48 protein-coding genes, 1 pseudogene and 1 riboswitch are annotated in these 57,671 nt (G+C 70.2%); of the genes and pseudogenes, 37 read left to right on the top strand and 12 right to left on the bottom strand.

What is annotated here, in order from left to right:
• Positions 1–192 precede the first annotated feature (192 nt).
• Together ACFWP7_RS24000 and ACFWP7_RS23995 are read left to right on the top strand one after the other, a co-directional pair.
• Positions 193–870: a response regulator transcription factor gene (locus ACFWP7_RS24000; protein ID WP_384384484.1), complete on the top strand. Its 678-nt coding sequence runs from the start codon at positions 193–195 to the stop codon at positions 868–870.
• Positions 867–2,336, top strand: coding sequence for a sensor histidine kinase (locus ACFWP7_RS23995; RefSeq protein WP_384384357.1), 1,470 nt, complete (start codon positions 867–869; stop codon positions 2,334–2,336). The genes ACFWP7_RS24000 and ACFWP7_RS23995 overlap by 4 nt, the downstream gene beginning before the upstream one ends.
• A gap of 103 nt (positions 2,337–2,439) precedes the next feature.
• Here ACFWP7_RS23995 and ACFWP7_RS23990 read toward each other — a convergent pair whose 3' ends face one another.
• The 5 genes from ACFWP7_RS23990 to gcvT form a co-directional block, all read right to left on the bottom strand.
• The gene (locus ACFWP7_RS23990) at positions 2,440–2,625 is read right to left on the bottom strand and encodes a hypothetical protein (protein WP_384384354.1); all 186 of its coding nucleotides are present in this window, start codon (positions 2,623–2,625) and stop codon (positions 2,440–2,442) included.
• A 79-nt stretch (positions 2,626–2,704) separates the two neighbouring features.
• Positions 2,705–4,072 carry an L-serine ammonia-lyase gene (locus ACFWP7_RS23985; protein ID WP_384384350.1) on the bottom strand — a complete coding sequence of 456 codons (1,368 nt, stop codon included), beginning with the start codon at positions 4,070–4,072 and terminating at the stop codon, positions 2,705–2,707.
• Between the two features lie 151 nt (positions 4,073–4,223).
• Entirely contained in the window at positions 4,224–5,510 is a 1,287-nt protein-coding gene (gene glyA, locus ACFWP7_RS23980) for a serine hydroxymethyltransferase (protein ID WP_384384348.1), read from the bottom strand.
• A 14-nt stretch (positions 5,511–5,524) separates the two neighbouring features.
• Positions 5,525–5,902, bottom strand: coding sequence for a glycine cleavage system protein GcvH (gene gcvH / locus ACFWP7_RS23975; protein WP_384384346.1), 378 nt, complete (start codon positions 5,900–5,902; stop codon positions 5,525–5,527).
• A 175-nt stretch (positions 5,903–6,077) separates the two neighbouring features.
• On the bottom strand, positions 6,078–7,196 hold the full coding sequence (gcvT, locus tag ACFWP7_RS23970) for a glycine cleavage system aminomethyltransferase GcvT (RefSeq protein ID WP_384384343.1): 1,119 nt from the start codon (positions 7,194–7,196) through the stop codon (positions 6,078–6,080).
• Positions 7,197–7,343: 147 nt separating this feature from the next.
• A riboswitch (glycine riboswitch) is annotated at positions 7,344–7,441 on the bottom strand.
• 240 nt (positions 7,442–7,681) lie between these two features.
• Between gcvT and ACFWP7_RS23965 the strand changes: the two genes are divergently transcribed.
• The 10 genes from ACFWP7_RS23965 to ACFWP7_RS23920 all read left to right on the top strand — a co-directional run bounded on the left by ACFWP7_RS23965 (position 7,682) and on the right by ACFWP7_RS23920 (position 18,661).
• Positions 7,682–8,350, top strand: a complete 669-nt coding sequence (locus ACFWP7_RS23965; RefSeq protein WP_384384340.1) for an AAA family ATPase — start codon at positions 7,682–7,684, stop codon at positions 8,348–8,350.
• A gap of 120 nt (positions 8,351–8,470) precedes the next feature.
• Complete coding sequence (locus ACFWP7_RS23960; protein ID WP_384384338.1) at positions 8,471–9,274, top strand: enhanced serine sensitivity protein SseB; 804 nt, start codon at positions 8,471–8,473, stop codon at positions 9,272–9,274.
• A 160-nt stretch (positions 9,275–9,434) separates the two neighbouring features.
• Complete coding sequence (locus ACFWP7_RS23955) at positions 9,435–10,229, top strand: enhanced serine sensitivity protein SseB C-terminal domain-containing protein (RefSeq protein ID WP_384384335.1); 795 nt, start codon at positions 9,435–9,437, stop codon at positions 10,227–10,229.
• A gap of 448 nt (positions 10,230–10,677) precedes the next feature.
• Positions 10,678–11,676, top strand: coding sequence for an ABC transporter permease (locus tag ACFWP7_RS23950; protein ID WP_384384332.1), 999 nt, complete (start codon positions 10,678–10,680; stop codon positions 11,674–11,676).
• A gap of 57 nt (positions 11,677–11,733) precedes the next feature.
• Entirely contained in the window at positions 11,734–13,482 is a 1,749-nt protein-coding gene (locus tag ACFWP7_RS23945) for an ABC transporter substrate-binding protein (protein ID WP_384384329.1), read from the top strand.
• Positions 13,483–13,550: 68 nt separating this feature from the next.
• Positions 13,551–14,558 carry an ABC transporter permease gene (locus tag ACFWP7_RS23940; RefSeq protein ID WP_384384326.1) on the top strand — a complete coding sequence of 336 codons (1,008 nt, stop codon included), beginning with the start codon at positions 13,551–13,553 and terminating at the stop codon, positions 14,556–14,558.
• Complete coding sequence (locus ACFWP7_RS23935; RefSeq protein WP_384384323.1) at positions 14,555–15,652, top strand: ABC transporter ATP-binding protein; 1,098 nt, start codon at positions 14,555–14,557, stop codon at positions 15,650–15,652. The genes ACFWP7_RS23940 and ACFWP7_RS23935 overlap by 4 nt, the downstream gene beginning before the upstream one ends.
• Positions 15,649–16,959: an ABC transporter ATP-binding protein gene (locus tag ACFWP7_RS23930; protein WP_384384320.1), complete on the top strand. Its 1,311-nt coding sequence runs from the start codon at positions 15,649–15,651 to the stop codon at positions 16,957–16,959. The genes ACFWP7_RS23935 and ACFWP7_RS23930 overlap by 4 nt, the downstream gene beginning before the upstream one ends.
• 88 nt (positions 16,960–17,047) lie before the next feature.
• The gene (locus tag ACFWP7_RS23925) at positions 17,048–17,713 is read left to right on the top strand and encodes a trimeric intracellular cation channel family protein (RefSeq protein WP_384384317.1); all 666 of its coding nucleotides are present in this window, start codon (positions 17,048–17,050) and stop codon (positions 17,711–17,713) included.
• A gap of 87 nt (positions 17,714–17,800) precedes the next feature.
• The gene (locus ACFWP7_RS23920) at positions 17,801–18,661 is read left to right on the top strand and encodes a thioesterase family protein (protein WP_384384313.1); all 861 of its coding nucleotides are present in this window, start codon (positions 17,801–17,803) and stop codon (positions 18,659–18,661) included.
• A gap of 782 nt (positions 18,662–19,443) precedes the next feature.
• Here the strand turns inward: ACFWP7_RS23920 and ACFWP7_RS23915 are convergent.
• Positions 19,444–20,070 (bottom strand): TetR family transcriptional regulator, encoded by a 627-nt coding sequence (locus ACFWP7_RS23915; protein WP_384384310.1) that lies wholly within the window; start codon positions 20,068–20,070, stop codon positions 19,444–19,446.
• Between the two features lie 73 nt (positions 20,071–20,143).
• Between ACFWP7_RS23915 and ACFWP7_RS23910 the strand changes: the two genes are divergently transcribed.
• The 3 genes from ACFWP7_RS23910 (at position 20,144) to ACFWP7_RS23900 (ending at position 21,971) form a co-directional block, all read left to right on the top strand.
• Positions 20,144–20,362 carry a hypothetical protein gene (locus ACFWP7_RS23910; protein WP_384384492.1) on the top strand — a complete coding sequence of 73 codons (219 nt, stop codon included), beginning with the start codon at positions 20,144–20,146 and terminating at the stop codon, positions 20,360–20,362.
• 145 nt (positions 20,363–20,507) lie between these two features.
• Complete coding sequence (locus tag ACFWP7_RS23905; protein ID WP_384384480.1) at positions 20,508–20,720, top strand: DUF4190 domain-containing protein; 213 nt, start codon at positions 20,508–20,510, stop codon at positions 20,718–20,720.
• 81 nt (positions 20,721–20,801) lie between these two features.
• Positions 20,802–21,971, top strand: a complete 1,170-nt coding sequence (locus ACFWP7_RS23900; RefSeq protein ID WP_384384308.1) for a cysteine desulfurase family protein — start codon at positions 20,802–20,804, stop codon at positions 21,969–21,971.
• Here ACFWP7_RS23900 and ACFWP7_RS23895 read toward each other — a convergent pair.
• Positions 21,964–22,698, bottom strand: a complete 735-nt coding sequence (locus ACFWP7_RS23895) for an N-acetylmuramoyl-L-alanine amidase (protein WP_384384305.1) — start codon at positions 22,696–22,698, stop codon at positions 21,964–21,966. The two genes, ACFWP7_RS23900 and ACFWP7_RS23895, sit on opposite strands and share 8 nt — an antisense overlap.
• A 60-nt stretch (positions 22,699–22,758) precedes the next feature.
• On the opposite strand from ACFWP7_RS23895, the gene mnmA reads away from it, so the two are divergent.
• Positions 22,759–23,886 carry a tRNA 2-thiouridine(34) synthase MnmA gene (gene mnmA, locus ACFWP7_RS23890; protein WP_384384302.1) on the top strand — a complete coding sequence of 376 codons (1,128 nt, stop codon included), beginning with the start codon at positions 22,759–22,761 and terminating at the stop codon, positions 23,884–23,886.
• A gap of 15 nt (positions 23,887–23,901) precedes the next feature.
• Here mnmA and ACFWP7_RS23885 read toward each other — a convergent pair whose 3' ends face one another.
• Positions 23,902–24,693 (bottom strand): alpha/beta fold hydrolase, encoded by a 792-nt coding sequence (locus ACFWP7_RS23885; protein WP_384384298.1) that lies wholly within the window; start codon positions 24,691–24,693, stop codon positions 23,902–23,904.
• Positions 24,694–24,730: 37 nt separating this feature from the next.
• Positions 24,731–25,054 (bottom strand): DUF427 domain-containing protein, encoded by a 324-nt coding sequence (locus tag ACFWP7_RS23880; RefSeq protein WP_384384296.1) that lies wholly within the window; start codon positions 25,052–25,054, stop codon positions 24,731–24,733.
• 50 nt (positions 25,055–25,104) lie between these two features.
• Here ACFWP7_RS23880 and ACFWP7_RS23875 point away from each other — a divergent pair, with 50 nt between their 5' ends.
• From ACFWP7_RS23875 to ACFWP7_RS23805, 15 genes and pseudogenes are all read left to right on the top strand, one after another.
• On the top strand, positions 25,105–25,644 hold the full coding sequence (locus tag ACFWP7_RS23875) for a TIGR00730 family Rossman fold protein (RefSeq protein ID WP_384384293.1): 540 nt from the start codon (positions 25,105–25,107) through the stop codon (positions 25,642–25,644).
• Between the two features lie 16 nt (positions 25,645–25,660).
• Positions 25,661–26,350, top strand: coding sequence for an SDR family oxidoreductase (locus tag ACFWP7_RS23870; RefSeq protein WP_384384290.1), 690 nt, complete (start codon positions 25,661–25,663; stop codon positions 26,348–26,350).
• Between the two features lie 31 nt (positions 26,351–26,381).
• On the top strand, positions 26,382–27,389 hold the full coding sequence (locus tag ACFWP7_RS23865; RefSeq protein ID WP_384384287.1) for a methionine synthase: 1,008 nt from the start codon (positions 26,382–26,384) through the stop codon (positions 27,387–27,389).
• Between the two features lie 15 nt (positions 27,390–27,404).
• Positions 27,405–29,597, top strand: a complete 2,193-nt coding sequence (gene ligA, locus ACFWP7_RS23860; RefSeq protein ID WP_384384284.1) for an NAD-dependent DNA ligase LigA — start codon at positions 27,405–27,407, stop codon at positions 29,595–29,597.
• A 261-nt stretch (positions 29,598–29,858) separates the two neighbouring features.
• Positions 29,859–32,075, top strand: coding sequence for a putative bifunctional diguanylate cyclase/phosphodiesterase (locus ACFWP7_RS23855; protein ID WP_384384281.1), 2,217 nt, complete (start codon positions 29,859–29,861; stop codon positions 32,073–32,075).
• 361 nt (positions 32,076–32,436) lie between these two features.
• Positions 32,437–32,733, top strand: coding sequence for an Asp-tRNA(Asn)/Glu-tRNA(Gln) amidotransferase subunit GatC (gene gatC / locus ACFWP7_RS23850; RefSeq protein ID WP_015036350.1), 297 nt, complete (start codon positions 32,437–32,439; stop codon positions 32,731–32,733).
• A gap of 5 nt (positions 32,734–32,738) precedes the next feature.
• Entirely contained in the window at positions 32,739–34,244 is a 1,506-nt protein-coding gene (gene gatA / locus ACFWP7_RS23845) for an Asp-tRNA(Asn)/Glu-tRNA(Gln) amidotransferase subunit GatA (RefSeq protein ID WP_384384278.1), read from the top strand.
• Between the two features lie 5 nt (positions 34,245–34,249).
• Positions 34,250–34,483, top strand: coding sequence for a hypothetical protein (locus tag ACFWP7_RS23840; RefSeq protein WP_384384477.1), 234 nt, complete (start codon positions 34,250–34,252; stop codon positions 34,481–34,483).
• 16 nt (positions 34,484–34,499) lie between these two features.
• Positions 34,500–36,017 (top strand): Asp-tRNA(Asn)/Glu-tRNA(Gln) amidotransferase subunit GatB, encoded by a 1,518-nt coding sequence (gene gatB / locus ACFWP7_RS23835; protein WP_384384276.1) that lies wholly within the window; start codon positions 34,500–34,502, stop codon positions 36,015–36,017.
• 168 nt (positions 36,018–36,185) lie between these two features.
• Positions 36,186–36,429 (top strand): annotated as a pseudogene (locus tag ACFWP7_RS23830) (MMPL family transporter); the annotation flags it as partial.
• Positions 36,407–36,973, top strand: a complete 567-nt coding sequence (locus ACFWP7_RS23825; protein ID WP_384384273.1) for a GNAT family N-acetyltransferase — start codon at positions 36,407–36,409, stop codon at positions 36,971–36,973. The pseudogene ACFWP7_RS23830 and the gene ACFWP7_RS23825, both read left to right, overlap by 23 nt.
• 64 nt (positions 36,974–37,037) lie before the next feature.
• A complete protein-coding gene (locus tag ACFWP7_RS23820) occupies positions 37,038–37,646 on the top strand; it encodes a hypothetical protein (RefSeq protein ID WP_384384270.1) in 609 nt (202 codons plus the stop codon).
• A gap of 190 nt (positions 37,647–37,836) precedes the next feature.
• Entirely contained in the window at positions 37,837–38,031 is a 195-nt protein-coding gene (locus ACFWP7_RS23815) for a hypothetical protein (RefSeq protein ID WP_384384267.1), read from the top strand.
• A 350-nt stretch (positions 38,032–38,381) separates the two neighbouring features.
• Positions 38,382–41,435 (top strand): AAA family ATPase, encoded by a 3,054-nt coding sequence (locus tag ACFWP7_RS23810; protein WP_384384264.1) that lies wholly within the window; start codon positions 38,382–38,384, stop codon positions 41,433–41,435.
• Between the two features lie 47 nt (positions 41,436–41,482).
• Complete coding sequence (locus ACFWP7_RS23805; protein WP_384384474.1) at positions 41,483–41,701, top strand: DUF6191 domain-containing protein; 219 nt, start codon at positions 41,483–41,485, stop codon at positions 41,699–41,701.
• Between the two features lie 128 nt (positions 41,702–41,829).
• Here ACFWP7_RS23805 and ACFWP7_RS23800 read toward each other — a convergent pair whose 3' ends face one another.
• Positions 41,830–43,014: a PQQ-dependent sugar dehydrogenase gene (locus tag ACFWP7_RS23800; RefSeq protein ID WP_384384261.1), complete on the bottom strand. Its 1,185-nt coding sequence runs from the start codon at positions 43,012–43,014 to the stop codon at positions 41,830–41,832.
• Positions 43,015–43,167: 153 nt separating this feature from the next.
• Positions 43,168–44,175 carry an aldo/keto reductase gene (locus ACFWP7_RS23795; RefSeq protein WP_384384259.1) on the bottom strand — a complete coding sequence of 336 codons (1,008 nt, stop codon included), beginning with the start codon at positions 44,173–44,175 and terminating at the stop codon, positions 43,168–43,170.
• 76 nt (positions 44,176–44,251) lie between these two features.
• Here ACFWP7_RS23795 and ACFWP7_RS23790 point away from each other — a divergent pair, with 76 nt between their 5' ends.
• From ACFWP7_RS23790 to serA, 6 genes are all read left to right on the top strand, one after another.
• Positions 44,252–45,202 (top strand): 2-hydroxyacid dehydrogenase, encoded by a 951-nt coding sequence (locus ACFWP7_RS23790; RefSeq protein WP_384384256.1) that lies wholly within the window; start codon positions 44,252–44,254, stop codon positions 45,200–45,202.
• Positions 45,203–45,638: 436 nt separating this feature from the next.
• The gene (locus tag ACFWP7_RS23785; protein ID WP_384384254.1) at positions 45,639–48,617 is read left to right on the top strand and encodes a putative bifunctional diguanylate cyclase/phosphodiesterase; all 2,979 of its coding nucleotides are present in this window, start codon (positions 45,639–45,641) and stop codon (positions 48,615–48,617) included.
• A 234-nt stretch (positions 48,618–48,851) separates the two neighbouring features.
• Complete coding sequence (locus ACFWP7_RS23780) at positions 48,852–50,705, top strand: acetolactate synthase large subunit (protein ID WP_384384251.1); 1,854 nt, start codon at positions 48,852–48,854, stop codon at positions 50,703–50,705.
• 20 nt (positions 50,706–50,725) lie between these two features.
• Positions 50,726–51,253 carry an acetolactate synthase small subunit gene (gene ilvN, locus ACFWP7_RS23775; protein WP_384384248.1) on the top strand — a complete coding sequence of 176 codons (528 nt, stop codon included), beginning with the start codon at positions 50,726–50,728 and terminating at the stop codon, positions 51,251–51,253.
• Between the two features lie 115 nt (positions 51,254–51,368).
• A complete protein-coding gene (ilvC, locus tag ACFWP7_RS23770) occupies positions 51,369–52,370 on the top strand; it encodes a ketol-acid reductoisomerase (RefSeq protein WP_384384245.1) in 1,002 nt (333 codons plus the stop codon).
• Between the two features lie 304 nt (positions 52,371–52,674).
• Positions 52,675–54,273, top strand: coding sequence for a phosphoglycerate dehydrogenase (gene serA, locus ACFWP7_RS23765; RefSeq protein ID WP_384384242.1), 1,599 nt, complete (start codon positions 52,675–52,677; stop codon positions 54,271–54,273).
• 233 nt (positions 54,274–54,506) lie between these two features.
• On the opposite strand, the gene ACFWP7_RS23760 is transcribed toward serA, so the two are convergent.
• Positions 54,507–57,524, bottom strand: a complete 3,018-nt coding sequence (locus ACFWP7_RS23760) for an ATP-binding protein (protein ID WP_384384239.1) — start codon at positions 57,522–57,524, stop codon at positions 54,507–54,509.
• Between the last annotated feature and the right edge of the window lie 147 nt (positions 57,525–57,671).

The raw sequence follows: 57,671 nt of genomic DNA, 5'->3' as shown, positions 1-57,671 counted from the left end.
GTGGGGGGAAAGGACGCTGTCCGCAGGTTCGACCGCTGTACGGACGCGCTGTCGGTAACTGTGCCCGGGGGCGCCTGTGCTGCTCCTGAGAGCACCTGAGAGCCAGCTGAGAGCCCTCCGGCCCGCCGTCTAGACTCAGGACCGGTGCATCGGGTGACCGCGTGGAGCCCGGCCGAGCAGGAGGAGTCGCCGGTGCGCGTGCTGGTGGTCGAGGACGAACCGCACATCGCCGGCGCCGTCGAACGGGTGCTGCGCGCCGAGGGATTCGGTGTCGACGTCGCCGAGGACGGCAAGAAGGGCTTGCTGCTCGCCCGGCGCAACGAATACGCCGTCATCGTCCTGGACCTCATGCTTCCGCTGCGGAACGGCTATGACGTGTGCCGCGCGCTGCGCGCGGCCGAGATCACCACACCGGTGCTGGTCCTCACGGCCAAGGACGGCGAGTACGACGAGGCGGACGCACTGGACCTGGGCGCCGACGACTACCTCACCAAACCGTTCTCGTTCGTCGTGCTGCTCGCCCGGATCCGCGCGCTGTTGCGCCGCACCGCTCCGCAGCGGCTGCCCGTCCTGACCGCGGGCGACCTGTGGCTGGACCCCGGCGCACACCGGTGCGGTCGGGGTGAGAAGGAACTGCCGCTGACGCCGCGGGAGTTCGGCCTGTTGGAGTACCTCCTGCGGCACGCCGACACCGTGGCGAGCAAGAGCGAGCTGCTCGCCGAGGTGTGGGACGCCTGGTTCGAGGGGGACCCGAACATCGTCGAGGTCTACATCGGTTACCTGCGCAGAAAGGTCGACGTCCCCTTCGGCCGCTCCGCCATCGAGACGGTGCGCGGGGTCGGCTACCGACTGGACGGGAGGGGCGGATGACTGCCCTTCAGGCACGGTACCGGCCGGCTCTCGGCCGGATCCGTGCGCGGCTTCCGCGAGGATCGGCGGCATTCGGGAAACTGACCCTGCGGCTCCGCGTGACTCTCGTCGCCACCGCGATCGTCGCCGCCTCCCTGGGACTGGCGGGCGTGGGGCTGCTCCTCTGGCTCGAGCACTCCATGGTGAGCGGGCTCGACACGACGGCACGGCAGCACGTCGACGACGTTGTCTCGCTCGTCGAGCGGGACCGGCTCCACACCATCATTCCGTCGAACGGCGCGGACGTGGACGTGACGGAGGTCCTCGACTCCTCGGGCCGCATGCTGGCCAGTTCGTACGTCGGCAGCGACCCTTCGGTGGCCGGGCACTTCCCGTACCCGCTGCCCGCCCCCCTGCGCGCGGGACACGCGATGACGCTGGAGGACCTGAGCATCGGGGACGGCGGCGACTTCCGGGTCGCCGTCCGGACGGCGAGCCTGCGAGGCGAGGACGTCACCGTCATCGCCGCCGTGTCACTCGGTCAGGCGGAGCGCACCGAACACACACTGACGATCGGTCTGGTGATCGGCTGCCCGGCGTTCATCGTGCTGGTGGCCTGGACGGTGTGGCACACGGCGGGACGTACGCTGCGGCCGGTGGAGACGCTGCGACGCCACGCCATGGACATCAGCGACACGGATCTGCACCGCCGCCTGGGTCTGCCGGCGTCCCGCGACGAGATCCACGCCCTCGCGGTCACCCTCAACGAAATGCTGGCACGCCTGGAGGCGGCGTCCGTGACGCAGCGTCGGTTCGTCGCCGATGCCGCCCATGAACTGCGCAGTCCGCTGACCGCGATCCGGGCCCAGTTGGAGGTTCTGGTCCACTATCCGGATCCGGAACGGGACCGCCCGGTCGCCGCCGCGTTGCTGGACGACGTCGAGCGACTGCACGATCTTGTGGAAGGGCTGCTCGCCCTGGCCCGCAGCGAGAATCCCGCACCGCGCTGGTCCCACGACGTCGTGGACCTGGACGAGGTGGTGCTGGGAGAGGTCAGACGCCGGCACGCGCTGACCGGCGCCGGTATCGACGCGAGTTCGGTGTCCGCCGGGCGGGTCCGCGGTGATGCCGACGCCCTGCGCCGCGTGGTGGTCAACCTGCTCGACAACGCCCGCCGGCACGCCGCCGGCCGGATCCGGATCGAGCTGGGCCGCCGGGAGGGGGAGATCGAGCTGACGGTCAGTGACGACGGGGCGGGTATCCCGGCCGCCGATCGGGAGCGGGTGTTCGAACGCTTCACGCGGCTGGACGAGGCCCGTTCCCGCGACACCGGTGGTTCCGGGCTCGGGCTGGCCATCGTCAGCCACGTAGTGGCCCACCACGGCGGATCCGTCACCGCGCACGCGGACCAGCCCCCGGGCGAGGGTGGCCTCGGAGGCGCGAGGATCCGCGTCCTCCTGCCCTCCGCGGAGGGCAACATCGACTGACCGCGGCACCCGGGCCGCGGCTGTCCGCTGCCGGGTCGCGTCATCGGCGCACCGCTGGGCATTTCGTCGGCGGCCCTCGGGCCGAGCAGCTGCGGGCCGGTCATCACACAAGCACCGCCCCGACGGCGGGACGGATGGCGGCAAGAGTGTCCAACTCGCGTGCGATGCCCTGGAGTTCGCCGACCCTGCAACGGCCGCTTCGGCGCAGGTGGCGGCCGGGTGCGGATGGCGCGAAGGTCTCATCGATGCGGCCACGGCCGCGGCCGCGGTGGCGCATCGTGTCGACCACGCTGCGGGCCGTCGCTGCGGGCTGCTCAGGGGATCGATGCCATACGTTCTCGCGAACGCGCTGATCAGGGCTCGTCCCCTCAGCACTCGATGATGTTCACCGCGAGGCCGCCCCGCGCCGTCTCCTTGTACTTGACGCTCATGTCCGCGCCTGTCTCCTTCATGGTCTTGATGACCTTGTCGAGGGAGACCTTGTGGGAGCCGTCGCCGCGCATGGCCATTTTCGCCGCTGTTACGGCCTTGACCGCGGCCATGCCGTTGCGCTCGATGCAGGGGATCTGGACGAGGCCGCCGACCGGGTCGCAGGTGAGGCCGAGGTTGTGCTCCATGCCGATCTCGGCGGCGTTCTCGACCTGTTCGGGGCTGCCGCCGAGGACCTCGGCGAAGGCGCCGGCGGCCATCGAGCAGGCCGAGCCGACCTCGCCCTGGCAGCCGACCTCGGCGCCGGAGATGGACGCGTTCTCCTTGAAGAGCATGCCGATGGCTCCGGCCGCGAGCAGGAAACGTACGACTCCCTCCTCGTCGGCGCCGGGCACGAAGTTGATGTAGTAGTGCAGGACCGCCGGGATGATGCCGGCCGCGCCGTTCGTCGGGGCCGTGACGACCCGGCCGCCCGCCGCGTTCTCCTCGTTCACCGCCATCGCGTAGAGGGTGATCCACTCCATGGCGTGGGCCAACGGGTCGCCCTCGGCGCGGAGTTGGCGCGCGGACATGGCCGCGCGGCGGCGGACCTTGAGACCGCCCGGCAGGATGCCCTCGCGGGACATGCCGCGCGAGGTGCATGCCTGCATGACGCGCCAGATCGCGAGGAGGCCCTCGCGGATCTCCTCCTCCGTCCGCCAGGCCCGCTCGTTCTCCAGCATCAGCGCGGAGATCGACAGACCGGTCTCGCGGGTCAGCCGCAGCAGCTCGTCGCCCGTACGGAAGGGGTACTTGAGGACCGTGTCGTCCAGCTTGATGCGGTCCTCGCCCACCGCGTCGTCGTCGACCACGAAGCCGCCGCCGACCGAGTAGTACGTCTTTTCCAGCACGGGTTCGCCCGAGGCGCCGTACGCGAAGACCGTCATGCCGTTCGCGTGGTACGGCAGCGTCTTGCGGCGGTGCAGGATCAGGTCGTCGGAGAAGGAGAAGTCGATCTCGTGCTCGCCCAGCAGCTTCAGGCGGCCCGCCGACCTGATCTCCTCGACCCGGCCGTCGGCTCCCTCCACGTCCACCGTCCGCGGTGAGGCGCCCTCCAGACCGAGCAGCACCGCCTTGGGGGTGCCGTGCCCGTGGCCGGTCGCGCCCAGGGAGCCGTACAGCTCGGCACGTATCGACACCACCGAGTCCAGCACGGCCTCGTTGCGCAGGCGCCGGGCGAACATGCGTGCCGCGCGCATCGGGCCCACCGTGTGGGAGCTGGACGGGCCGATGCCGATCGAGAACAGGTCGAAGACCGAGATGGCCACGGGAGCTCCTCAAAGCAGGCAAAACAGGGGTGGTGCAAGGGGCGGGCGCCGCCCACAGCTGTCATCCAGTGTGCGCGGCGCCCCGAAGAAACGTACGTTCCAGGCGAATCCGATGACGAAACGCAGGAAACGCGTGAAGCCGTACGAACTTCTACAGGCCGGGATACAGCGGGTGCTTGTCCGCCAGCGCGGACACCCGGGTCCTCAGTGAGTCCGCGTCGGCCGCCCCGAAGGGAGACGGCGCCTTGAGGGCTTCCGCGATGATGTCCGCGACCTCGGCGAAGTCCTCGGTCGTGAAGCCGCGGGTCGCCAGAGCCGGCGTACCGATACGGAGACCCGAGGTCACCATCGGCGGACGCGGGTCGTTCGGGACGGCGTTGCGGTTGACCGTGATGCCGACCTCGTGGAGACGGTCCTCGGCCTGCTGTCCGTCGAGCTCGGCGTTGCGCAGGTCGACCAGGACGAGGTGCACGTCCGTGCCGCCGGAGAGCACCGAGACACCGGCCGACGTCACGTCGTCCTGGACCAGCCGCTCCGCCAGGATCCGCGCACCGTCAAGGGTCCGCTGCTGGCGCTCCTTGAACTCGTCCGTCGCGGCGACCTTGAAGGAGACGGCCTTGGCGGCGATCACATGCTCCAGCGGACCGCCCTGCTGGCCCGGGAAGACCGCCGAGTTGATCTTCTTGGCGAGCTCGGCCGTGGACAGGATCACGCCACCGCGCGGGCCGCCCAGCGTCTTGTGGGTGGTGGTCGTGACGACATGGGCGTGCGGTACGGGGTTGGGGTGCAGGCCCGCCGCCACCAGACCGGCGAAGTGCGCCATGTCGACCATCAGGTACGCGCCGACCTCGTCCGCGATCCGGCGGAACTCGGCGAAGTCGAGCTGACGCGGGTACGCCGACCAGCCGGCCACGATCAGCTTCGGCTGGGACTCCTTGGCGAGCTTCTCGACCTCGGCCATGTCGACCTGGCCGGTGGCGTCGTCCACGTGGTAGGCGACCACGTTGTAGAGCTTGCCGGAGAAGTTGATCTTCATGCCGTGGGTCAGGTGCCCGCCGTGCGCGAGGTTCAGACCCATGATCGTGTCGCCCGGCTTGATCAGCGCGAACATCGCGGCCGCGTTGGCCTGGGCGCCCGAGTGGGGCTGCACGTTGGCGTGCTCGGCACCGAAGAGCGCCTTGACGCGGTCGATGGCGATCTGCTCGATGACATCGACGTGCTCACAGCCGCCGTAGTAGCGGCGGCCGGGGTAGCCCTCGGCGTACTTGTTGGTCAGGACCGAGCCCTGGGCCTCCATGACCGCGACCGGAGCGAAGTTCTCCGAGGCGATCATCTCGAGGGTGGACTGCTGGCGGAGCAGCTCGGCGTCGACGGCGGCGGCGACGTCCGGGTCGAGTTCGTGGAGAGAGGTGTTCAGAAGCGACTTGGGTTCAGACATGGGGCTACGACTCCTCAGCCGGCGGTGAAAGCGGTGTACTCGTCGGCGGAGAGCAGGTCGTCCGGCTCGTCCGCGATGCGCACCTTGAACAGCCAGCCGCCGTCGAAGGGGGCCGAGTTGACCAGGGCGGGGTCGTCCACCACGTCCTGGTTGAACTCCACGATCTCGCCGGTGACCGGCGCGTACAGGTCACTCACCGACTTGGTCGACTCCAGCTCACCGCAGGACTCGCCCGCGGTCACCGTGTCACCGACCTCCGGAAGCTGGGCGTAGACGACATCGCCGAGCGCGTTGGCCGCGAACTCGGTGATGCCGACCGTCGAGACGCCGTCCTCGGCGACCGACAGCCACTCGTGCTCCTTGCTGTAGCGCAGCTGCTGGGGGTTGCTCATGTCCTGAATTCTCCTGTACGCGGGGGAGTGCTGATGACGGGGGGAGGGGTGATGAGCTGGGCGGATGTGTGCCCGGTGGCACGTCCGGCAGGTACGGCCGGGCTGGTTGTCCGATGTGTGCCCCGGTGTCGCTTCTGTCGACCGTGGAGCCCGAAGCCCGGCCTGTGGGCCAGTCTCACTTCTGGCGCTTGTAGAACGGCAGCGCCACGACCTCGTACGGCTCGTGGCTGCCCCGGATGTCCACACCGACTCCGGCGGTACCCGGAGCGGAGTGCGCGGCGTCGACGTAGGCCATCGCGATCGGCTTGCCCAGCGTCGGGGACGGGGCGCCCGAGGTGACCTCGCCGACGACCTTGCCGTCGGCGACGACGGCGTACCCCGCGCGAGGGACGCGACGGCCCTCGGCGATCAGACCGACGAGCACCCGCGGCGGGTTCTCGACAGCCGCCGCGGCGGCTTCGGAGAGCGCCTCGCGCCCCACGAAGTCACCCTCCTTCTCGAACTTCACGACCCGGCCGAGGCCGGCGTCGAAGGGGGTGAGCGAGGTGCTCAGCTCATGCCCGTACAGCGGCATGCCCGCCTCCAGGCGCAGGGTGTCCCGGCAGGACAGACCGCACGGGATGAGCCCGTACGGGGCGCCCGCCTCGGTCAGCGCCTGCCACACCTTCTCGGCGTCGCCGGGGGAGACGAACAGCTCGAAGCCGTCCTCGCCGGTGTAGCCGGTGCGGGCGATGAGGGCGGGGACGCCCGCGACCGTGCCGGGCAGACCCGCGTAGTACTTCAGGCCGTCGAGGTCGGCGTCGGTGAGGGACCTGAGGATGCCGGGGGACTCCGGGCCCTGAACGGCGATCAGCGCGTACGCGTCACGGTCGTCCCGCACGACGGCGTCGAAGCCCGCCGAACGCTCCACGAGGGCGTCCAGCACGACCTGGGCGTTGGAGGCGTTGGCGACAACCATGTACTCGTGTTCCTGAAGGCGGTACACGATCAGGTCGTCGAGGATGCCGCCGTCCGCCCGGCAGATCATCGTGTAGCGGGCGCGGCCGACACCGACCGAGGCGATGTTGCCGACCAGTGCGTGGTTGAGGAGCGCGGCGGCCTGGGGCCCGCCGACCGTGATCTCTCCCATGTGCGAGAGGTCGAAGAGGCCGGCCTTCGTACGGACGGCGAGGTGCTCGTCGCGTTCGGAGCCGTAGCGCAGGGGCATGTCCCAGCCCGCGAAGTCGGTCATCGTCGCGCCGAGCGAGCGATGCAGGGCATCGAGCGCGGTGTGACGGGGTGCGTTGCTGCTCATCGGTGGGGCTCCCAAGGCATGACGGCGAGGTCGTTCCTCCCCATCTGTCATCGGAACCTGAGAGGTTCATCACGACCCCGCGAAACGGTGGTCATGACTTGCACCTTGGGTGGGGCCACTGGTCGGCGGCCCGCTTTTCAGATGTGCCTCGCCCGCGCGGTACGGGGCCTGAGAGATTCAAGGGAGGGACTTGCTCCTTCGGCGCCCGGGGCGACATGCCCCCGGGACTCTCCCGCGCGGATTCAAGCGGCCGGTATGCAGTTGGCGCGCACATCATTGCACGCATCCCGGGGACACGGGAGGGGCACCTTCGAACGCACCCTCACAGCGACCCGCAGTGACTCACGGCGCCTTACAGTGACGTCCTGCAGCGACCTGTAACCAGCCTGTGGCAGTCCGATTACGGAAACAGGAAGCACCGCGCATTACCTTCTCTTTACACTCGGCGGGGATGGGTCTCCAGACCCATGGGGAGGACGGTCACGGTGAACAGGACCACGGCGTACGCGACGACGGCGGGCCTCGCGCTGCCCAAGCAGCCCGGTGCCCCGGCCCGGGAGGTGTGCCACCCGCTCCCGACGGCTGTCGTCCGCGACCTCAGGGACCGCGCGGGACACAGCCCGCACGGCCTGCACTTCGGCAGTTCCGACGTCGTGGTGGTCACCGGACTCCCCGGCAGCGGCAAGTCGACCCTGATGCGCCGCGCCGTCTCGGGCCCGCGCGTCGACTCGCAGGACACCCGCGACCGCTGGGACGGATGGATGTCCCGCTGGCTCCCGTACGCGGTCTACCGCCCCCTCGTCCGCCTCGCCCACTACACGGGCCTGCACCGCGCGTTGCGCTCCGGCGCCGGAGTCGTCGTACACGACTGCGGTACGCAGGCCTGGGTCCGCCGCTGGCTCGCGCGCGAGGCCCGCCGCCGCGGCGGCGCGCTGCACCTGCTGCTGCTCGACGTCACACCGGGCACGGCGCTCGACGGTCAGCGCGAGCGCGGCCGCGGCGTCTCGCGGTACGCGTTCACCCGCCACCGCGGCGCGGTCGCCCGGCTGCTGCGCTCCGTCGAGAAGGGCGACCTGCCGGAGGGCTGCGGTTCCGCGGTGCTCGTCGACCGCGACGCGGCGGACGTGCTGCGCCGGATCGACTTCGGTGGCTGAGAGGGGCGGGGGGAGTGGCTGGGAACCGCCGAAGCGGCCGAGACTGCGTACAAGCCCACTAACCTAGCCAGCCGGAACACCCGAACACCGGAACAGTGGTTCACAGCAGGCGGTAGACAGATGGACTTCCCGCAATTCCCCGACTTCCCCGGCCTCCCGGCGCAGGCCCACCCCCATCCGCACGGCGGATGGCCGGGCAACGAGCTGGAGGAGGTGCTCGCGGCGTCCCTCGGCGTGCCCGCGGGGCCCTCGTCGGGTGCCCGCATCGTCGAGGTCCTCGGCCGCAGCTTCGTCTGGGTCCCGCTGCCGAACGGCGGCGGCCCGCACAGCGGCCCGCTCGACCTTCCCACGCTGGAGATCGCGGGCCAGGCGTACGTCCCCGTCTTCAGCTCCGAGGAGCAGTTCCGCCAGGTCACCGGCGGGCACATGTCGTTCACGATCGCGCCCGCCGTCGAGTTCGCCCGCGGGCTGCCCCCGCAGGCCGGCATCGTGGTCAACCCGGACGGTGTGGTCGGCGTACCGCTGCCGCCCCTCGCGGTCGCCGAGCTGTGCCGCGCCGGGCATACGCCGCTGGACGGATCCGCGAGCGGCGGCCGGGTGCGGCTCTTCGAGCCCGACTGGCAGGACGACCCGGTGGACTTCCTGTCCGCCGCCTCCGCCGAGTTCGCCGGGACCGGCGTCGTGCTGACCGCCCGCCGCTGCCTGGCCGGCATCGAGGGCGGCTCGCCCGTGATGTTCATCGGCGTCGAACTCTCCCTGTGGGAGGGCGAGGCCCGCACGCTCCCCCTGGACGCGCTGGGCCGTGCGCTGGGCCGGGTCCCGGTCGACCGCCCCGTGAACCTCGTCCTCCTGGACATCACCCAGGACCCGGTGGGCGACTGGATGCGCGAGCGGGTGCGGCCCTTCTACCAGCACGGCCACTGAGGGCGCCCAAAAGAGGCGCGAGCGACCGCCCCGCGGTCGCGGTACGGCAGCAAGTCCCCAGCTCTCATGCGGCTTTCCAGCGGAGCGTCCCGCGCCGGTGTCAGGGTCGCCGCTTAAGCTGGTTTCATATCCGGGGCAACTTCGCGAAGGGGCGGTACAGGTGAGCGCCAGCGGCACCGCGGCCGGGCAGGTCGAGCACATGCTGCGCCAGGTGACGCCCGGGCGTTACGACGCCTACGAGGCGCTCCTTCGCGCGCTCGCGGCCCCGTCGGCAGGCCAGGTCTGGATGCTGCTCTGGCACGGCCAGTCCGGCTCCCCGGACGCACAGTACGGAAACATGCAGGTGGACGGCTTCGGGTACGCACCCTGTGTGACCTCCGCCCAGGAGCTCTCGGCCAGCGGCTGGAACCGTTCGTACGAGGTGGTGGACGGCCTCGACGTCGCCCGCACCCTGTACCCCGACCAGTTCGGTCTCTGGCTGAACCCGCACGCCCCCGGCGGCGGCGTCGGCATCCCCTGGCTCGATCTGCGCCGTATCGCCACGGGCCTGGAGCGCCAGCCCGCGGGCCCGCTCAGGCTCTCCGAGCCGGGCATCGAGATCCCGCAGTTCTACGCCCTGCTCACACAGAACGCGCACCGCACGTCCGCCGTGCGCTCGCTGCGCCGGGCCTGGGTACAGCCCGCGCTCGGGGCGCCCTACCTGGCCATCGGCCTCGATGTGTACGACACCTCGCCGCCGGCCGTCGACTCGGTGCGGGCGATGATGCAGCAGTCGATCGGCGCTGTGCCGGACGGGCTGCCCGTCTCGACCGTCGCGATGTCCGACGAATACGACCCGGTGGCGATGTGGCTGCGGTCCCACGCGCGGCCCTTCTACGACCGCGAGGCGCACGCGGCTCCGGCGCAGGCACCGGTGGCCGGTGGCTACGGCTATCCGCAGTCCCGGTCATACTGATCCCTGTTCCACAGCGAAACCCGTCCTCGCCCCGCCATGTCCTGATCTCCGCATGTCGTGATCTTGCGTCTGACCTGCGGGTCGGCAGGCGTAAGGGTTGGATGTCCCCTTTGAGGCTGACACCAGCCGAAAGAGCGTCCCATGGCCCTTTCCGCCCCAACTGCCCCCTGTCCGCCCCGCGTTACCCACTGTTCGGATAACGGAATCCACTTAACCGCATCACGGTTGCGCATACTTTCGCCGTCAGACCTGGCACGTGATCGTGGCGGCCATGAAGACTCCCGTGTCAGACATGGGGTCCTCGATCCTGTGAGTGAGTGCAAGTCGTCGTAACAGCCCGGGTTTCCAGGCCGCACCATCTGCGGCCGTTCCCGGCATGCAAGTGAACCAAGCCGCAGACAGCGGCAGGCGTAGGCCGGTTACCACCGGTCAGAGGGGTCGGGTCATTGTGACCGCACCGATCGAGACCACCGGGTCGGAAACGGGAGTACAGCCGGAGGCTGTGCTGGCCGGTGTCGACAAGGGGCAGATCGAGGGCCGTTCCCTGGGGCAGATCGCCTGGACGCGCTTCAAGCGCGACAAGGTGGCGGTCGTCGGCGGTGTCATCGTCGTGCTGCTCATCCTGGTGGCGGCGCTCTCGCGCCCCATCCAGGCGGTGTTCGGACTCGACCCGAACGCCTTCAACCAGGACCTGATCGACCCCAACACCTCGCTGCCCCTGGGTGATTTCGGCGGGATGAGCTGGGCGCACCCGCTCGGAGTGGAGCCGAAGTTCGGGCGCGACATCGCCACCCGCATCCTGGAAGGCTCCTGGGTCTCGCTGGTCGTCGCCTTCGGAGCCACGATCCTCTCGAACGTGATCGGCACGATCCTCGGAGTGGTCGCCGGTTACTACGGCGGACGGGTCGACTCGATCATCAGCCGGCTGATGGACACCTTCCTGGCCTTCCCGCTGTTGCTCTTCGCCATCGCGATCTCCGCGACGCTGCAGGGCGGCGCGTTCGGCCTGGAAGGGCTACCGCTGCACATCAGCGTGCTGATCTTCATCATCGGCTTCTTCAATTGGCCCTACCTGGGACGCATCGTCCGCGGCCAGACCCTGGCCCTGCGGGAGCGCGAGTTCGTCGACGCCTCCCGAGGGATGGGCGCGAGGGGGCCGTACATCCTCTTCCGAGAGCTGCTCCCGAACCTGGTCGGCCCGATCATCGTCTACTCGACGCTGCTCATCCCGACCAACATCCTCTTCGAGGCCAGCCTGAGCTTCCTGGGCGTCGGCATCCAGCCCCCGCAGGCGTCATGGGGAGGCATGCTCAGCGAGGCCGTCACCTATTACGAGGTCGATCCGCAGTTCATGATCGTGCCCGGCCTCGCGATCTTCGTCACCGTGCTGGCGTTCAACCTGCTCGGCGACGGTCTCCGCGACGCTCTCGACCCGCGCAGCCGCTGACTTGCGGTAGCGGCGAGTGCCCAACAAGTTTCCGACAATGGAGGGGACCCGAACATCATGCGAAGGTCAGCGCTGGCCGCAGTTGCGGCCATCGGCAGTGTGAGTCTGCTACTCGCAGGCTGCAGCAAGGCCGATGACAACACGAACGACGACACGAACTCAGCTGGGGCCAACGCAGCGACCAAGGACGTCGTCAACGCCTCCACCCAGAAGGGTGGGACGGTCACGTACGAGTACTCCGATGTCCCGGACTCGTTCGACCCGGGCAACACGTACTACGCGTACATGTACAACCTCAGCCGTCTGTACGCCCGCCCGCTGATGACCTTCAACCCCGCTCCGGGCGAAAAGGGCAACGAGCTGGTCCCGGACCTCGCCGCGAGCGCGGGCGTGCCGAGCGACGGCGGCAAGACCTGGACGTACAAGCTGCGCTCGGGCCTGAAGTACCAGGACGGCACGGCGATCACGTCGAAGGACGTGAAGTACGCCGTGGAGCGCTCCAACTTCGCGCGTGACGTGCTCTCCCTCGGCCCGAACTACTTCCAGCAGTTCCTCGAGGGCGGCGACGCCTACAAGGGTCCCTACAAGGACAAGAGCGCCGAGGGTCTGTCGTCGATCGAGACGCCGGACGACACCACGGTCGTCTTCCACCTGAACACCGCCTTCCAGGAGTTCGACTACCTGGTCGCCACGCCGCAGACGGCTCCGGTGCCGCAGGCCAAGGACACCGGCGTCGACTACGTCAAGAACATCGTGTCCTCGGGCTCGTACAAGTTCGAGAGCTACGAGGAGGGCAAGCAGGTCACCCTCGTCCGCAACGAGAACTGGGACGCGAAGACCGACCCGCTGCGCAAGCAGTACCCGGACAAGATCGTCGTCAAGCTGAAGGTCAACGCCGAGACGATCGACCAGGACGTCATGGCCGGTGACGCCATCGACCTGGGCGGTACGGGTGTCCAGGCCGCGACGCAGGCGAAGGTGGTCAACTCCGCCGACCTGAAGGCCAACACCGACAACACCTACGGTGGCCGTCTCGTCTACATGGCGATCAACACCAAGCTCGCGCCGTTCGACAACGTCGCCTGCCGCAAGGCCGTCGAGTACGCGATCGACAAGGTCTCGGTGCAGACCGCCGAGGGCGGCCCGATCCGCGGTGACATCGCCACCACCGTCCTCCCGCCGGACATCCCGGGCTACGAGAAGTCGGACATCTACGCCTCCGCCGGCAACAAGGGCGACGTGACCAAGGCCAAGGAGCAGCTGACGGCCTGCGGTAAGACGACGATCAACACGAACATCTCCGCGCGCAGCGACCGTCCGCAGGAGATCGACGCGGCCACCGCGATCATCAACTCGCTCAAGGCCGTCGGGATCAACGCCAGCCTGAAGCAGTACCCGTCGGGCAAGTACTTCACCGACAACGCGGGTGTCCCCGAGTTCGACAAGAAGAACAACATCGGTCTGATGATGATGCAGTGGGGTTCCGACTGGCCGTCCGGCTACGGCTTCCTGCAGCAGATCCTGAACGGTGACGCGATCGGCGAGTCCGGCAACACCAACCTCTCGCAGCTCGACAACGCGGACGTCGACGCGCTGCTGGTGAAGGCGATCGGCACGGAGGACAAGGCCGCACGTGACGCCTTGTACACCGAGGTCGACAAGAAGGCCATGGAGGAGGCGGCTCTCGTTCCGCTGACCTACTTCAAGGTCCTGCTGTACCGCCCGGCCAACTTCACCAACCTGGTCTCCACGGCGGCCTTCAGCGGTCAGTACGACTACCTCAACATCGGCACGACCAAGAAGTAGCCCCGGAAGGCAGGTGAAGGCATTGGTGCCCGCGGGCTTCGCAGCCCGTGGGCACCAGGCCGGTCCCCGTGATCTCGTACATCCTCCGTCGGACGGTCGCAGCGGTGATCCTGCTGCTGATCGTCACCGCGGTCACCTTCGGCATCTTCTTCGTGCTGCCGCGGTTCGCCGGTCAGACCGTCGACTCGTTGGCCCAGCAGTACATCGGGAAGAACCCGTCGGCGGCCGACATCGCCGCGGTCAAGCACAACCTCGGACTGGACCAGCCCCTCTACGTCCAGTTCTGGCACTTCATCAAGGGGATCGTGGTCGGAGCCACCTATGACCTCGGCCCCACCACGGCGCACTGCGACGCGCCCTGCTTCGGCTACTCCTTCAAGACCCACGTCGCGGTCTGGCCACAGCTCACCTCCCGCCTTCCAGTGACGATCTCGCTGGCCGTCGGAGCCGCCGTGCTCTGGCTGGTGTCCGGTGTCACGGCCGGTGTGGTCTCCGCACTCAAGCCGCGCTCGCTCCTCGACCGCACCTTCATGGGCATCGCCCTCGCCGGCGTCTCGCTGCCCATGTTCTTCACCGGCAACCTCGCGCTGCTGCTCTTCACCTTCCAGTGGCCGATCTTCGGCCGCACCTACGTCCCGTTCACCGAGAACCCCGCGCAGTGGGCCAACACCCTCTTCCCGGCGTGGTGCTCGCTCGCTCTCCTCTACTCCGCCATCTACGCGCGGCTCACGCGGTCCGGCATGCTGGAGACGATGAACGAGGACTACATCCGCACGGCACGCGCCAAGGGCCTGCGCGAGCGCAAGGTCGTGGTCCGGCACGGGCTGCGGGCCGCGCTGACACCGATCATCACCATCTTCGGCATGGACCTCGGTCTGCTGCTCGGCGGTGCGCTGATCACCGAGTACGTGTTCTCCCTGCACGGCATCGGTGAGTACGCGGTGAAGTCCATCCAGGACAACGACCTGCCCCCGATCCTCGGCGTGACCCTGCTCGCCGCCTTCTTCGTCGTGATCGCAAATCTTCTGGTGGACCTGCTCTACGCAGCCGCCGACCCGCGGGTGAGGCTCTCGTGACCGAACTGTCCAAGACCGGCGCCGCGGTAGGCGAACCCGTCACCGCGCGCTCCGACGCGCCGAGCGCCTTCCTCGAAGTACGCGACCTCAAGGTGCACTTCCCGACCGACGACGGCCTGGTCAAGTCCGTCGACGGGCTCAGCTTCTCGCTGGAGAAGGGCAAGACCCTTTCCATCGTGGGCGAGTCGGGCTCCGGGAAGTCCGTCACCTCGCTGGCGATCATGGGTCTGCACCGGTTGGGCGCGGGCGGCAAGAACGTCCGGATGTCCGGCGAGATCTGGCTTGACGGCAAGGAACTGGTCGGCGCCGACCCGGACGAGGTGCGCAAGCTCCGCGGCCGCGAGATGTCGATGATCTTCCAGGACCCGCTCTCCGCGATGCACCCGTACTACACGATCGGCAACCAGATCGTGGAGGCGTACCGCGTCCACCACAAGGTCAACAAGAAGACCGCGCGCAGGCGGGCCATCGAGATGCTCGACCGGGTCGGCATCCCCGAGCCCGGCAAGCGCGTCGACAGCTACCCGCACGAGTTCTCCGGCGGTATGCGCCAGCGCGCGATGATCGCCATGGCGCTCGTCAACAACCCCGAGCTGCTCATCGCGGACGAGCCGACGACCGCCCTGGACGTGACCGTCCAGGCGCAGATCCTCGACCTCATCCGCGATCTGCAGAAGGAGTTCGGCTCCGCCGTCGTCCTCATCACCCACGACCTGGGCGTGGTCGCCGAGATCGCCGACGACGTCCTGGTGATGTACGGCGGCCGGTGCGCGGAGCGCGGTCCGGTCGACACGATCTTCGAGCGGCCGCAGCACCCCTACACCTGGGGTCTGCTCGGCTCGATGCCGCGTATCGACCGGGAGACGTCCGAGCGGCTCATCCCCGTCAAGGGCCAGCCACCGAGCCTCATCAACATCCCCTCGGGCTGCGCCTTCCACCCGCGCTGCCCGTACGCCGACCTCCCCAAGGGCGATGTCACCCGTACCGTGCGCCCCGAACTGCAACTGGTCGGCAGCGGGCACTACTCCGCCTGTCACCTCTCGCCGGAGGACCGCACGCGGATCTGGACCGAAGAGATTGCGCCGAAGCTGTGAGTGAGACGAAGAAGACGGACGCCGTCGACGCGCCGGTGACCCCGCCGCAGGCCGCGGGTTCCGAGGACCGCGAGGTGCTGCTCAGGGTCCAGGGGCTGAAGAAGCACTTCCCCATCCGGAAGGGCTTCCTCCAGCGCCAGGTCGCGGCCGTCAAGGCGGTCGACGGCATCGACTTCGAGGTGCGCAAGGGCGAGACGCTGGGCGTGGTCGGCGAGTCCGGCTGCGGCAAGTCGACCATGGGCCGGGTCATCACCCGGCTCCAGGACCCGACCGCCGGCACCATCGAGTTCGAGGGCAAGGACATCACCCGGCTCGGCGCGGGAGGGATGCGCCCGCTGCGCCGGGACATCCAGATGATCTTCCAGGACCCGTACGGTTCGCTGAACCCGCGGCACACCATCGGCTCGATCGTCTCGGCGCCCTTCCGGCTCCAGGGCGTGGAGCCCGAGGGCGGTGTGAAGAAGGAGGTCCAGCGCCTTCTCGAGCTGGTGGGCCTGAGCCCCGAGCACTTCAACCGCTACCCGCACGAGTTCTCCGGCGGCCAGCGCCAGCGCATCGGCATCGCCCGCGCGCTCGCCCTGAAGCCGAAGCTGGTCGTGGCGGACGAGCCGGTCTCGGCCCTCGACGTGTCGATCCAGGCGCAGGTCGTGAACCTGATGGACGACCTGCAGACCGAGCTGGGCCTGACCTACGTGATCATCGCGCACGACCTCTCCGTCGTACGCCACGTCTCGGACCGCATCGCGGTGATGTACCTCGGCAAGATCGTCGAACTCGCCGACCGTACCTCGCTGTACGAGGCGCCGATGCACCCGTACACCAAGGCCCTGATGTCCGCGGTGCCGGTCCCGGACCCCAAGCGCCGGGGCACCAAGAGCGACCGCATCCTGCTCAAGGGCGACGTACCCTCGCCGATCTCGCCGCCGAGCGGCTGCCGCTTCCACACGCGGTGCTGGAAGGCCACGGAGATCTGCAGGACGACCGAGCCGCCGCTCGTGGAGCTGAAGCCCGGCCAGCAGGTGGCCTGCCACCACCCGGAGAACGCGGACGACCAGGCGCCGCAGGACACGGTGCTGCTGGCGGCGGCCAAGGTGGCCATCGAGACGGTCGAACTGGTGCCCGCGGTGGATGCCGCCGAGGTGTCGGGGGAGGCTCCGGCCGAGGTTTCGGCCGAGACCGAGATCGAGACCGAGACCGAGGCCGAGATCGAGGCCGAAGCTCCGGAGGAGGCTCCTTCCGAGACCTCCGAGCCGAGCGTCTCCAAGGAGTCCACAGACTCCAAGGACTCCAAGGACTCCAAGGACTAGGACAGTCCTAGGCGCCGCAGCACGGCCGAACCACCGCGGACGGGAGAGCGCACGCGCGCTCTCCCGTTCGCGTAGGTAAAAATGGCGGGTGCTCCAGGAACTGTTCACCCCCTCCGTCCAGCATGTCCTCGACCTCGTGGGGATCTTCGTCTTCGCGATCTCCGGCGCCCTGCTGGCCGTCCGCAAGAACTTCGACGTCTTCGGTATCGCCGTACTCGCCGAGGTCACCGCGCTGGGCGGGGGACTGTTCCGCGACCTGATCATCGGAGCCGTGCCCCCGGCCGCGTTCACCGACCTCGGCTACTTCAGCACCCCGCTGCTCGCCGCCCTGCTCGTCTTCTTCCTCCACCCGGAGGTGGAGCGGACCCAGGTAGCCGTCAACGTCTTCGACGCGGCCGGGCTCGGCCTCTTCTGCGTCGCGGGCACCACGAAGGCGTACGAGTACGGGCTCGGCCTGACCCAGTCCGCGGCCCTCGGCCTCGCCACGGCGGTCGGCGGCGGCGTACTGCGCGACGTCCTCGCCAACGAGGTGCCCTCGCTGCTGCGTTGGGACCGCGACCTGTACGCGGTACCGGCGATGGTCGGCGCCGCGATGGTCGTCGTGTGCATCCGCTACGACATGCTCACCACGTTCACCAGCGGGCTCGCGGTCGTCACCGCCTTTGTCCTGCGGCTGCTCGCGATGCGGTACCACTGGCGGGCGCCGCGCGCCTGGCACCGCCGTTCGACGGCGACCGAGCAGGAGGCTCCGTGATCCCTCTCCGACTCGCCAAGGGAGGACGTCATGCGAGCGAAACAGTAAAAGCTACCGCTTAGTAGCTACCTGTTGTAGCGTTCGGGCATGCCAGATGCAGTTTCGGTACCGGCCGTACGGGCCACGATCGGCGACAGCGAGTTCGACCGCGACACGGCGGTCACCCTCCGCGAACCCGGCGTCTACGACGTCGATCTGTCCGCCGGGTGGACGATCCTCAGCGCGGTCAACGGCGGCTATCTCCTTGCCGTCCTGGGCCGCGCCCTCGGGGACGCCCTGCCGCACCCCGACCCGTTCACGATCTCCGCGCACTACCTGACCGCGTCCCAGCCGGGACCGGCGGTCGTCCGCACGGAGGTCGCCCGCACCGGCCGGACCCTCTCCACCGGCCAGGCTTCCCTCTTCCAGTACGACGACGAGGGCCGCGAGGTCGAACGGATCCGCGTCCTCGCCTCGTACGGCGATCTCGACACCCTGCCCGAAGACGTCCGTACGACGGCGAAGCCACCCGCGATGCCGCCCATGGACCAGTGCTTCGGCCCCGAGGACGCACCCGCTCCGGTGCCCGACAGCTCGGCGATCGTCGACCGGCTGATGCTCAGGCTCGACCCGGCGACCCTGGGCTGGGCCCTCGGAGCGCCCTCCGGGAAGGGCGAGATGCGGTCCTGGTTCGGCCTGGCCGACGGCCGTGACCCGGACCCCCTCTCGCTGCTCCTCGCCGTCGACGCGCTGCCTCCGACCGCCTTCGAACTCGGCCTGTCCGGCTGGGTGCCGACCGTCGAGCTGACGGTGCACGTCCGCTCCCGCCCGGCCCCCGGCCCGCTCCGGGTGTCCATCACCACGCGTAACCTCGCCGGTGGCTTCCTGGAGGAGGACGCCGAGGTGTGGGACAGCGCGGACCGGCTGGTCGCGCAGTCCCGGCAGCTGGCACGGGCACGGATCAGCTGAACGGCCGGCTGCCCGGTCGGTCCGCCGCCCCGGCGTCGAACTCGTCGACGCCCGGGAAGTGTTGCGCGCCGGGCGGCAGGTGGCGGAGTCTTCGGCGATCCCGACGTCACGGTTTGGGAACAGCGCTCCCACCTGGACCTGTCTTCTTTCCCAGGGCTTCAAGTGATCCACAGGAAGCCATAGCTTCGGCACAGCGCGGTCCTACCTGGATCTGGTGCTCTGGCCCCCACTCATCCCGTACTCATCCGGTACTCATAAACCGGGCTCGGGACTTGACTGGGAGTAAGCCTCATGAACCGTCGTACACGACTCGTTCCCGCCGTCGCACTGCTCGCCCTGGCGCCGCTGCTGGCGGCCTGCGGCTCGGGCGACTCATCGTCCTCGAACAGTGGCACCACCGGTCAGACGGAATGTGCCCGGCCTTCGGGCATGCCGAGCGGCGGTCCGTCCGGGCGGCCCAGTGGGGCGGCGGCGTCCGACAGGCCTTCCGGCTTTCCGTCCGGGATGCCCTCGGGCGGGACTCGCTCGGGCCGGCCGTCCGGTATGCCGGGCGGTGGCGGTGGAGGCGGCTGTGGTGGCTTCGGCGGCGGGGGTGGGCAGGGGACTCAGGCGCAGCCGACGGGCTGACGGTTTCCGTCCCTTCGGTCTGACGGCTCGGCGAGCGACGGTTACCGGCTATTTGTCGGTCTGACGGCTTTGGGGGTGACGTACCCGGCGAACGGGGGCGTCACCCCAGCCAGTTGGGGCGGAGGTGTTCATCCCGGCCGGTTGTGGCGAGGCGTTCAGCCCAGCCAGTTGCGGCGGCCGATGCTGATCAGCCGCATCTGGCGGGCCGCCACGCGAGCCACCCGGTCCCGCTCCTCCTCCGAGGCCTCCAGGGCCTCCAGGAGGAGCGACGCCGTCATCAGCATCTGGTCGACGTACAGGCCCGCGAGCATCAGCAGGTCGTCGTCGCTCCACCCCGCCGACTCGGGCTGCTTGGCCAGTTCGGTCTTCACTTCCTCCGCGAACCGGGCCAGTTGCTCGCGGATCTCCTCCCGCACCGGCTGTACACCGCCGTGCCGCTCGCGCGCGATGAAGCGGACGTGCGCGGGGTGGGTCGCCACGTGGTGGGCGATCAGATCGACGGCGCGCGTGATGCGTTCGTCGCTGTCGTCGGCCGCGGACACGGTCTCCCCGATCATCGGGTGCAGGCTGCCCAGCGCCTCCTCGACCAGCGCCACTCCGAGATCCGCCGTCGAGCGGAAGTGCCGGTAGAAGGCGGTCGGAGCGACACCGACGGCACGGGTGACCTCGCGCAGGCCCAGGCTGCTCAGACTCTGCTCCTCCAGCAGCCCCAACGCCGCGTCCAGGAGGGCCTGTCGGGTCTTCTGCTTCTGCGCCTGGCGGATGCCGAGGGTGTGACTCATGCCATGCAGTTAACAACTGTTCTCCGTGATTGGAAAGCCGGGTGACGCGCTAGACTCAAGAGTCAGTGAACAAGTGTTACTACATCCGTTCACTGAGTCGTCGGACTTCCACGAGAGGCATCTCATGCTGTTCCTCGTCGCCGCCCTCCTGCTGATGGGCGTGATCATGGGCTCCGTGGCCCATGCGCCGGTACCCGTCAGCCTCGTCGCCGCCCTTGTCATCGGCATCTGGCTGGCCGTCTTCGCGGTACGCGAGCGGAACGCCCGCCGGCGCCACCCCTCTACCAACTGACCGCGCCACACCTCCACCAACTGAACGTTGGGAGCGGACTCACACCATGGAACTCACCGAACGTACTGAGCGCGTCGACCGCGAGGTACGTGCCGAGCCCACCGTCGCGCCGAAGGGCAGGACCGCCGGGCGGGACGCCGACGGTATGGCCGTAGCCTCCTTCATCCTCGGCCTCGTCGGCCTCCTGGTCCTCAACGTCTTCCTTGGCCCCATCGCCGTCGTCCTCGCGTCGATCGCCCTGTACCGCGGCACCGCCCGCCGGGGCCGCGCGTTCCTGGGACTCGGCCTGGGCGTCGCTGACCTGGTCCTGCTGGTGGCACTCATGCAGTTCGACAGCACGGTGTCCTGGAGCTTCTAGGGCGCGATTCGACCCCCGGTGGCGGCTGCGCCGGGTGGGGGCGGAGGCAGCGGGGGGTGGGCCCGTAGAATCGGGGCCACCATGGCTTACCTCGACCACGCCGCGACCACCCCGATGCTTCCCGAGGCGGTTGAGGCACTGACCGCCCAACTGAGCGTCACGGGCAACGCCTCCTCCCTCCATGCCGCCGGCCGCCGCGCCAGACGTACCGTCGAGGAAGCCCGCGAGACCCTGGCGGACGCCCTCGCCGCACGCCCCAGCGAGGTGGTCTTCACCTCCGGCGGCACCGAGGCCGACAACCTCGCGGTGAAGGGCCTGTACTGGGCCCGCCGCGACGCCGACCCCGCCCGCACCCGCATTCTCGCGAGCCCCGTCGAACACCACGCAGTGCTCGACGCCGTGCACTGGCTCGGCGAACACGAGGGCGCCACCGTCGAGTACCTCCCGGTGGACCCGTACGGCCGTGTGCACCCGGACGCCCTGCGCGAGGCCATCGCCCGCGACCCCGACGACGTCGCCCTCGCCACGGTCATGTGGGCCAACAACGAGATCGGCACCGTCATGCCGGTCCGCGAACTGGCCGACGCCGCCGCCGAGTTCGGCATCCCGCTGCACGCCGACGCCGTGCAGGCCTTCGGCCAGATCCCGGTCGACTTCGGCGCTTCGGGCCTGGCCGCCATGACGGTGTCCGGCCACAAGATCGGCGGTCCCTATGGCATCGGCGCGCTGCTCCTTGGCCGCGAGTACAGCCCCGTACCCGTCCTGCACGGCGGCGGTCAGGAACGCCACGTCCGGTCCGGCACCCTCGACGTGCCCGCGATCGCGTCGTTCGCCGTCGCCGGGCGGCTCGCCGCCGAGCAGCACGAGTGGTTCGCCCGGGAGATCGGCGCCCTGCGCGACGACCTGGTCGAGGCCGTACGCAAGGCCGTGCCCGACGCGATCCTCGGCGGCGATCCGGCCGACGGGGGTCGGCTGCCGGCCAACGCGCACTTCACCTTCCCCGGCTGCGAAGGCGACTCCCTGCTCCTCCTCCTGGACGCGCAGGGCATCGAGTGCTCCACCGGCTCCGCGTGCACGGCGGGCGTGGCCCAGCCGAGCCACGTCCTCCTCGCCACCGGCATCGACCCCGACCTGGCCCGCGGCACCCTCCGCTTCTCCCTCGGCCACACCTCCACGGAGGCGGACGTCCAGGCGGTGGCCCGCGCGATCGGACCGGCGGTGGAACGGGCGCGCTCGGCGGGGCTCAGCTAGCGGACGCCTCGCCCGTCCCGGCCGCCTGGGTCTGTTCCTGGGCGGTCAGTGCCTGCTGTACGAGCGGTACGTACCGGTCCCAGTCCCAGTGCGGACCCGGGTCCGTGTGATCCGTGCCCGGCACCTCGACGTGCCCGATGACGTGCTCCCGGTCGACGGGGATGTCGTACCGCCCGCATATCCGGGCCGTCAGCCGAGCCGAGGCCTCGTACATCGCGTCCGTGAAATCCTGCGGGCGGTCCACGAAGCCCTCATGCTCGATGCCGACGCTCCGCTCGTTGTACTCCCGGTTCCCCGCGTGGTACGCCACGTCCAGCTCGCGGATCATCTGGGTGATGCGGCCGTCCTGGCCGACGACGTAGTGCGCGGCAGCGCCGTGTCCCGGGTCCTGGAAGACCTTCACCGCGCTGTCGAAGCTGCCCTGGGTGACGTGGATGATCACCCGGTCTATCCCGTAGTCGTCGGGCCGGTCCGCCCGCCGCCAGTTCGCCGACGATGCCGCCACCCACCGGGCGCCCGCGAAGTCGACCTCGCCCTCCTTGCGCGGCTTCTCCACGCTCGGCAGCCGCCACCACAGACGCGCGAGCTCGTCCCGCGCCAGCAAGACGCTCCCGACGGCCGCCGCCGCGCCGCCGATGAGCAGCGCCCGGCGCCCGATCCGCCGGTCGCCGTCCCTGCCCCGGTGTCCCTTTGCCCGGGCCTCTCCGCCCGCCTTTTTCTCCCCCATGCGATCTTCAACGGATACTCGCGGGCTTCGGTTCCCACGGCCCCGTACCCTGGAGGGGTTATGACTGAGACCTCGCAGCGCCCCCGCACCCTTCGCGTACTCGCCGCCATGTCGGGTGGCGTGGACTCCGCCGTGGCCGCCGCCCGCGCGGCGGAAGCCGGCCACGACGTGACGGGCGTGCACCTCGCGCTCTCCGCCAACCCGCAATCGTTCCGCACGGGCGCGCGTGGCTGTTGCACCATCGAGGACTCGCGCGACGCCCGCCGTGCCGCCGATGTCATCGGCATCCCCTTCTACGTGTGGGACCTCGCCGAGCGCTTCCGCGAGGACGTGGTCGAGGACTTCGTCGCCGAGTACGAGGCGGGGCGCACCCCGAACCCGTGCCTGCGCTGCAACGAGAAGATCAAGTTCGCCGCGCTGCTCGACAAGGCGCTCGCGCTCGGCTTCGACGCGGTCTGCACGGGCCACTACGCGAAGGTGATCGTCGGCGCGGACGGCACGCGTGAGCTGCACCGCGCCTCCGACATGGCCAAGGACCAGTCGTACGTCCTCGGGGTGCTCGACGACCGCCAGCTCGCGCACGCACTCTTCCCGCTCGGGGACACCCTCACCACGAAGGACGAGATCCGCGCGGAGGCCGAGCGCCGGGGCCTCGCCGTCGCCAAGAAGCCGGACTCCCACGACATCTGCTTCATCGCCGACGGCGACACCCAGGGCTTCCTGGCGAACCGTCTCGGCAAGGCGGAGGGCGACATCGTCGACGAGTCCGGCACGAAGCTGGGCACCCATGAGGGCGCGTACGGCTACACGATCGGCCAGCGCAAGGGTCTCCGCATCGGCACCCCGGCCCCCGACGGCAAGCCGCGCTACGTCCTGGACATCTCGCCCGTCGACAACAGGGTGACGGTCGGCCCGGCGGCCGCCCTGGACGTGAACGGCCTGACCGCCATCAAGCCCCGCTGGTGCGGCACCGCCCCGACAGGCCCCGGCACCTACACGGCCCAACTCCGCGCCCACGGCGGCGAGACGACGGTCTCCGCGGAACTCGTCGACGGCACCCTCGAAGTCACCTTCACCGAGCCGGTCCGCGGGGTCGCCCCCGGCCAGGCGGTCGTCCTGTACGACGGCACGCGCGTGGTGGGCTCGGCGACGATCGCGACGACCACGCGCGCGACGGCGGCTGTCTAGCACCGTCCGACCGCCTCAACGCCTACCGGAGCCCCCGAAGAACTCCGCCAGAACCGGCGCCAGCACCTGGGGATCCACCATGTGGGTCTGGCCGTCCAGCGTGCGGTACGACCCGTCGGGCGCCGCGTCCGCCACGGCGCGTGCCGCCTCCCGCAGCCACTCGGGGCTCGCCCCGCCCCCGACGGCCAGCACCGGGACCGTGAGCGAGGCCAGCCGGTCCCGGGGGACCAGGCCGTCGCCCATCGCGGCGTTGTCGTACGCCAGGGTGGGTGCGATCGCCTCCATGTCCGGCCACCCGGGGGAGCGGCGGGCGCCCGCGATCATCTCCCGCGGCGTACCGGCGAGTTCCATGAACAGCTCGACAGCGTCTCCCCGCCGCCCCTGGCCGAGCAGCTCGGTCAGCCGCTCGGTGTACTCCAGGCGCTCCTTGCCGCCCCCTTCGTATACGGCGAACGGCGTCTCGTAGACGACGACTTGGCTGACGGGCAACCCACTCGCCGCGGCCTCCAGGGCCAGCGCGCCGCCCGATGAGATGCCGTAAAGCGCCGCGTGGCCGCCTGACGCCTCGATCAGCGCCGCGATGTCCTCGACCTCGCGGGCCACCGCGAAGGGGGCCGTGTCGCCGCTCTCGCCCCGGCCCCGGCGGTCGTAGGTGAGGGCGCCGAAACGGTCCGAGAGGGCCGCCGCCAGGGGCGCCAGTGTGGCGCCCGTGCACAGGGCTCCACCGACCAGAACAACCGTCGGGCCGTCACCGTGGCGTTCGTACGCGATAGGGGTTCCGTCGAGGGAAAGGGTCTTCTTGTCCATGCCGTGGAGACTGGCAGAAGACCCGGAACTCATCGGCTCAGAACACTTCCACTTCGTAGAAGCACAGGTGGTCCTTGATCTGGGTGACTTCGGGGTTGGGGTCGGGGTACGCCCAGACCAGGTCGGCCGCGTCGGGGAGGGACCAGTAGGACGCGGTGCCCTTGAAGGGGCAGAACGTGTGGGTCGGGGAAGCCGCCAACAGATCGAGGCGGACATCCTCCGGGGGGATGTAGTAGCGCACGGGACAGCCCGTCTCGCGCAGCAACAGGGGGCGGTCGCTCTCCGCCAGGATCTGGTCGCCGTGCACGACGCGTACGCGCTCCGTGCCCTGCTCGATGGTGATCGTGTGTCCTTCAGCCATACCTGGAGAGCACCGGCAGGCCCGGAGTTCTTCCCCCGTACCGTGGACGCATGAATATCTGCGTCTTCCTCTCCGCCGCCGACCTCGACGACCGCTACACGCGCCCCGCGCGCGAGTTCGCCGAACTGCTCGGCAAGGGCGGCCACACGCTGGTGTGGGGCGGCTCTGACGTCGGTCTCATGAAGGTGGTCGCCGACGGAGTGCAGGAGGCGGGCGGGCGGCTGCTGGGTGTATCCGTGGACTTCCTGGCGGACATGGTCCGGCCGAACGCCGACGAGATGGTCATCGCCCGTGACCTGGCCGAGCGCAAGGCGCTGCTGCTTGAGAAGGCCGACGCCGTGGTGATCATGGTCGGAGGGACGGGGACGCTGGACGAGGCCACCGAGATCCTGGAGCTGAAGAAGCACGGGAAGACACAGAAGCCGGTGGTGCTGCTCAACACGGCGGGCTTCTACGACGGCCTCAAGGAGCAGTTCCGGCGCATGGAGGACGAGGGTTTCCTGCCGGTTCCCCTCACTGATCTGGTGTTCTTCGCCGAGGAGGCCGTGGGCGCCCTGGCCTACCTGGAGGAGAGCCAGGGCCAGCAGTGATGCGAGCATGGCGGGCATGGCTACCCATGTGATCACCGGGGCGGGCTCCGGAATCGGCGCGGCCGTCGCTCGCCGCCTCCACGCGCGCGGGGACGACATCGTGCTGCACGCGCGCGACGCGGGCCGCGCGAAGGAACTCGCCGCCCAGTACGCCGGAGCGAGGACCCTGGTCGGTGACCTCGCGGATCCGGACAAGCTGTCCTGGGCGTTCTCGCACCAGACGCTGCCCGACCGGATCGACTCGCTGCTGCACATCGCGGGCGTCGTCGACCTCGGCCCGGTCGGCGAGCTGACCCCCAGGTCCTGGCACCACCAGCTCAACGTCAACCTGATCGCCCCCGCGGAGCTGACCCGCCACTTCCTGCCCCAACTGCGCCTGTCCCACGGGCACGTGCTGTTCGTCAACTCCGGCGCCGGCCTCAACGCCCACGCCGACTGGTCCGCGTACGCCGCCTCCAAGCACGGCCTGAAGGCCCTCGCGGACTCCCTGCGCCACGAGGAGCACGGCAACGGCGTCCGCGTCACCTCCGTCTACCCCGGCCGCACCGCGGGCCCCATGCAGGTCAAGGTCCACCAGCAGGAGGGCAAGGAGTACGACGCCTCGAAGTGGATCGACCCCGAGTCCGTCGCGACGACGATCCTGATGGCCCTCGACCTGCCGAGCGACGCGGAGGTCAGCAACCTGACGGTACGACCGGGCCGCTGACCTCGCGAGAACCATTCCGTAGGCTTCCCGCGTGAGCGAAAACAGCAGGTTCAGGTTCGGTCCCGCAACCGGGATCGGATCCATGCCCGGAGGGGACGCGCGGGAAGCCGCGAAGACCGTCACCGGGTCCGTCGATGAATTCCCGTTTCTGCCCGAGTTGCCCGCGCGGGGGCCCGGCGCCGACATGATCGGGCGGACCGCCGGGATGCTTGTCGAGCTGTACGCGCGCGTGGAGCCCAGCGGGTGGCGGCTCGGTGACCGGCCGGGGCGGGACACCAGAAGGGCACGGTCGTGGCTGGGGGAGGACCTCGACGCGATCGAGGAGTTCCTGGAGGGGTTCGAAGGGCCGCTGAAGGTGCAGGCGGTGGGGCCCTGGACGCTGGCCGCCGCGCTGGAGCTGAGGAACGGCGAGGTGGCGCTGTCCGACCTCGGCGCCTGCCGGGATCTCGCCGGTTCGCTCGCCGAGGGACTGCGCGTCCACCTCGAAGACGTGCAGCGGCGCATTCCCGGAGCACAGCTCGTCCTCCAGCTCGACGAACCTTCCCTCATCGCCGTACTGCGCGGGCATGTGAGGAGCGCGAGCGGCTACCGGACCCACCGGGCCGTGGATCGGCAGCTGATCGAGGCGACCCTGCGGGACGTCATCGGGGTGCACGGCGAAGGCCCGGTCGTGGTGCACTCGTGCGCACCCGACGTGCCGTTCGCACTGCTGCACAGGGCCGGCGCCGCGGCTGTCTCCTTCGACTTCTCACTCCTCACCGAGCGTGACGACGACGTGATCGGGGAAGCAGTGGAAGGCGGGACGCGACTCCTCGCCGGTGTCGTCCCCGGCGTGGACGGTCCATTGTCGGACCCTGCCGGTAGCGTCATGGGTGTCAGGACGCTGTGGCGCAGGCTGGGGCTGCAACCGGGACTTCTCGCGGAGGCGGTCACGGTCACTCCGTCGTGCGGGCTCGCGGGGGCTTCCCCCGACCATGCGCGCAGGGCGCTCGCCCACTGCGTCCGGGCGGCGAGATCCCTCGCGGACAACCCTGAGTAACGGGAGGACAACACGGTGGCCGGCGAAAAGCACGCAGAGCCCACATCGGTACCCGCCGAGGCGCGGGAGAAGCACGCGCTGCTCGCCGAGCAGATCGAGGAGCACCGCTTCCGGTACTACGTGAGGGACCAACCGGTCATCAGTGACGCGGACTTCGACAAACTCCTGCGCTCCGTGGAGGCCCTGGAGGACGAGTACCCCGAGCTGCGCACACCCGACTCCCCGACCCAGAAAGTCGCGGGCGCGTACGAGACCGAGTTCACGTCCGTACAGCACCGCGAGCGCATGCTGTCGCTCGACAACGCCTTCGACGACCTGGAGCTCGCGGCCTGGGCCGAGCGCGTCGCCAGAGACGTGGGCACCACCGACTACCACCTCCTGTGCGAGCTGAAGGTCGACGGCCTCGCGGTCAACCTCACGTACGAGCGCGGCCGCCTCACGCGCGCGGCGACCCGCGGCGACGGCCGGACGGGCGAGGACATCACGCCCAACGTCCGTACGATCGCGGAGATCCCGGACCGGCTGAAGGGCGACCGCGTCCCGGACCTCGTGGAGATCCGCGGCGAGGTCTACTTCCCGATGGAGAAGTTCGAGGAGCTCAACGCCCGTCTGGTGGAGGCCGGTGACAAGCCCTTCGCCAACCCGCGCAACGCGGCGGCGGGTTCGCTGCGCCAGAAGGACCCGCGCGTCACCGCGAGCCGCCCGCTGCACATGGTGGTGCACGGCATCGGCGCCCGCGAGGGCTTCGACATCGATCGGCTCTCCCAGGCCTACGAGCTGCTCCACGAGTGGGGCCTGCCGACCACGCCGTACGCGAAGGTGGTCGACGACCTCGACGGCGTAAGGGAGTTCATCGCGTACTACGGGGAGAACCGCCACTCCGTGCAGCACGAGATCGACGGCGTGGTCGTCAAGCTCGACGAGATCCGCCTGCAGGGCCGTCTCGGCTCCACGGCCCGCGCCCCGCGCTGGGCGATCGCCTGGAAGTACGCGCCCGAGGAGGTCAACACCAAGCTGATCAACATCCGGGTGGGCGTGGGACGTACGGGCCGTGTCACGCCGTACGCGCAGGTCGAACCGGTCACGGTGGCCGGCTCCGAGGTCGAGTTCGCGACCCTGCACAACCAGGACGTGGTCAGGGCCAAGGGCGTCCTCATCGGGGACACGGTGGTGCTGCGCAAGGCCGGTGACGTCATCCCGGAGATCCTCGGGCCGGTGGTCGACCTGCGCGACGGCAGCGAGCGGGAGTTCGTGATGCCCGCCGAGTGCCCGGAGTGCGGGACGCCGCTGCGCCCGATGAAGGAAGGCGACATCGACCTGCGCTGCCCGAACGCCCGCACCTGCCCGGCCCAGTTGCGGGAGCGGCTCTTCTATCTGGCGGGCCGCAAGGCACTGGACATCGACCACTTCGGGTACGTCGCCGCCGCGGCGCTCACCAAGCCGCTGGAGCCCGCGGAGCCGCCGCTCATGGACGAGGGCGACCTCTTCGACCTCACCATCGAGCGGCTGCTGCCCATCAAGGCGTACGTCCTCGACCAGGACAGCGGACTGCCCAAGCGCGACCCGAAGACGGGCGAGGAGAAGATCGCCACGGTCTTCGCCAACCAGCAGGGCGAGCCGAAGAAGAACGCGATCGCCATGCTGGACACCATCGCAGCGGCCAAGGAGCGCCCGCTCGCCCGTGTGCTGACGGGGCTGTCGATCCGTCATGTCGGGCCGGTCGCGGCCGAGGCGCTGGCCCGCGAGTTCCGCTCGATCGACCGGATCGAGGCGGCCACCGAGGAGGAGCTCGCCGCCACCGAGGGCGTCGGCGCCATCATCGCCACCTCCCTGAAGCAGTGGTTCGCGGAGGACTGGCATCGCGAGATCCTGCGCAAGTGGCGGGCGGCCGGGGTCCGTATGGAGGAGGAGAGCTCCGGCGAGGACGAGGGGCCGCGTCCGCTCGAAGGGCTCATCGTTGTGGTCACCGGAACGCTCGAACACCACACGCGGGATGGCGCGAAAGAGGCCCTCCAGAGCCGTGGAGCGAAAGTGACCGGTTCTGTTTCAAAGAAGACATCTTTCGTCGTTGTGGGAGACAATCCCGGTTCCAAGTACGACAAGGCCATGCAGCTGAAAGTTCCGGTTCTGAACGAGGACGGCTTCGCCGTCCTGCTCGAACAGGGATCGGACGCGGCAGCGGAAGTCGCACTTCCGATCGAGCAGTAGCGGTTGAAGGCCACCCGTTCGGCGCATATCAGATGCATACGGGTGGCCGGGTCGCATTCGGGCAACCGTCTACGACCGCTGCCCGTGGAAGCCTTCTGCGGCCTACTGTTGAGATGTGCGCCTGCCGTGCCCAGCTGCGGTTGGGGCATCTCCTGCTCCTCGGGAGTTCGGGGATTGGTTTTCAGACGCGGCGGCCGTGGCCAGTTGTCTTCGGGCCCGGGCCGCGTGGCGTGGGCACCGCCGGCTGTGAGAGGGACGGGAATGGAACCGACCGAGAGCGCCGCCCCTGACTCACGGCTGCGCCGGATGGCCGGCACATGGCTCGGGGGCGGCCGCGGGGCAGCGCCGACCTCGGAGCGCCCCGGCGTCCCGCCCCGCACGGCCGGCGGCGGCGCCGGGGTCGGCGGTCTCGCTCCAGGCCCCGGCATGGCCGGGCACGAGCCCGAACGGCCCATAACCTGGCCCGCGCTGCCCGCGGCGGCCATCGCGGCCTCCGCGTTCGTCCTGGGTGCCGGTTTCTTCCGGGCGTTCAGCGACGACCACGCGCTCTTCCCCTCCGGTGCCGTCGGCTGGTCGCTCGCCCTGCTGACCGGCATCATCGTCGGCCACCTCGTCGCCCTCGGCCGCTCCCGCCGGTGGGGCGGCACGGGCTCCGGCGCCGCCCTCACCCTCGCGGTCCTGCTGCTGTACGGCTGGGTGCCCGCCGGAATGGTCAGCCTGACCGTCGTCGTCCTGGTCGGCATCGCGCGCCGCAACCGGTGGCGCCAGGGCATCCTGCACGGCGCGGTCGACATCCTCGGCATCGGGGCCGGGGCGCTGGTCCTGGCCGCCTGGGGGCGGTTCCCGTCCGTCGAGACGCCCTGGAGCCCGGAGAGCTGGACCGTCTCCGCCGTACCCGAAGTGGTCCTGGTCGCCGCCGCGTATCTCGTGGCCACCCGGACCCTGCTCTGGTACGTCCACGCGCCGCGTACCGGCGGCCTGCCGACCGTCGCGCGTACGGCCCTGGTCAGACAGGGGCTCGTCGCGGTCGCGCTGCTCGGCATCACGCCGCTGATCTGCGTGGTCGCGATCGCGCAGCCGATGCTGCTGCCGCTGTTCTCGATCCCGCTGATCGCTCTCGACTCCACGCTGTGGATCGCCCGTGCGCGGGCGGAGGAGCAGTTGCGTGACCCGCTGACCGGGTTGCCCAACCGGCAGTGGCTACTTGAACGTACGTGGACGGCACTGGACGAAGCCGAACGCATCGGTGCGCGTTCCGCCCTGATGCTGATCGACCTCGACCGTTTCCGGTCGGTGAATGACACGCTCGGGCATCTCGCCGGAGACCGGCTGCTCCTTCAGATAGCCGATCGGCTGCGGCTCAACCTGCCGCGCGGGGCGGAGGCCGCGCGGCTGGGCGGCGACGAGTTCGCCGTGCTGCTGCCCATCGCCGACTCCACGACCTCGGCCACGCGGGTCGCCCGCAATCTCGTCGCCGCGCTCGGTTCGTCCCTCGACCTGGACGGGCTCTCGCTCGTCCTGGAGGCCAGCGCCGGGCTCGCCGTCTTCCCCGACCACGCGCTCGACGCCGAGGGTTTGCTCCGGCGGGCGGACGTCGCCATGTACCAGGCGAAGCGCGACCGGACGGGGGTGGAGGTGTACGAGTCCAAGCGGGACTCGAACACCCCGGACCGGCTGGGGCTGCTGGGGGATCTGCGCCGGGCCCTGGATGCCGGGGACGTCGAGCTGCACTACCAGCCGAAGGTCCGGTTCGACGGTCAGGTCGCCGGACTTGAGGCACTCGTACGGTGGGTGCACCCCGAGCGGGGGAGGGTGGCGCCGGACGAGTTCATCGCCATCGCCGAGTCGTCCGGGCTGATGCCGCACCTCACGGAGTACGTCCTGGAGACGGCACTCGCGCAGGTCGCACGCTGGCGGGCGCAGGGGCTGTACGTGCCGGTCGCGGTGAACGTCTCACCGCGCGACGTCCACACCCCCGGGTTCGCGGGCTCGGTGGCGGCGCGGCTCGCCCGGCACGGGGTTCCCGCGGGGTCGCTCCAGCTGGAGATTACGGAGCATGTGCTCCTTGAGGATCCGCAGCGGGCCGCGGACACCCTGGCTGCGCTGACCGCGCACGGGGTGAAGATGTCGCTGGACGACTTCGGTACCGGGTACTCCTCGCTCGTTCATCTGCGCCGACTGCCGGTCAGCGAGCTGAAGATCGACCGGTCCTTCGTCGCGCGGCTCGCCGTGGACAACGAGGACGCGGAGATCGTGCGCTGCACCATCGATCTCGCGCACTCGCTCGGACTGCTCGTCGTCGCCGAGGGTGTGGAGGACGACGAGACGTGGGAGCGGTTGCGCGATCTCGGGTGTGACGCGGTGCAGGGGTGGCTGGTCGCCGCGGCGATGCCTCCGGAGGACACCACGGCGTGGCTGCTGGCCCGCGGGTCGCGTGGGTGGCAGCGGCCGCGGGCGGCGTTGCCGGCGGCGGAGTAGTCCCGCAGGCCTGGTGGGAGGCGGTTCTCCCGCCCGCGCACCGTCCGTGACGGTCACTCGACAAGTGGGCCTCTCCTGTGGGGGTTGAGCGCCGTCGGCGTCAGCCGGTAAAGGAGTGGGTCTGTCAGGGGCGCGGGGAACTGCGCGCCCAGCCACGTACTGCCCGCAGCTTGTGGACGATGTCCCCGAACAGACTGCCGCCGACGGCTCGTAACCCCCACCGGAGAGCCCCACTTGTCGAGTGAGGGTCACGGGCGGGCGCGGGTGGGCGAGCCCCCCGGAGAAACCCGGGCGCAGGCACCGTCCCCCGACCCATAGGATTGGGCCAAACCACACACACTCACCCCCAGAGGAACGTCGCATGCCTGGCATCACGCGCGAGGAGGTCGCCCACCTCGCACGGCTGGCGCGTCTGGAGCTGAAGGGCGAAGAGCTCGATCACTTCGCCGGCCAGCTCGACGACATCATCGGCGCGGTCGCCCGCGTCAGCGAGGTCGCCGACCAAGACGTACCGCCGACCTCACATCCGCTGCCGCTGACGAACGTCATGCGCGCGGACGAGGTCCGTCCGTCGCTCACCCCCGAGCAGGCGCTCTCCGGCGCCCCGGCCCAGGAGCAGCAGCGTTTCAAGGTGCCGCAGATCCTGGGGGAGGACTAATCACCATGACGGACACCAACGTCAACATCATCAGGCTGACGGCAGCGGAGACCGCTGCCAAGATCGCGTCCGGCGAACTCACCGCCGTCGAGGTCACCGAGGCACACCTCGCGCGGATCGAGGCCGTCGACGAGAAGGTGCACGCCTTCCTGTACGTCGACCGGGAGGGTGCGCTCGCCCAGGCTCGCGCCGTCGACGGGAAGCGGGAGCGCGGCGAGAAGCTCGGCCCGCTGGCCGGCGTACCGCTCGCGCTCAAGGACATCTTCACCACCGAGGGCATCCCGACCACCGTCGGGTCGAAGATCCTCGAAGGATGGATTCCGCCGTACGACGCGACCGTCACCAAGAGGCTGAAGGCCGCCGACGTCGTCATCCTCGGCAAGACCAACATGGACGAGTTCGCCATGGGGTCCAGCACCGAGAACAGCGCGTACGGGCCCACCGGCAACCCCTGGGACCTGAGCAGGATCCCCGGCGGCTCCGGCGGCGGTTCGAGCGCCGCGCTCGCCTCCTTCCAGGCCCCCCTCGCCATCGGCACGGACACCGGCGGCTCGATCCGCCAGCCCGCGGCCGTCACCGGCACGGTCGGCGTCAAGCCCACATACGGCGGCGTCTCCCGCTACGGCATGGTGGCGTTCTCGTCCTCCCTCGACCAGGGCGGCCCCTGCGCCCGTACGGTCCTGGACGCGGCCCTCCTCCACGAGGTCATCGCCGGGCACGACCCGCTCGACTCGACCTCCGTCGACGCCCCGGTCCCGCCGGTCGTCGAGGCCGCGCGCAACGGCTCCGTCGCCGGAATGCGCGTCGGCGTCGTCAAGCAGTTCGCGGGCGAGGGCTACCAGGCCGGAGTCGTCCAGCGTTTCAACGAGTCCGTCGCCCTCCTCAAGGAGCTGGGCGCCGAGATCGTCGAGCTGGACTGCCCGTCCTTCGACCTGGCGCTCTCCGCGTACTACCTGATCGCGCCGTCCGAGTGTTCCTCGAACCTCGCCCGCTTCGACGCCATGCGCTACGGCCTGCGCGTCGGCGACGACGGCACGCACTCCGCCGAGCAGGTCACCGCCCTCACCCGTGAGGAGGGCTTCGGCGACGAGGTCAAGCGCCGCATCATGCTCGGCACGTACGCCCTGTCCAGCGGCTACTACGACGCGTACTACGGCAGCGCCCAGAAGGTCCGTACGCTCATCACGCGCGACTTCGAGAAGGCGTTCGAGCAGGTCGACGTGATCGTGTCGCCCACGACGCCGACCACCGCCTTCCCGATCGGCGAGCGCGCCGACGACCCGATGGCGATGTACCTCGCGGACCTCTGCACCATCCCGACCAACATGGCGGGCAACGCCGCCATGTCGCTGCCCTGCGGTCTCGCGCCGGAGGACAACCTTCCGGTCGGCCTGCAGATCATCGCCCCCGCGATGAAGGACGACCGGCTGTACAAGGTCGGCGCCGCCGTCGAGGCCGCCTTCGTGGAAAGGTGGGGTCACCCGCTGATCGAGGAGGCTCCGTCACTGTGAGTGCCATGGCAAAGAAGGCCAAGAACTTCAAGAAGTCCAAGACGGGCGTGTACGTGTCGCTCGCCAGCACCGCCTTCGGTGCGCTCAGCGTCGCCAAGCAGGCCAGGCTCGCCCGCGAGGACGGCGACTTCCTGCGGCTCGTCGACGCCGCCGTATCCGCCGCCGCCATCGTCACCGGCCTCGCCATCCTCTACCGGGAGCTCAAGCGCCTGGGCGACGACGACGTCCTGCTGGGCTGAGAGGGAAGTTTTCACCGTGACCACCACGACCGACGAACTGGTGTCGTACGAGGACGCCCTGGCGACGTACGACCCCGTCATGGGCCTCGAAGTCCATGTCGAACTCGGCACCAAGACCAAGATGTTCTGCGGGTGTTCCACCGAACTGGGCGCCGCGCCCAACTCGCAGACCTGCCCGACCTGCCTCGGCATGCCCGGCGCGCTCCCGGTCGTCAACGCGATCGGCATCGAATCCGCCATCAAGATCGGCCTCGCGCTGCACTGCGAGATCGCCGAATGGTGCCGCTTCGCCCGGAAGAACTACTTCTATCCGGACATGCCGAAGAACTTCCAGACCTCCCAGTACGACGAGCCGATCGCCTTCAACGGCTATCTGGACGTCCAGATGGAGGACGGCGAGGTCTTCCGCGTGGAGATCGAGCGCGCCCACATGGAGGAGGACACCGGTAAGTCGCTGCACGTCGGCGGCGCCACCGGCCGTATCCACGGCGCCTCGCACTCGCTGCTCGACTACAACCGCGCCGGCATCCCGCTCATCGAGATCGTCACCAAGCCGATCGAGGGCGCGGGCGAGCGCGCTCCCGAGGTCGCCAAGGCGTACGTCGCCGAGCTGCGCGAGCTCATCAAGGCACTCGGTGTCTCCGAGGCCCGCATGGAGCAGGGCCAGATGCGCTGCGACGTGAACCTGTCGCTGCGCCCGTACGGCCGGGAGAAGTTCGGCACCCGGAGTGAGACCAAGAACGTCAACTCCCTTCGCTCCGTGGAGCGTGCGGCCCGCTTCGAGATCCAGCGGCATGCCGCCGTACTCAACGCCGGCGGCACGATCATCCAGGAGACCCGCCACTTCCACGAGGACACCGGGTCCACCACCTCGGGCCGCGTGAAGGAGGAGGCCGAGGACTACCGGTACTTCCCGGAGCCCGACCTCGTCCCCATCGCGCCGTCCCGTGAGTGGGTCGAGGAGCTGCGCGCCGGTCTGCCCGAGCAGCCGCTGGCCCGCCGCAACCGGCTGCGTGAGGAGTGGGGCGTCGGCGCCCACGACATGCAGTCGATCCTCAACGCCGGTGCCATCGACCTGATCGTCGCCACCACCGAGGAGGGCGCCGACTCGGCGTCCGCCCGCAAGTGGTGGATGGGCGAACTGGCGCGCAGCGCCAACGAGTCGGGCAAGGCCCTTGAGGACCTGCCCATCACCCCGGCGCAGGTCGCCCGCGTCACCGCCCTGGTGGCCGAGGGCTCCCTCAACGACAAGCTGGCCCGCCAGGTCATCGAAGGCGTACTCGCGGGAGAAGGCACCCCGGACGAGGTCGTCGACAAGCGCGGTCTGAAGGTCGTCTCCGACGAGGGCGCGCTGACCGCCGCCGTCGACGAGGCCATTGCCGGCAACCCGGGCATCGCCGACAAGATCCGCGGCGGCAAGCTCCAGGCCGTCGGCGCGCTGGTCGGCGCGGTCATGAAGGCCACCCGTGGCCAGGCCGACGCGGCCCGCGTCAAGGAACTGATCCTGGAGAGGCTGGGCGTCAGCGAGGGCTGAGGTCCACGTTTTCCTACGCCCTGGGGGGATGCATCGATTCCGATGCGTCCCCCCAGGTGCGTCACGGCGCCCCGGGCGAGGGAGTCCCCGGGAATGTCCTGTGAGCTGGGTCGCACTCCTGTGAACCAGCCCACGAATGCGATGAACGATCACTTCGTGATCATGATCTCTGTCCTCCTCGCCTCTGTCCTCCTCGCCTCTGTGCTCGGCGGCGGCCGCGTCATCGCGATGTTCGGCGGCGCCAACTGGTGGCTGCTGCCCCGCGGGGCTCGGCGAGCGTCTGCCGTGCATCGGCATCGAGCCGCCCGAGCGCCGCGCCGCCCATGAGAGGCTGGCCGGCGCGGCGGACGCAGAGGTGGCGGACGTACTGGAGAAGGAGCGGCGGCAGGATGTACGCGATATCCCTGGGTGACGACGGTGCGGAACTGCGGCCCCTGGAGCCCTGGCACGCCGAGGAGCTCCTGGCGCACATGGAGCGGGGACGCGAGTTCATCGGCCGGCACATCGCGCTGCCCGACGTGGTGAAGGGCCTCCCGTCGACGCGGGCCTTCCTCCAGACGTACGCCGACAAGCGCGCCGCCGACGAAGGCCATCTGTACGGGATCTGGCTGGAGGGGAAGCTCGTCGGCGGGCTGCTCTTCAGGATCTTCGACACCGCGCAGGGGACCTGCGAGGCCGGGTGCTGGCTGGAACCGGCGGCCGCCGGGCGCGGACTCGTCACCCGCGGGGTGCGGATCATCATCGACTGGGCGATCCAGGAGCGCGGCATGCACCGTGTCGAGTGGATCGCCTCACCCGCGAACGAACCGAGCCTGAACGTGGCACGGCGGCTGGGCATGACGCGGGAGGGCGTACTTCGCGAAAGCTACCTTTACCGGGGCGTACGGAGCGACATGGAGGTCTGGTCGGTGCTCGCTCCCGAGTGGCGGGCGGCACGCGCGCGTCACGGTCGATAACGATCGACTTCCATTCCCGCGAACATTAAGAGACCTCTCAGACAGCATCCGTACGGTGCGAGGTATGGGAACCAAGACTGTTGACGAGGCCGGGGTCGAGACCGGCGCCGAGGCGAAGAGTGAAGAGGAGAAGGTGGACGTCACCAAGAGCGACGCCGCCGAGGCCGACAAGGCCACGGACACCGAGGGGGAGGCCACGGCCGGCACCCCGGACGAGGACGAGGACGGGTACGACGACGAGGAGCAGGCCGAGGCGGTCGCCGACAAGGTCCCCTCAGGGGTCGGCCTGGGTGCCGCCGCTGTGGTCTCGGCCGCACTGGGTGTCGTCTCGCTGACCGGCGGCTGGGTCGCTACCGTCGCCCAGGCGCGCGACTCGCTCTGGGGACAGCTGGAGACCGCGTCTACCGCCACCGTCAACGCGCAGGTCGAGCAGGTCTACGGCAACTCGTGGAACGCGAGCGCGCTGGTCGCGGGCATCTTCGCGCTGGTGGCTCTGATCGTCGGCGTCGTCGTGCTGGTCCGGCCGGCGTTCGGGGACCCCGACCGGGTGGTGCAGGCCCCGTGGGTCAAGTCCGTCGCCTGGGCGGGCGTCTCGCTCGCGCTCATCGGCCTGCTGCTCGCCGTGCTGAAGTACACCGACCTCCTGCTGTCCACGCCGACGGTGAGCAGCTGATCACTGGTCGAGCCGTCCGAGCTCTCCCTGAGGGGCCTTAGGCCCGCCCTACGTCACGTACGGCGGCTCTAAGGCCCTTCGTGCGCTCAAGATGCGGAACTCTCCCGATGTGGCGCACCCACCTTGGAGACGAAGGTTGAGGCATCGCAACAAGCGAAGTCCGAAACCGACTCTTCACCAGGGGTACGAGATGTTCGAGTACGAGCTCCAGCAGATCCGTTCCGCAGATCTGATCCGCGAGGCCCAGACCCACCGACTGGTTCGCGAGGCCCTCCGCGGCCGCCGTGCCGCCCGCCGCGCCGCGCGCGAGTCGGCACAGAACGACCCGGAGGGGCAGGCGCAAAGCCGCCGCCATCGTCGGCACCGGTTCGCCCGCGTCGCGTGAATGCCGCCGGCGGGGCACGGGAGGACGGCCGCACGGGGGTCGGCCGTTCTCCCGGACCACGGTCCGCCGTCCCGGCAAGCGGGTCGACGGCGGCTGTCGTGACAACTGGGTCAATGGCGGCCGTGGTGAAAACCGGGTCAACGGCGGCTGTCGTGAAAACCGGGTCAACGGCGGCCGTGGCGAGAGCAGGGTCAACGGCGGCCGTCCCGACAACCGGGTCGACGGCCGCCGTCCCGACAACCGGGTCGACGGCCGCCGTTGTCACCACCAGGTCGGCGACGGCCGTCCCGGCAATGGGGTCAACCGCGGTCCTCCCGATATCCGGTGCCGCACGGTCAGACCCCTGTGCGATGCTCGGACCAATGGAGACCAGGTCCGTCAGCCCGGTGTTCGTCGGACGCGCCGAGGAGTTGGGCGTGCTGCACGAAGCGCTCGCCCGCGCCGCCGCGGGCGAGCCACAGGCATTGCTGCTCGGCGGCGAGGCCGGGGTCGGAAAGACCCGCCTGATCGAGGAGTTCGCCACCTCGGCCGGACGCGAGGGCGCGATCGTCGCGTGCGGCGGCTGCGTCGAGATCGGCGCCGACGGACTGCCCTTCGCGCCCTTCTCCACGGCCCTGCGCGCCCTGCGCCGCCTCCTCCCGGACGAGCTCTCCGCCGCTGCCGCCGGACAGGAGGACGAACTGGCCCGGCTGCTGCCCGAGCTGGGCGAGGCCGGCCAGGGGCGACGGTACGAGGAGGAGGGCATGGCCCGTCTCTTCGAGCTCACCGCCCGCCTCCTGGAGCGCGTCGCCGCGAACCGCACGGTCGTCGTCGCCCTCGAAGACCTGCACTGGGCCGACGCCTCCACCCGTCACCTCCTCGCCTACCTCTTCCGCACCCTGCGCAGCGGCCGGCTCGTCGTCGTCGCCAGCTACCGCGCCGACGACATCCACCGCCGCCACCCGCTGCGCCCCCTGCTCGCCGAGCTGGACCGCCTCCGCACGGTCCGCCGTATCGAACTGGGCCGCTTCAGCCGAGCCGAGGTCGGCCGCCAGATCGCCGGGATCCTCGCCCACGAACCCGACCCGGCCCAGGTCGACGAGATCTTCGAACGCTCCGACGGCAACGCGTTCTTCGTGGAGGAACTCGCCGTCGCCTCCGACCAGGGCTGCCGCACGGCGCTCACGGACACCCTCCGCGACCTGCTCCTCGTACGCGTCGAAGGCCTGCCCGAGAGCGCCCAGCGAGTCGCCCGGATCGCCGCCGAGGGCGGCTCCACCGTCGAGTACCCACTGCTCGCCGCCGTGGCCGGGCTCGCCGAGGACGACCTGATCGAGGCGCTGCGGGCCGCCGTCGGCGCCAACATCCTGCTCGCCTCACCCGGCGGCGACGGCTACCGCTTCCGCCACTCCCTGGTCCGCGAGGCCGTCAGCGACGACCTGCTGCCCGGCGAGCGCTCCCGCTTCAACCGGCGCTACGCCGAAGCCCTGGAGGCCGACCCGACGCTCGTACCGGCCGACGAGCGCCTCACCCGGCTGGCCAGCTACTGGTACCACGCCCATGACGCGGCCAAGGCCCTCCCCGCCGTCCTCGACGCCTCCGTCGAGGCCCGCTGCCGCCACGCCCACTCCGAGCAACTGCGGCTCCTGGAGCGGGCGATGGAGCTGTGGGACGTGGCCTCCGAGGCCGTGCGGGCCGACCTGCGCCCCGTCGACTACGTGGAGGTCTATCCGCCCTGCGGCTGCGACTCGGCGACCACGCCGCTGCGCTATCTCGACCTGATGGCGGAGGCCGCCGTCGCGGGCCGGCTGTGCGGAGAGCGCGAGCGCGCCCTGAAGATCACCAAGCGGGCGCTGCACCTCCTGGAGGACGACGGCGATCCCCTGCGCGCCGCCTGGTTCTGGTGCCAGCGCTCCCGCCTGGTCCAGGCACAGGCCCGCGGCGACGGCTGGCAGGAACTCGGCACCGCCCAGGAACTGGTCCGCGGCCTGCCCCCGTCGGAGGTGCACGCCGACGTCCTGTCGAACGTCGCCGCCTGGTGCATGCTGCACGAACCGGGACCCGGCGCCTTCTCCGCCGCCGAGCGCGCCGTGGAGTACGCACGCATGGTCGGCGCCCGGGACATCGAGCTGAACGCCCGGCTCACCCTCGGCGGCCTCATGGTCGACGCCGGCGACATCGAGGCGGGTCTCGCGGAGCTGTACGAGGTCAAGGACCAGGTGAACCTGCACGGCGCCTCCCTCGTCGTGGGCCGGATCCACATCAACCTGCCCTCCCATCTGGAGTCGCTCGGCCGCTCCCGCGAGGCAGTCTCGGTCCTGGGGGAGGGCGTCGAACTCGCCAAGAGAAAAGGCCTGTTGGACACCGAGGCCTATGTCTGGGGCAACCTCTCGGAGTCGCTCGACTCCCTCGGACAGTGGGGCGAGGCCGTCGAGGCCGCCGGGAAGGCGCTGCGCATCGGGCTCAACGGCAAGGCGTCCGGCGTGGCCGGCATCCGTCTTTCCCAACTCGCGCTGGCCCGCGGTGATCTCGCCGAGTCCGGACGCCAACTCGCAGCCGCCCGGGCCCACTTCGGCACCCACGATCCCATGCCCCAGCACGCCCTCCCGTTGCTGAGCAACGCGATCGGTATCGCCGCCGCCGAGGGTCGCCTCCTCGACGCCCGCGCCGCGCTGGCGGAGGCCCTGAGCGTGGGCTTCCCGCCCGGCACCCAGCGCTACGGCTGGCCCCTGCTGCTCGCCGCCGCCACCGCGGAGGCCGACGCCCGCGGGCTGCCCGTCGCCGAAGCGGGCCGCGCCGAGACGGTGGAGCATCTCCGCTCCGCCGCCAAGTCCCTGGCAACCGGCGCGCCCCTCTGGCTCGCGTATGAGGGGTGGGTGCGCGCCGAACTCCGCCGCGCCGAGGGCGTGACCACCCCCAGCGACTGGTGCGAGGTGGTCACCGCCTTCGAACCCCTGGAGCGCCCCTACGACCTCGCCCGCGTCCGTCACCGCCTCGCCGACGCCCTGCTGGCCTCGGGAGCGGACGACGACGACCGTGCCCGCGCCACGGAACTCCTCCGCCTGGCCCGGGCCGCCGCCGACCACCTCGGCGCCCGCCCGCTCGGCGACACCGTCACGCTGCTCGCCCAGCGGGCACGCCTCGCCCTGGGCCGCGTCCCCGAAGCGGCCGCCCTGACCCCCGCCGACCCCGCGGTCGCCCTCGGCCTCACCAGCCGCGAGCGCGATGTCCTCCGCCTCGTCGCCGTCGGCCGCAGCAACCGCCAGATCGCCGAGGAGCTCTTCATCTCCCCCAAGACGGCCAGCGTCCATGTGTCGAACATCCTCGCGAAGCTCGGCGTCTCCGGCCGTGGCGAGGCGGCGGCCATGGCCCACCGCCTGCGGTTGTTCCCGCCTGAGACCCCCGCTGCCCAGGCAGTGGGCTGAGGTTTACGCTGTAGGAGACCCGGGCCGAGGGAGGCGCCGTGTTCAACATGTTCGAGGAGCTGTTCGCGCCGGGCCGCAAGCACACCAACGACGAACGCAAGCGCCTGGAACTGAGCCGGGTGGACCTGAACGACGGTGACCCCGGCCGCGGCCCCATAGACCTGTCCTCGGGCAAGGTGATCGTCCGAGCACCGGCGCCCGAACCGGCGACTCCGCAGAGCCCGACCGCGGACGCGACGGAGACCGAGACGCCCGACGGGGACTGAAGAGCCCGACGGAGATCGAGGCGCCCAACGGCGTCGAAGTGCCCGACGGAGATCGAGGCGCCCAACGGCGTCGAAGTGCCCGACGGAGATCGAGCAGCACACCGCGGCAGGCGCCCTCGGCTTCCCAATCACGTCACCTCCAGCTCCAGAATCCTGTCGTCTCCCTCCCCGGGGCTGCCCCGTCCGTCCGTCTCGCTCGTCACCAGCCAGAGCTTGTCGCCGCCCGCCGACACCACCGTTCGCAGACGGCCGTAGTCACCCTCCAGGAAGGCCTGCGGTTCCGCGGAGGCCTTGGTGCCGTCCAGAGGGATGCGCCACAGGCGTTCGCCCTTGAGGCCCGCCATCCAGATGGAGCCCTCCGCGTAGGCGATGCCGCTCGGGGAGGCGTCGTCCGTGTGCCACTGGGCGACCGGGTTCAGATACTTGGAGTTGTCGCTCTCGCCCTCGACCACCGGCCAGCCGTAGTTCCCGCCCGGCCTGATCTGGTTCAGCTCGTCCCAGGTGTCCTGGCCGAACTCGGCAGCCCACAGCCGCTGTTTGTCGTCCCAGGCGAGACCCTGGACGTTGCGATGCCCGTACGAGTAGACGACCGAGTCGTTGAACGGATTGCCCGGCGCCGGCTCGCCCTCCGGAGTCATCCGGAGGATCTTGCCGCCCAGCGACTTGGTGTCCTGGGCCAGACCCGTCTGACCCGTCTCACCCGCCCCCGCGTACAGCATCTCGTCCGGGCCGAAGGCGATCCGGCCACCGTTGTGGATGTACCCCTTGGGAATGCCCCGGAAGATCGTGTCCGGCGAGCCCAGCTGCTCCCCGGACGGCTTGTTCTCGTCGTACAGCATGCGGACGATGCGGTTGTCCGACACCGTGGTGAAGTACGCGTAGACCAGATGGTCCGAGGCGTAGTCGGGGGAGAGCGCGATCCCCAGGAGGCCGCCCTCTCCCTCGGGGGCCACCCCGGGCACCTCGCCCAGCTCCGTCTTCTTGCCGCTCTCCCCGTCGACCCGTGTGATCGTCCCCTCGTCACGCGAGGACACCAGCAGGTCGCCCTCGGGCAGGGGTGCGACGCCCCAGGGGGAGTCGAGGTCCTCGGTGACGGTGCGCACGACCTTCACCGAGCCCTTGGCGGGCGGTGTTACCTCGGCGGCCTGCCCGGAGGACGAGGCCCCCGGCTCCGTACCGCCGCCGTCACTGCTGCTCGGCGACGGGCTCCCGCCGCCGTCCGCCGTCCCTCCGTCGTCGGAGGAACAGCCGGCCGTCACCAGAAGCGCGGCCGCGGCCAACACGGCCGTCACCACTCGTCGTTGCACGATCATGGGGTCCCTTCGACGCGGCGGTTCTACTGTTCATACACCGCTCGCGCCCCACGAGTTCCCGATCACGGACAAACAAATCCGGCCACCTGCCTCGTGGCCACGTACTGTTCGCCAGGTACCCCGGCTGTTCGCCAGGTACCCCGGCGGTGCGGCCTACTCCCAGGATCCCTGCGCCCCCGGCAACCCCGCCACCTCCGCCAGATCCTCCGCCGTCAGTCCCAGCGCGGCCGCCTCCGCGTTCTCCGCGACCCACCGCTCCCGCTTGGCCCCCGGCACCGGCACCACGTGCGGCCCCTGCGCCAGCACCCAGGCCAGCGCCACCTGCGCGGGCGTGACGGCGTTCTCGTGGGACCCGTGCCGGCGGGCGACGCGTCTCAGGCCTACGACGATCGGCTGGTTCGCGGCCATCATCTCGGCGGTGAAGCGGGGGTGCCGGGCACGTACGTCGTCGGGTTCGAAACCCTCGCCGGGCGTCAGCGTGCCGGTCAGGAAGCCGTTGCCGAGCGGCATTGCCGCCAGGAAGCCCACCCCGTGGGCCGCGCACCACGGCAGCAGCACGTCCAGCGCCTCCGTGGACCACACCGACAGCTCGGCCTCCACGGCGCTCACCGGGAAGACCTGCTGCACCCGCTCCAGCTGACTGATCGTTCCGTCGTGCAGCCGCGCCCCCGAGCGGCGGGCGGAGCGGGCACCCACCGCGCACAGCCCGAGCGAGCGCACCTTTCCGGCCGTCACCAGCTCCGCCATCGCACCCCAGGTCTCCTCGACGGGAACCTCGGGGTCCGCGCGGTGCAACTGGTAGAGATCGATCACGTCCGTCTGGAGTCGGCGCAGCGACGCGTCGCACGCCCGCTTCACATAGCCCGGGCGGCCGTTGGCCACGATGTGCTGTTCGCCCACCAGCAGGCCGACCTTGGTCGACACGAAGGCCTCGGAGCGTCGCTCCTTCAGGACCCGCCCCAACAGGAGCTCGTTGGTGAAGGGGCCGTACATGTCGGCCGTGTCGAGCAGGGTCGAACCCCGGTCGAGCGCCGCGTGCACCGCACGGAGCGACTCCTCACCGCGCTGTTGCGAACCGGTGTACGCCCAGCTCATCGGCATGCACCCGAGCCCGACCGCTCCCACGCCGAGCGCCGCCGCCCCGACCGTCCTGCGCTCCACCTGGCCGTAACCCTCCCTCTTCCGGCTCCCCAACCTAACCTCTGTACGTCCCGGCCCCTGACATAGCCTCTTGAGCATGACTTCAGACGTATGGCTTCCCTTTCGTGCCGAGGACATCGACGGGCTTCCAGCGGGTCTCAACTACCGCTACTGGAATGGTGACCAGGAGTTTCCCGCGGATCCGGCCGATTGCGAGTTCTATGTCGTGCCCTATATGAAGCCGCCCGCCGTCTCACGGCGGCCGATGTCCGCGATGACCTCGGTACGGGTCCTGCAGACGCTGTCCGCCGGTGTCGACCACGTCCTGCCGAGCCTCGAAGTCCTGCCCGCCGGCGTGCAGTTGTGCAACGCGCGAGGAGTGCACGAGGCGAGCACCGGCGAGCTGGCCCTCGCGCTGATCCTCGCCTCCCTGAGAGGCATCCCCGACTTCGTGCGAGCACAGGACAAGGGGGAGTGGAAGTCGGGGTTCCACCCGGCGCTGGCCGACAGGTCGGTCCTCATCGTGGGCTACGGGGCGATCGGGTCCGCCATCGAGGACCGGCTCACTCCCTTCGAGCTCGCGCGGGTGGCGCGCGTCGCGCGCTCCGCGCGCACCACGGAGCGCGGTCCGGTGCACGCCCTCGCCGAACTGCCCGCCCTGCTGCCCGAGGCCGACATCGTCATCCTGTCCACGCCCCTCGACGACACCACCCGCGGCCTGGTGAACGCGGACTTCCTCTCCCACATGAAGGACGGCGCCCTCCTGGTGAACGTCGCCCGTGGCCCCGTCGTCGACACCAAGGCGCTCCTCGCCGAGCTGGAGAGCGGCCGTATCACCGCGGCCCTCGACGTCACCGACCCCGAACCGCTGCCCCAGGGGCACCCGTTGTGGCAGGCGCCCGGCATCCTCATCAGCCCCCACGTCGGCGGACCCACGTCCGCGTTCCTGCCGCGCGCCAAGCGGCTCCTGGTCGCGCAGTTGAACCGTTTCGTGAACCGGGAGCCGCTGGGGAACGTGGTGCTTACGACGAGCGCGCGGGCCACGTGACGACGGGCGAATAGGCCGGCTCACCACGGGCGCGCGGGCCATGTCCCGTCCGCTCCCCGTCCGCTTTTGACACCCTCCGCAGTTCTCCGGATGCGGGCAGTGCCGACAAACTCCCTGGTCGTCACGGAGCGTAGAGGAACTATGTCCCTGAGTGACGAGACTGGTGTATCGTCCCGACTGGGGCTGCGCCGTGCACCGTTCGGCGCCGGGGATGGACATTCGGACTGCGAGGGGGGCGACGGGCGATGCACGGCCTATGGACCAACGATCCGACGAGGCGGGGCCGCTGCCGACGGCCCTGGCGCGCGGCCAGGCGGAGACGCGGGCAGTGCGGCCACAGTTGCCAGAGTGGACATCACCACCGCAGGCCCAGTGGCCGCCGGAGGCATGCGCGCGCGGACCAGCGGGATCCCGGGGCACGGACCGGGTGGGCCCGGTGAGTTCCCTCGGAGCGCTGCTGACCCGTCGGCCGGTGCTCGGTGGCGGGACAGGCCTTGTCTCACAACTCGTACTGGCCCTGGTGTGCGCGGGATACGCCGTCGGTTCCGCGCTCGGCTGGGGCTCCGCGAGCATCGCATTCTTCATGGGCGACTTCGGTCTGAGTGCGGCCGCGGGCGCCGCCGCGGTCTCCTGCTTCCGGTACGCCCAGAGTCGCCGCAGCCGTTTTCGACCCGCCTGGCTGCTGTTCGCACTCTCCTCCGCCATGGCATGCCTGGGCAACGCCGTCTGGGGGTGGTATGAGGTCGTCCTCGAACGCCCCGTGCCCAGCCCCAGTTTCGCCGACGTGTTCTTCCTCTGCTTCGCGCCGCCCGCCATCGTGGGCCTGCTCGTGCTCGCCAAGAGGCCTGTGACCAAGGCGGGTTGGGTCTGCCTGGCACTCGACTCCTGGCTGATCGGCGGCTCGTTGCTCACGCTGTCCTGGAGTCTCGCGCTCGCCCAGGCGGCGAAGTTCGACGGGCCGAGCGTCGCGCACACCGCGCTGTCACTGGCGTACCCGCTGCTGGACATCGCACTGGTCAGCATGGTGCTTGCGCTGCACTTCCGGCGCTCGTCGGTGAACCGCTCCGCGGTGAACACCGCGGTCGGCGCGCTCGCCCTGACCGTGATGTGCGACGCCCTGTTCACCTCACCCCTGCTGCACAACGACTACCGCTCGGGGCAGCTCCTCGACGCGGGCTGGTTCGCCGGCTCACTGCTCCTCGCGTACGCCCCCTGGGTCGCCCCCCGGCACGGTGAGCCGGGCACGGACCGGTATGACACCGACGGGCACGCGCGCGTGGTGCACGAACGCATCCCGGGACAGCGGCAGGAGGGGCGGCCGGGACACATGGGAGGACAGGTGCACGTGCCCCTCCAGGGCGCAGTCCACAGCGCGGACCACGGCCGATATCAGGCCACCCGTCCCATCGCCGGATCGCTGGCCGCCCTCACGCCCTACCTGGCCGCCGCCGTCTGCACCCTGGGGATCCTCTACAACGTCCTGAACGGTCGCAACGTCGACCGGGTGGTGCTCATCACCGCCGGTCTCGTCGTGCTCGCCCTCGTCGTCCGCCAGGGCATCATGCTCCTCGACAACATCACCCTCACCCAGGAACTGGCCCAGAAGGAGAACCACTTCCGCTCCCTGGTGCAGGGCTCCAGCGACGTCATCATGATCGCAGCCCCGAACGGCATTCTGAGATACGTCAGTCCGGCCGCCGCCGGGGTCTACGGACGGGACGCCGAGGACCTCGTGGGTTGCGAACTCGCCTCGCTCATCCACCCCGAGGACCTCGGCTGTGTGGTCCACGAAGTGCGCCGCTTCCTGGCCGCGAGTCACATCGAGGAGCCCACCACCCGCATCGAGTGCCGCTTCAGGTCGGGCGACGGCGGCTGGCTGAACGTGGAGTCCACGGTGAACCGGCACCACGGCGGCCTCATCTTCAACAGCCGTGATGTGACCGAACGGGTGCGCCTGCAGGCGCAGTTACAGCACAACGCCGAGCACGACCCGCTCACCGACCTGCCCAACCGCGCCCTGTTCACCCGGCGCGTCCAGCAGGCGCTCTCCGGCCGCCGCTCCTCCGACCGCGGCACCGCCGTCCTGTTCATCGACCTGGACGGCTTCAAGGCGGTCAACGACACGATCGGGCACCAGGCCGGCGACGAACTCCTCGTCCACGCCGCCCGCAGACTCCAGGACTCCGTGCGGCACGGCGACACCGCCGCCCGCCTCGGCGGCGACGAGTTCGCGGCGCTCATCGTCGGCGACGGCACCCGCGACCGCACCGCCCGTGAGCATCAGATCCTCGAGCTCGCCGACCGCCTGAGGCTCACGCTCTCGCAGCCGTACACCATCGACGGCAACGATGTCCGAGTCGCCGCGTCCATCGGCGTCGGCTTCGCCGAACCCGGTCTGGGCGCGGGTGAGTTGCTGAGAAACGCCGACCTCGCCATGTACCGCGCCAAGGCGGCGGGCAAGGGCCGCGTCGAGCTCTACGCACCCCAGATGCAGCAGGACGTCGTACGCAAGGCGGAGCTGGCGACCAGGCTGCGCTCCGCCCTGCAGGACGGCGAGTTCACGCTGCTGCACCAGCCCGTGGTCTCGCTCGACAACGGCCGGATCGCGACAGTCACCGCCCAGGCGCGCTGGCGTTCCTCCCAGGGTGTGCTGTTCACGCCCGCGGAGTTCCTGCGCGTCGCCGAGGACAGCGACAGGACCGCCGAGCTGGGTCGCTGGATGCTGCAGGAGGCCGTCGAGCAGGCCGCCGAGCGCGCCGCCACCGGCGTCATGCTGCCCGTCGCCGTCCGGATGAACGCCCGGCGGCTGTTGGACCGCTCCGGGCCCCTCGGCTCCGTGGAGGCCCTGCTGACCCGGTACGGGCTCCCCTCCGGCGCCCTGATCATCGAGCTGGCAGACACCGACCCCCGGGTCTCCCTGGATGAGCTGGAGCGCCGGCTGAACGCGCTGCGGCGGCTCGGCGTCCGGATCGCCCTGGACGGCTTCGGCAGCGGCCATGCCGCCATCACGGCACTGAGACGGCTCCCCGTCGACGTGCTGAAACTGGACAGGGACCTCGTCGAGGGCGTCGTCGAGTCCGCGCGGCTGCACAAGATCACCAGCGGGCTGCTGCGGATCGCCACCGACCTCGGGCTCCAGTCCGTGGCCGACGGCGTGGATCTTCCGGAGCAGGTCATCGCCCTGCGCGCGATGGGCTGCACCCATGGGCAGGGCATGGCGTTCTCCGCGCCGCTGGACGAATACCGGCTGCACAGGGCGCTCTCCATGGGCCACTACCCGGTGCCGCACGGACCCGTCGAGCCGGTGTTCGCGGGCGGTGGCGGTGCGGGGGTCTACACCGGTGGTGTGCCCGCCGTCTACGGAGGTGGGACCGTCCTCCGCTCACATAATGAGACTCCCGTCCCACCCACTTGACAGTCGGTGCGTGCCGGGGGGAGGGTCAATGCCATGCGCACCCGAATTCTCGTACTTGGAAAGCGCGTCGGCTGAGCTGGGACCCACCGGATCGATTGAACCGGAATACCCAGCGATCGCACCGGCGCGCTCCCCTCGCTTGCCTCACGGCACGAGGGGTTTTTTGTTGCACAGACACCAGTCGTACACCGTACAAAATTCGCAAAAACCCTCAGCATCGAGAAGAGAATGCCGATGACCGAGCAGGCCACCGGGGCCCACCATCCGCAGCCGCGGCCCCGTTCCGGAGGACAGCAGCCCGCCCCCGTCGAGCACGTCACGGGTGCGAAGTCCCTCATTCGCTCGCTCGAGGAGGTCGGGGCCGACACCGTATTCGGTATCCCCGGCGGGACGATCCTTCCGGCGTACGACCCGATGATGGACTCGAGCCGGCTGCGTCACGTGCTCGTCCGTCATGAGCAGGGTGCGGGTCACGCGGCCACCGGTTACGCGCAGGCCACCGGCAAGGTCGGTGTCTGCATGGCCACGTCGGGCCCGGGTGCGACGAACCTGGTGACGCCGATCGCGGACGCCATGATGGACTCCGTCCCGCTGGTCGCCATCACCGGCCAGGTCGTCACCAAGGCGATCGGCACGGACGCCTTCCAGGAGGCGGACATCGTCGGCATCACGATGCCGATCACCAAGCACAGCTTCCTGGTCACCAAACCGGGGGACATCCCGAAGGCGATCGCCGAGGCGTTCCACATCGCCTCGACCGGCCGCCCGGGTCCGGTCCTCGTCGACATCCCGAAGGACGTGCTGCAGGCCCAGACGACGTTCTCCTGGCCGCCGCAGAGCGACCTGCCGGGTTACCGCCCGGTGACCAAGCCGCACGCCAAGCAGATCCGTGAGGCCGCCAGGCTGCTCACCCAGGCGAAGCGGCCCGTGCTGTACGTCGGCGGAGGCGTCCTCAAGGCGCACGCCACCGCCGAGCTGAAGGTCCTCGCAGAACTCACCGGAGCGCCCGTCACCACCACACTGATGGCGCTCGGCGCATTCCCCGACAGCCACAAGCTGCACCTGGGAATGCCGGGCATGCACGGTGCGGTCACCGCCGTCACCGCGCTGCAGAAGGCCGACCTGATCGTCGCCCTCGGAGCCCGCTTCGACGACCGCGTCACCGGCAAGCTGGACAGCTTCGCCCCGTACGCCAAGATCGTCCACGCCGACATCGACCCCGCGGAGATCGGCAAGAACCGCGCCGCCGACGTGCCGATCGTCGGTGACGCCCGCGAGGTCATCGCCGACCTGATCCAGGCGGTGCAGAAGGAGTACAGCGAGGGCCACCAGGGCGACTACACCGCCTGGTGGAAAGACCTGAACCGCTGGCGCGAGACGTATCCGCTCGGCTACGAGCAGCCCGACAACGGCTCGCTCGCCCCGCAGCAGGTCATCGAGCGCATCGGCCAACTCGCCCCGGAGGGCACGATCTTCGCGGCGGGCGTCGGCCAGCACCAGATGTGGGCCGCGCACTACGTCCAGTACGAGAAGCCCGCGACCTGGCTGAACTCCGGCGGCGCCGGAACGATGGGCTACGCGGTCCCGGCCGCGATGGGCGCCAAGGCCGGCCGGCCGGACCGTACGGTCTGGGCGATCGACGGCGACGGCTGTTTCCAGATGACCAACCAGGAACTCACCACCTGCGCCCTGAACAACATCCCGATCAAGGTCGCCATCATCAACAACGGCGCCCTCGGGATGGTCCGCCAGTGGCAGACCCTCTTCTACAACCAGCGCTACTCCAACACCGTGCTGCACAGCGGCCCGGACGCGGACGGCAAGCAGCCGAGCGCCGGCACCCGCGTCCCCGACTTCGTCAAACTGTCGGAGGCCATGGGCTGCTACGCGATCCGCTGCGAGTCCCCGGACGACCTCGACAAGGTGATCGAGGAGGCGAACTCGATCAACGACCGCCCGGTCGTGGTCGACTTCATCGTCCACGAGGACGCGATGGTGTGGCCGATGGTCGCCGCCGGCACGTCCAACGACGAGGTCATGTTCGCCCGGGACGTCCGCCCCGACTTCGGCGACAACGAAGACGACTGAGAGAGAGCCGAGTCAGACCCATGAGCAAGCACACCCTCTCCGTCCTCGTCGAGAACAAGCCCGGTGTCCTCGCCCGGATCACCGCCCTGTTCTCGCGCCGCGGCTTCAACATCGACTCGCTCGCCGTCGGCGTCACCGAGCACCCGGAGATCTCCCGCATCACGATCGTGGTGAACGTGATCGAGGCGCTGCCCCTCGAACAGGTCACCAAGCAACTCAACAAGCTCGTCAACGTCCTGAAGATCGTCGAGCTGGAGCCCGCCTCCGCCGTTGGGCGCGAACTCGTTCTGGTGAAGGTGCGTGCCGACAACGAGACGCGCTCCCAGATCGTCGAGATCGTCCAGCTGTTCCGCGCCAAGACCGTCGACGTCTCCCCGGAGGCCGTCACCATCGAGGCCACCGGCGGCAGCGACAAGCTGGAGGCCATGCTCAAGATGCTGGAGCCGTTCGGCATCAAGGAGCTCGTCCAGTCCGGCACGATCGCGATCGGCCGCGGCGCACGCTCGATCACCGATCGGTCGCTACGCGCCCTCGACCGGTCTGCCTGAGGCTTGAAACGGGCGGTCGGCAGTCGTCGGCCGCCCGTATACCGAGACCCGAAAACTTCCCTCCCCCCGCCCGCCGTACGGTGGGACGCGACACCGCACACCAAGGAGAACCCCAGTGGCCGAGCTGTTCTACGACGACGACGCCGACCTGTCCATCATCCAGGGCCGCAAGGTCGCGGTCATCGGCTACGGCAGCCAGGGCCACGCCCATGCGCTGTCGCTGCGCGACTCGGGTGTCGACGTCCGCGTCGGTCTGCACGAGGGCTCCAAGTCCAAGGCCAAGGCCGAGGAGCAGGGCCTGCGCGTGGTGACTCCCGCCGAGGCCGCCGCCGAGGCCGACGTCATCATGATCCTGGTTCCGGACCCGATCCAGGCGCAGGTCTACGAGGAGTCCATCAAGGACAACCTCAAGGAGGGCGACGCGCTGTTCTTCGGCCACGGCCTGAACATCCGCTTCGACTTCATCAAGCCGCCGGCCGGCATCGACGTCTGCATGGTCGCCCCGAAGGGCCCGGGCCACCTGGTCCGTCGGCAGTACGAGGAGGGCCGCGGCGTTCCGTGCATCGCGGCCGTCGAGCAGGACGCGACCGGTAAGGCCTTCCCGCTGACGCTGTCGTACGCGAAGGGCATCGGCGGCACCCGCGCCGGCGTCATCAAGACGACCTTCACCGAGGAGACCGAGACCGACCTGTTCGGTGAGCAGGCCGTCCTCTGCGGTGGCACCGCGGCGCTGGTCAAGGCGGGCTTCGAGACGCTGACCGAGGCCGGCTACCAGCCGGAGATCGCGTACTTCGAGTGCCTCCACGAGCTGAAGCTCATCGTCGACCTCATGTACGAGGGCGGCCTGGAGAAGATGCGCTGGTCCGTCTCCGAGACCGCCGAGTGGGGCGACTACGTCACCGGCCCGAGGATCATCACGGACGCCACCAAGGTCGAGATGAAGAAGATCCTCGCCGAGATCCAGGACGGGACCTTCGCCCGTGAGTGGATGGCCGAGTACCACGGCGGTCTGAAGAAGTACAACGAGTACAAGAGCCAGGACGAGAAGTCCCTCCTGGAGACCACCGGCAAGGAGCTCCGCAAGCTCATGTCGTGGGTCAGCGACGACGAGGCGTAAGCCCTTCGCGCAAGGGTCGGAGCGGGCTGCTCCGACCCTCGCGCGAACCCGTGGTAACGCCTGGAAACACGGCCTTGTCCATCCCGTCCAGCCACGGACGGGTGATCCTTCCGCAGAGGCGTAAGGGGGCCCGGTCGGCGCCACTACACTGCTGCACATCAACAACGCGTCAGGCCCACAGCGTCGTGCGTCTTCCACGCGGCTAAGCGACGCCGGGGAAGTGCACTTTTCCGGATCCGCTGACCACCCTCCACCGCATGCGGCCGTCGGGACGGCCGTCCGCATTGGACCTGTGAGGACTCACGTGAGCACTGCGTCATCGAAACCCGTCGTACTCATCGCCGAAGAGCTGTCGCCCGCGACCGTCGACGCGCTGGGCCCCGACTTCGAGATCCGGCAGTGCAACGGTGCGGACCGCGCCGAGCTGCTGCCCGCCATCGCCGATGTCGACGCGATCCTGATCCGCTCGGCCACGAAGGTCGACGCGGAAGCCGTCGCCGCCGCGAAAAAACTGAAGGTCGTCGCACGAGCCGGCGTCGGCCTGGACAACGTCGACGTCTCCGCCGCCACCAAGGCCGGCGTGATGGTCGTCAACGCCCCCACCTCGAACATCGTGACCGCCGCCGAGCTCGCCTGCGGTCTGCTCCTTGCCACCGCGCGCCACATTCCGCAGGCCAACACGGCGCTGAAGAACGGCGAGTGGAAGCGCAGCAAGTACACGGGCGTCGAGCTCGCCGAGAAGACCCTCGGTGTCGTCGGCCTCGGCCGGATCGGCGCCCTCGTCGCGCAGCGCATGTCGGCGTTCGGTATGAAGGTCGTCGCCTACGACCCCTACGTCCAGCCTGCCCGGGCCGCGCAGATGGGCGTGAAGGTCCTGACGCTGGACGAGCTCCTCGAAGTCTCCGACTTCATCACCGTGCACCTGCCCAAGACCCCCGAGACCCTCGGTCTCATCGGCGACGAGGCGCTGCACAAGGTCAAGCCGTCGGTGCGGATCGTCAACGCCGCCCGTGGCGGGATCGTCGACGAGGTCGCGCTGTACTCGGCGCTCAAGGAGGGCCGCGTCGCGGGCGCAGGCCTCGACGTGTACTCGAAGGAGCCCTGCACGGACTCCCCGCTCTTCGAGCTCGACGAGGTCGTCTGCACCCCGCACCTCGGTGCCTCCACGGACGAGGCGCAGGAGAAGGCCGGCGTCTCCGTCGCCCGCTCGGTGCGCCTCGCGCTCGCCGGTGAACTGGTCCCGGACGCGGTGAACGTCCAGGGCGGTGTCATCGCCGAGGACGTCAAGCCGGGCCTGCCGCTCGCCGAGAACCTCGGCCGCATCTTCACCGCCCTCGCGGGCGAGGTCGCGGTCCGTCTCGACGTCGAGGTGTACGGCGAGATCACCCAGCACGACGTCAAGGTGCTCGAACTCAGCGCGCTGAAGGGCGTGTTCGAGGACGTCGTCGACGAGACCGTGTCGTACGTCAACGCCCCGCTGTTCGCGCAGGAGCGCGGTGTCGAGGTCCGGCTGACCACGAGCTCGGAGTCCCCGGACCACCGCAATGTCGTCACCGTGCGCGGCACGCTCAGCGACGGCCAGGAGGTCTCGGTCTCCGGCACGCTGGCCGGTCCCAAGAACCTGCAGAAGATCGTCGCCGTCGGTGAGTACGACGTGGACCTCGCGCTCGCCGACCACATGGTCGTGCTGGGCTACGAGGACCGTCCCGGTGTCGTCGGCACCGTCGGCCGGATCTTCGGCGAGGCGGGCATCAACATCGCCGGTATGCAGGTCGCGCGCGCGGTCGCCGGCGGGGAGGCCCTCGCGGTCCTCACCGTGGACGACACGGTCCCGCAGAACGTGCTGACCGAGGTGGCCGACGAGATCGGGGCGACGTCGGCACGGTCGGTCAACCTCGTCTGAGGCTGCCCGCCCCGCTGGGGGCTGCCGCCCCCAGGCACCCGCTTCGGCCTGGACGGCCTCGTCCTCAAACGCCGGACGGGCTGAGTAGCTCAGCCCGTCCGGCGTTTCGCGTATGCGCTCCGCTGGAGTTCCGGTGCGTCGTCCGCGGGTGCATCGTGGCTGGGCGCGCCCACGCGGCGGAGCCGCAGATGTCAGAGCCCCGCGCTCCTTTGGGGCGCTGCCGCCCGCCTCGTTCAGCCGGTCGGCTCGGACACGATCAGGCCCTCTCGATAGGCGATCGCCACCGCCTCCGTGCGGCCGGCGGCGCCCAGCTTGGCGAGGATGTTCGAGACGTGGACGCTCGCCGTCTTGCCGCTGATGAACAGTTCCTCGCCGATCTGGCGGTTGGTGCGGCCGAGGGTGAGGAGGCGCAGGACGTCGCTCTCGCGGGCGGTCAGTACGGCGATGCGGTCGGCGGCGGACGGTGATTCGGCCAGCCGACCGCGCCGGATGAGGGTGTCCACCGCCTCGCGCAGCGGCACGGCACCGAGTCGGACCGCCGTTTCGCGGGCAGCGCGCGCGTGCTCGGCGGCTTCCTCGCGGCGGTCCGCCGACAGCAGGGCCTCGGCGAGCCGCCGCTCGCAGCGGGCCAGTTCGTAAGGGTCGCCGTAGCCGAACGCGGCGACGGTCTTCTCCCACGCGGCGACGTCAGGACCGGAGTGCGCGCGCAGCCACTCCGCCTCGGCGCGCGCCAGCCACGCCAGCCCCTCGGGACCCTGCTCGGAGCCGTCCTCACCCTTCGCGGCCGTGGCCCTGGCCACCTCCACCAGCTCGGTGGCGGTGTCGGTCCAGCGGCGGGCCCCCGCCTCGTCGCCGGTGAGACGCAGCTCTACGGCTGCGTCCGCGACGGCGGACAGGGCCAGCGCGGTGAGCCGCACACCGATGTCGGGCTGTTCGGATCCCGAGCCGTCGGCGAGCTTGACGAGGTGGGTGCGCACACCCGCGACGGCTTCCCCGGCGTCACCCCGCAGGGCCGCGGCATCGGTCAGCACGATGGCCGCGACAAGCGAGGCCATCCAGTCGAACGGGCCGTCGAGCAGGGCGTGGGCACGCTCGGTGGCGTGCTCCTCGCCGCGGGCGAGGGCGACGTACAGCGCGGGACCGGTCGCGAACCCGCCCGCCGCGGGCAGCCGTTCGGAGTCGGCGGCGGCTGCTCGGGCGCACTCGTCCCAGCGGCCCAGGGTGTAGAGGACGAGCGACTGGAGGTAGCGCAGTTCCAGGGCGTACGGCGCGGAGATGAGCCCGGAGCGGTTCGCGCGCTCCAGCCCCTCGGAGAGCCAGCCGAGGCACTCGTCGAGGTCACCGGATTCGTAGCAGCCGATGGCGAGGTTGAAATGCGCGCGCATCTCGATCGTGACGTGGCCCACGCGCCGGGCGAGGTCCCGCGCCAGGCGCAGCCGGTCGCGGCCCTCGGCGGTGCGTCGGTTGTGCCCTTCCAGGCCGACCAGAGAGATGATCAAGTCGGCCTGTGCGTCGGACAGTTGCAGTTCCTCGGCCATGCGCAGCGCCTGGCGGCCGACCCGCTCGGCGTCCTGATCCTGGCCCATGTACCGCGCCGCCATGACATGGGTGGCCGCCGCCCACACCCAGGTGTGCGACGGAGGCTCGGCGGGGATCATGGCGAGCGCCTCGCTGCTGTACGTGAACGCGGCCTTCAGGCTGTCGACGCGCATCAGGTTGCCCGCCAGGGTGTAGCGGACGCGCGCGGCGAGTTCGGAATCCGCGTCCGAACCGGCCCTGGCGAGAGCGGAGCGGGTGAGGGAGACAGCGCGGTGCGACTCGCCGGCGTGCGCGGCGGCCGCGGAGGCGCGCAGGGTGAGGGTCACCGGGCCGGCCGCGGTCTCGGGGCGGGCGGCGGAGTCCACCGCCGGCCACAGCTCGAGCGCGGTCTCCAGATGGCGCAGCTCCTCGGCGGGCGCGCCGACGTGCTGGGCGTGATCGGCGGCTTCGAGCGAGGCGACGAGTGCGTCGGCGAGGTCGTGGCTCTCCCGTGAGTGATGGGCACGCTCCGCCGCGCTCTTGGCCGAACGGCCCTGCCCGGCAAGGAGTTTGGCGAACGTACGGTGCAGCCGGACCCGCTCGCCGGGCAGCAGGTCGGCGTACACCGCCTCGCGGGTCAGGGCATGCCGGAAGGAGTACGTGGCGTCCTCGCCGGGGACCAGCAGCTGCCGGCCGACGGCCTCGCGCAGCGCCGACTCCAGCTCGTCCTCCGGTAGTTGTACGGCGTCACGCAGCAGCTCGTGCTCGACGCGGCGCCCTGCGACGGCCGCCGTGCGCAGCACCTGCTGTGCGGTGTCGGAGAGTTGCTCGATACGGATCAGGAGCAGGTCGGCCAGGCCGCTCGGCATGGCGCCGGATGCCGGGCCGGTGTTGCCGGGGAGCGGGTCGGTGGTGGCGGCGAGCAGCTCCTCCGCGTAGAAGGCGTTTCCCTCCGCTCGGTCGACGATACGGCGGACCGTCGTGTCGGACAGCGGGTCCGTCCGCAGTCCCCGGACGAGCCGGGCCACGTCGGCGTCGGCCAGCGGTCGCAGTTCCAGCCGGTCGACGGCGGGCAGCCGGACCAGCTCGGCGAGCAGCGGACGCAGCGGGTGGCGGCGGTGCAGGTCGTCCGCGCGGTACGAGGCGAAGATCGCCAGGGGGTGCGGCGGGGCGCCGGAGGCCGGGCTCTGGAGGAGACCGCGGCTGAGCAGGAAGCGCAACAGGTCGCGCGAGGACTGGTCGGCCCAGTGGAGGTCTTCGAGGATCAGCAGGAGGGGAGTGATGTCGGCGGCGTCGGAGAGCAGGGAGGCCATGCCCTCGAAGAGGCGGAGCCGGTTGCCGGTGTCGTGGGCGCCGTCGCCTCCGGTGCCCAGCAGGGGGTTGACCGCGGGGTGGGCCGCGAGCGCGCCGGTGAACCGGTCGTCCGCGGCCAGTACGCCGAGGATCTCCGTGAACGGAAGGTACGGCAGGCCGACGTCGCCGAGGTCCACGCAGTGGCCGGTGAGGACGGTCATGCCGGTGGCGGTGGCTTGGGTGGCGGCTTCTGTCACTGTGCGGGTTTTGCCGACGCCGGCGTCGCCCGCTACCAGTACGGCGTGGGGGGCGCCGTTCCTGGCGCGGGTCAGCACGTCGGTGAGCCGGGCGAGTTCGTCTGCCCGGCCGATGAACGGCGTACCGAATGTCTGAGCCACGGGACCATCCTGGCACGGGGGACTGACAGGGGCCGTTGGCATTCCTTCGCCCCCTCCGCCCCTGCCCGTCCCTTCCTCCTGGGGCTCCGCCCCAGACCCCGCTCCTCAAACGCCGGAGGGGCTGGGTTTAGCCTGTCCGGCGTTTGAGGACGAGCGCGTTCAGCGCGACAGCGGGGGTCTGGGGGCGGC

The sequence above is a fragment of the Streptomyces sp. NPDC058470 genome (assembly GCF_042721055.1).
Lineage (GTDB): Bacteria > Actinomycetota > Actinomycetes > Streptomycetales > Streptomycetaceae > Streptomyces.
Note: the sequence above shows the minus strand (reverse complement) of the source record. Positions and strands in the feature narration are given on the sequence as shown.

What these genes read in the sequence shown, in the direction of transcription:
- ACFWP7_RS23880 (WP_384384296.1), bottom strand. Translation starts at nt 25,054, where the DNA reads ATGGCTGAAGGACACACGATCACCATCGAGCAGGGCACGGAGCGCGTA.
- ACFWP7_RS23805 (WP_384384474.1), top strand. Translation starts at nt 41,483, where the DNA reads ATGTTCGAGGAGCTGTTCGCGCCGGGCCGCAAGCACACCAACGACGAA.
- ACFWP7_RS23875 (WP_384384293.1), top strand. Translation starts at nt 25,105, where the DNA reads ATGAATATCTGCGTCTTCCTCTCCGCCGCCGACCTCGACGACCGCTAC.
- gcvH (WP_384384346.1), bottom strand. Translation starts at nt 5,902, where the DNA reads ATGAGCAACCCCCAGCAGCTGCGCTACAGCAAGGAGCACGAGTGGCTG.
- gatA (WP_384384278.1), top strand. Translation starts at nt 32,739, where the DNA reads ATGACGGACACCAACGTCAACATCATCAGGCTGACGGCAGCGGAGACC.
- ACFWP7_RS23855 (WP_384384281.1), top strand. Translation starts at nt 29,859, where the DNA reads ATGGAACCGACCGAGAGCGCCGCCCCTGACTCACGGCTGCGCCGGATG.
- ACFWP7_RS23885 (WP_384384298.1), bottom strand. Translation starts at nt 24,693, where the DNA reads ATGGACAAGAAGACCCTTTCCCTCGACGGAACCCCTATCGCGTACGAA.
- ACFWP7_RS23820 (WP_384384270.1), top strand. Translation starts at nt 37,038, where the DNA reads ATGGGAACCAAGACTGTTGACGAGGCCGGGGTCGAGACCGGCGCCGAG.
- glyA (WP_384384348.1), bottom strand. Translation starts at nt 5,510, where the DNA reads ATGTCTGAACCCAAGTCGCTTCTGAACACCTCTCTCCACGAACTCGAC.
- ACFWP7_RS23780 (WP_384384251.1), top strand. Translation starts at nt 48,852, where the DNA reads ATGACCGAGCAGGCCACCGGGGCCCACCATCCGCAGCCGCGGCCCCGT.
- ACFWP7_RS23915 (WP_384384310.1), bottom strand. Translation starts at nt 20,070, where the DNA reads ATGAGTCACACCCTCGGCATCCGCCAGGCGCAGAAGCAGAAGACCCGA.
- ACFWP7_RS23895 (WP_384384305.1), bottom strand. Translation starts at nt 22,698, where the DNA reads ATGGGGGAGAAAAAGGCGGGCGGAGAGGCCCGGGCAAAGGGACACCGG.
- ACFWP7_RS23760 (WP_384384239.1), bottom strand. Translation starts at nt 57,524, where the DNA reads ATGCCAACGGCCCCTGTCAGTCCCCCGTGCCAGGATGGTCCCGTGGCT.
- ACFWP7_RS23945 (WP_384384329.1), top strand. Translation starts at nt 11,734, where the DNA reads ATGCGAAGGTCAGCGCTGGCCGCAGTTGCGGCCATCGGCAGTGTGAGT.
- ACFWP7_RS23815 (WP_384384267.1), top strand. Translation starts at nt 37,837, where the DNA reads ATGTTCGAGTACGAGCTCCAGCAGATCCGTTCCGCAGATCTGATCCGC.
- ACFWP7_RS23905 (WP_384384480.1), top strand. Translation starts at nt 20,508, where the DNA reads ATGGCCGTAGCCTCCTTCATCCTCGGCCTCGTCGGCCTCCTGGTCCTC.
- gatC (WP_015036350.1), top strand. Translation starts at nt 32,437, where the DNA reads ATGCCTGGCATCACGCGCGAGGAGGTCGCCCACCTCGCACGGCTGGCG.
- ACFWP7_RS23800 (WP_384384261.1), bottom strand. Translation starts at nt 43,014, where the DNA reads ATGATCGTGCAACGACGAGTGGTGACGGCCGTGTTGGCCGCGGCCGCG.
- ACFWP7_RS23960 (WP_384384338.1), top strand. Translation starts at nt 8,471, where the DNA reads ATGGACTTCCCGCAATTCCCCGACTTCCCCGGCCTCCCGGCGCAGGCC.
- ACFWP7_RS23790 (WP_384384256.1), top strand. Translation starts at nt 44,252, where the DNA reads ATGACTTCAGACGTATGGCTTCCCTTTCGTGCCGAGGACATCGACGGG.
- ACFWP7_RS23995 (WP_384384357.1), top strand. Translation starts at nt 867, where the DNA reads ATGACTGCCCTTCAGGCACGGTACCGGCCGGCTCTCGGCCGGATCCGT.
- ACFWP7_RS23825 (WP_384384273.1), top strand. Translation starts at nt 36,407, where the DNA reads ATGTACGCGATATCCCTGGGTGACGACGGTGCGGAACTGCGGCCCCTG.
- ACFWP7_RS23810 (WP_384384264.1), top strand. Translation starts at nt 38,382, where the DNA reads ATGCTCGGACCAATGGAGACCAGGTCCGTCAGCCCGGTGTTCGTCGGA.
- ACFWP7_RS23840 (WP_384384477.1), top strand. Translation starts at nt 34,250, where the DNA reads ATGGCAAAGAAGGCCAAGAACTTCAAGAAGTCCAAGACGGGCGTGTAC.
- ilvN (WP_384384248.1), top strand. Translation starts at nt 50,726, where the DNA reads ATGAGCAAGCACACCCTCTCCGTCCTCGTCGAGAACAAGCCCGGTGTC.
- ACFWP7_RS23870 (WP_384384290.1), top strand. Translation starts at nt 25,661, where the DNA reads ATGGCTACCCATGTGATCACCGGGGCGGGCTCCGGAATCGGCGCGGCC.
- ACFWP7_RS23920 (WP_384384313.1), top strand. Translation starts at nt 17,801, where the DNA reads ATGCCAGATGCAGTTTCGGTACCGGCCGTACGGGCCACGATCGGCGAC.
- ACFWP7_RS23900 (WP_384384308.1), top strand. Translation starts at nt 20,802, where the DNA reads ATGGCTTACCTCGACCACGCCGCGACCACCCCGATGCTTCCCGAGGCG.
- gcvT (WP_384384343.1), bottom strand. Translation starts at nt 7,196, where the DNA reads ATGAGCAGCAACGCACCCCGTCACACCGCGCTCGATGCCCTGCATCGC.
- mnmA (WP_384384302.1), top strand. Translation starts at nt 22,759, where the DNA reads ATGACTGAGACCTCGCAGCGCCCCCGCACCCTTCGCGTACTCGCCGCC.